This window comes from Propylenella binzhouense (assembly GCF_009866965.1).
GTDB classification, from domain to species: domain Bacteria; phylum Pseudomonadota; class Alphaproteobacteria; order Rhizobiales; family Afifellaceae; genus Propylenella; species Propylenella binzhouense.
Genome location: NZ_SPKJ01000004.1, coordinates 1 through 56,254, shown reverse-complemented (window position 1 = coordinate 56,254; position 56,254 = coordinate 1). Strand labels below are relative to the sequence as shown.

Annotated in this window: 56 protein-coding genes and 2 pseudogenes (1 of these 58 cut by a window edge); 36 read left to right on the top strand and 22 right to left on the bottom strand. The window is 66.4% G+C overall.

From position 1 onward, the window contains the following. The 6 genes from E4O86_RS02420 to E4O86_RS02395 all read left to right on the top strand — a co-directional run. A protein-coding gene (locus E4O86_RS02420) for a TRAP transporter small permease subunit (RefSeq protein WP_161138928.1) crosses the window boundary here: on the top strand, nt 1-52 show its final stretch. It extends 509 nt beyond the left edge of the window; only the last 52 of its 561 coding nucleotides appear in the window; its start codon lies off the left edge, out of view; its stop codon occupies nt 50-52. Then, complete coding sequence (locus E4O86_RS02415) at nt 52-1,356, top strand: TRAP transporter large permease (protein WP_161138927.1); 1,305 nt, start codon at nt 52-54, stop codon at nt 1,354-1,356. Before E4O86_RS02420 ends, E4O86_RS02415 begins: the two co-directional genes overlap by 1 nt. A 131-nt stretch (nt 1,357-1,487) precedes the next feature. Then, complete coding sequence (locus E4O86_RS02410; RefSeq protein ID WP_161138926.1) at nt 1,488-2,606, top strand: beta/alpha barrel domain-containing protein; 1,119 nt, start codon at nt 1,488-1,490, stop codon at nt 2,604-2,606. A gap of 19 nt (nt 2,607-2,625) precedes the next feature. Continuing rightward, entirely contained in the window at nt 2,626-3,771 is a 1,146-nt protein-coding gene (locus E4O86_RS02405) for an acyl-CoA dehydrogenase family protein (RefSeq protein WP_161138925.1), read from the top strand. 29 nt (nt 3,772-3,800) lie between these two features. After that, the gene (locus tag E4O86_RS02400) at nt 3,801-5,039 is read left to right on the top strand and encodes a CaiB/BaiF CoA transferase family protein (RefSeq protein ID WP_161138924.1); all 1,239 of its coding nucleotides are present in this window, start codon (nt 3,801-3,803) and stop codon (nt 5,037-5,039) included. After that, nucleotides 5,036-6,721, top strand: a complete 1,686-nt coding sequence (locus E4O86_RS02395; RefSeq protein WP_161138923.1) for a thiamine pyrophosphate-binding protein — start codon at nt 5,036-5,038, stop codon at nt 6,719-6,721. Before E4O86_RS02400 ends, E4O86_RS02395 begins: the two co-directional genes overlap by 4 nt. Nucleotides 6,722-6,772: 51 nt before the next feature. On the opposite strand, the gene E4O86_RS02390 is transcribed toward E4O86_RS02395, so the two are convergent. The 8 genes from E4O86_RS02390 to E4O86_RS02355 are packed head-to-tail and all read right to left on the bottom strand — an operon-like array spanning nt 6,773 to nt 15,816. Further along, nucleotides 6,773-7,645: a glycosyltransferase family 2 protein gene (locus E4O86_RS02390; RefSeq protein ID WP_161138922.1), complete on the bottom strand. Its 873-nt coding sequence runs from the start codon at nt 7,643-7,645 to the stop codon at nt 6,773-6,775. 22 nt (nt 7,646-7,667) lie between these two features. After that, on the bottom strand, nt 7,668-7,925 hold the full coding sequence (locus E4O86_RS02385) for an acyl carrier protein (RefSeq protein ID WP_161138921.1): 258 nt from the start codon (nt 7,923-7,925) through the stop codon (nt 7,668-7,670). 14 nt (nt 7,926-7,939) lie between these two features. Then, the gene (locus E4O86_RS02380) at nt 7,940-9,133 is read right to left on the bottom strand and encodes a cytochrome P450 (RefSeq protein WP_161138920.1); all 1,194 of its coding nucleotides are present in this window, start codon (nt 9,131-9,133) and stop codon (nt 7,940-7,942) included. Beyond that, the gene (locus tag E4O86_RS02375; protein WP_161138919.1) at nt 9,130-10,866 is read right to left on the bottom strand and encodes a fatty acyl-AMP ligase; all 1,737 of its coding nucleotides are present in this window, start codon (nt 10,864-10,866) and stop codon (nt 9,130-9,132) included. Before E4O86_RS02375 ends, E4O86_RS02380 begins: the two co-directional genes overlap by 4 nt. Then, a complete protein-coding gene (locus tag E4O86_RS02370; protein ID WP_161138918.1) occupies nt 10,863-12,191 on the bottom strand; it encodes a polysaccharide pyruvyl transferase family protein in 1,329 nt (442 codons plus the stop codon). Before E4O86_RS02370 ends, E4O86_RS02375 begins: the two co-directional genes overlap by 4 nt. Next, nucleotides 12,155-13,390 carry a polysaccharide pyruvyl transferase family protein gene (locus tag E4O86_RS02365; protein WP_161138917.1) on the bottom strand — a complete coding sequence of 412 codons (1,236 nt, stop codon included), beginning with the start codon at nt 13,388-13,390 and terminating at the stop codon, nt 12,155-12,157. Before E4O86_RS02365 ends, E4O86_RS02370 begins: the two co-directional genes overlap by 37 nt. Continuing rightward, the gene (locus E4O86_RS02360; RefSeq protein ID WP_161138916.1) at nt 13,387-14,088 is read right to left on the bottom strand and encodes a methyltransferase domain-containing protein; all 702 of its coding nucleotides are present in this window, start codon (nt 14,086-14,088) and stop codon (nt 13,387-13,389) included. Before E4O86_RS02360 ends, E4O86_RS02365 begins: the two co-directional genes overlap by 4 nt. A gap of 3 nt (nt 14,089-14,091) precedes the next feature. Beyond that, nucleotides 14,092-15,816 carry a tetratricopeptide repeat protein gene (locus E4O86_RS02355; RefSeq protein WP_161138915.1) on the bottom strand — a complete coding sequence of 575 codons (1,725 nt, stop codon included), beginning with the start codon at nt 15,814-15,816 and terminating at the stop codon, nt 14,092-14,094. A gap of 118 nt (nt 15,817-15,934) precedes the next feature. Between E4O86_RS02355 and E4O86_RS24010 the strand changes: the two genes are divergently transcribed. After that, nucleotides 15,935-16,267, top strand: a complete 333-nt coding sequence (locus E4O86_RS24010) for a hypothetical protein (protein ID WP_425500104.1) — start codon at nt 15,935-15,937, stop codon at nt 16,265-16,267. Nucleotides 16,268-16,352: 85 nt separating this feature from the next. Here the strand turns inward: E4O86_RS24010 and E4O86_RS24005 are convergent, their stop codons facing one another. Then, a complete protein-coding gene (locus tag E4O86_RS24005; protein ID WP_425500103.1) occupies nt 16,353-16,490 on the bottom strand; it encodes a DUF6118 family protein in 138 nt (45 codons plus the stop codon). 149 nt (nt 16,491-16,639) lie between these two features. Here E4O86_RS24005 and E4O86_RS02345 point away from each other — a divergent pair, with 149 nt between their 5' ends. The 18 genes and pseudogenes from E4O86_RS02345 (at nt 16,640) to E4O86_RS02260 (ending at nt 34,291) form a co-directional block, all read left to right on the top strand. Further along, on the top strand, nt 16,640-17,620 hold the full coding sequence (locus E4O86_RS02345; protein ID WP_161138914.1) for a D-2-hydroxyacid dehydrogenase family protein: 981 nt from the start codon (nt 16,640-16,642) through the stop codon (nt 17,618-17,620). An 83-nt stretch (nt 17,621-17,703) separates the two neighbouring features. After that, nucleotides 17,704-18,228, top strand: a pseudogene (locus E4O86_RS02340) (transposase); the annotation flags it as partial. A gap of 174 nt (nt 18,229-18,402) precedes the next feature. After that, nucleotides 18,403-19,278 (top strand): isocitrate lyase/PEP mutase family protein, encoded by an 876-nt coding sequence (locus E4O86_RS02335; RefSeq protein ID WP_161138912.1) that lies wholly within the window; start codon nt 18,403-18,405, stop codon nt 19,276-19,278. Nucleotides 19,279-19,483: 205 nt separating this feature from the next. Further along, a complete protein-coding gene (locus E4O86_RS23415; RefSeq protein ID WP_425500105.1) occupies nt 19,484-19,657 on the top strand; it encodes an SDR family oxidoreductase in 174 nt (57 codons plus the stop codon). A 45-nt stretch (nt 19,658-19,702) separates the two neighbouring features. Next, the gene (locus tag E4O86_RS02325) at nt 19,703-20,284 is read left to right on the top strand and encodes a cysteine hydrolase family protein (protein ID WP_161138911.1); all 582 of its coding nucleotides are present in this window, start codon (nt 19,703-19,705) and stop codon (nt 20,282-20,284) included. 86 nt (nt 20,285-20,370) lie between these two features. Next, nucleotides 20,371-21,816, top strand: coding sequence for an FAD-dependent oxidoreductase (locus E4O86_RS02320; protein WP_161138910.1), 1,446 nt, complete (start codon nt 20,371-20,373; stop codon nt 21,814-21,816). A 56-nt stretch (nt 21,817-21,872) separates the two neighbouring features. Then, complete coding sequence (locus E4O86_RS02315) at nt 21,873-23,264, top strand: FAD-dependent oxidoreductase (protein WP_161138909.1); 1,392 nt, start codon at nt 21,873-21,875, stop codon at nt 23,262-23,264. A 31-nt stretch (nt 23,265-23,295) separates the two neighbouring features. After that, complete coding sequence (locus E4O86_RS02310) at nt 23,296-24,672, top strand: FAD-dependent oxidoreductase (protein WP_161138908.1); 1,377 nt, start codon at nt 23,296-23,298, stop codon at nt 24,670-24,672. 52 nt (nt 24,673-24,724) lie between these two features. Next, nucleotides 24,725-26,062: an MmgE/PrpD family protein gene (locus tag E4O86_RS02305; RefSeq protein ID WP_161138907.1), complete on the top strand. Its 1,338-nt coding sequence runs from the start codon at nt 24,725-24,727 to the stop codon at nt 26,060-26,062. 66 nt (nt 26,063-26,128) lie between these two features. After that, nucleotides 26,129-26,944, top strand: a complete 816-nt coding sequence (locus tag E4O86_RS02300; RefSeq protein WP_161138906.1) for an aspartate/glutamate racemase family protein — start codon at nt 26,129-26,131, stop codon at nt 26,942-26,944. Nucleotides 26,945-27,411: 467 nt separating this feature from the next. After that, nucleotides 27,412-28,617: an ABC transporter substrate-binding protein gene (locus tag E4O86_RS02295; protein WP_161138905.1), complete on the top strand. Its 1,206-nt coding sequence runs from the start codon at nt 27,412-27,414 to the stop codon at nt 28,615-28,617. 140 nt (nt 28,618-28,757) lie between these two features. Continuing rightward, nucleotides 28,758-29,510 (top strand): ABC transporter ATP-binding protein, encoded by a 753-nt coding sequence (locus E4O86_RS02290; protein WP_161138904.1) that lies wholly within the window; start codon nt 28,758-28,760, stop codon nt 29,508-29,510. Beyond that, nucleotides 29,503-30,237, top strand: a complete 735-nt coding sequence (locus E4O86_RS02285) for an ABC transporter ATP-binding protein (protein WP_161138903.1) — start codon at nt 29,503-29,505, stop codon at nt 30,235-30,237. The genes E4O86_RS02290 and E4O86_RS02285 overlap by 8 nt, the downstream gene beginning before the upstream one ends. Before the next feature lie 118 nt (nt 30,238-30,355). After that, nucleotides 30,356-31,213 carry a branched-chain amino acid ABC transporter permease gene (locus E4O86_RS02280; RefSeq protein ID WP_161138976.1) on the top strand — a complete coding sequence of 286 codons (858 nt, stop codon included), beginning with the start codon at nt 30,356-30,358 and terminating at the stop codon, nt 31,211-31,213. Next, a complete protein-coding gene (locus tag E4O86_RS02275; protein WP_161138902.1) occupies nt 31,210-32,187 on the top strand; it encodes a branched-chain amino acid ABC transporter permease in 978 nt (325 codons plus the stop codon). Before E4O86_RS02280 ends, E4O86_RS02275 begins: the two co-directional genes overlap by 4 nt. A gap of 27 nt (nt 32,188-32,214) precedes the next feature. Next, a complete protein-coding gene (locus tag E4O86_RS02270) occupies nt 32,215-32,673 on the top strand; it encodes an aldehyde dehydrogenase family protein (protein WP_161138901.1) in 459 nt (152 codons plus the stop codon). Nucleotides 32,674-32,831: 158 nt separating this feature from the next. After that, the gene (locus tag E4O86_RS02265; RefSeq protein ID WP_205520644.1) at nt 32,832-33,467 is read left to right on the top strand and encodes a GntR family transcriptional regulator; all 636 of its coding nucleotides are present in this window, start codon (nt 32,832-32,834) and stop codon (nt 33,465-33,467) included. After that, nucleotides 33,464-34,291: an SDR family NAD(P)-dependent oxidoreductase gene (locus E4O86_RS02260; RefSeq protein WP_343039072.1), complete on the top strand. Its 828-nt coding sequence runs from the start codon at nt 33,464-33,466 to the stop codon at nt 34,289-34,291. Before E4O86_RS02265 ends, E4O86_RS02260 begins: the two co-directional genes overlap by 4 nt. 54 nt (nt 34,292-34,345) lie before the next feature. Here E4O86_RS02260 and E4O86_RS23410 read toward each other — a convergent pair. Then, nucleotides 34,346-34,772, bottom strand: a pseudogene (locus tag E4O86_RS23410) (transposase); the annotation flags it as partial. Between the two features lie 892 nt (nt 34,773-35,664). Next, nucleotides 35,665-36,414, bottom strand: coding sequence for a sulfite exporter TauE/SafE family protein (locus E4O86_RS02250; protein WP_161138898.1), 750 nt, complete (start codon nt 36,412-36,414; stop codon nt 35,665-35,667). Between the two features lie 97 nt (nt 36,415-36,511). Between E4O86_RS02250 and E4O86_RS02245 the strand changes: the two genes are divergently transcribed. Then, entirely contained in the window at nt 36,512-37,435 is a 924-nt protein-coding gene (locus tag E4O86_RS02245; RefSeq protein ID WP_161138897.1) for a LysR substrate-binding domain-containing protein, read from the top strand. 12 nt (nt 37,436-37,447) lie between these two features. Here the strand turns inward: E4O86_RS02245 and E4O86_RS02240 are convergent, their stop codons facing one another. From E4O86_RS02240 to E4O86_RS02210, 7 genes are all read right to left on the bottom strand, one after another. Further along, nucleotides 37,448-38,224: a GGDEF domain-containing protein gene (locus tag E4O86_RS02240; protein ID WP_161138896.1), complete on the bottom strand. Its 777-nt coding sequence runs from the start codon at nt 38,222-38,224 to the stop codon at nt 37,448-37,450. Between the two features lie 474 nt (nt 38,225-38,698). Next, on the bottom strand, nt 38,699-38,932 hold the full coding sequence (locus tag E4O86_RS02235) for a hypothetical protein (RefSeq protein WP_161138895.1): 234 nt from the start codon (nt 38,930-38,932) through the stop codon (nt 38,699-38,701). A 37-nt stretch (nt 38,933-38,969) separates the two neighbouring features. After that, nucleotides 38,970-39,200 (bottom strand): hypothetical protein, encoded by a 231-nt coding sequence (locus tag E4O86_RS02230; protein WP_161138894.1) that lies wholly within the window; start codon nt 39,198-39,200, stop codon nt 38,970-38,972. A 66-nt stretch (nt 39,201-39,266) separates the two neighbouring features. After that, a complete protein-coding gene (locus E4O86_RS02225; protein ID WP_161138893.1) occupies nt 39,267-39,506 on the bottom strand; it encodes a hypothetical protein in 240 nt (79 codons plus the stop codon). Nucleotides 39,507-39,512: 6 nt separating this feature from the next. Beyond that, on the bottom strand, nt 39,513-39,665 hold the full coding sequence (locus E4O86_RS02220; protein ID WP_205520642.1) for a hypothetical protein: 153 nt from the start codon (nt 39,663-39,665) through the stop codon (nt 39,513-39,515). Nucleotides 39,666-39,756: 91 nt separating this feature from the next. After that, nucleotides 39,757-39,960, bottom strand: coding sequence for a hypothetical protein (locus E4O86_RS02215; RefSeq protein ID WP_161138891.1), 204 nt, complete (start codon nt 39,958-39,960; stop codon nt 39,757-39,759). Between the two features lie 67 nt (nt 39,961-40,027). Further along, nucleotides 40,028-40,237 (bottom strand): cold-shock protein, encoded by a 210-nt coding sequence (locus tag E4O86_RS02210; protein ID WP_161138890.1) that lies wholly within the window; start codon nt 40,235-40,237, stop codon nt 40,028-40,030. A 386-nt stretch (nt 40,238-40,623) separates the two neighbouring features. Here E4O86_RS02210 and E4O86_RS02205 point away from each other — a divergent pair, with 386 nt between their 5' ends. The 8 genes from E4O86_RS02205 (at nt 40,624) to E4O86_RS02170 (ending at nt 48,951) form a co-directional block, all read left to right on the top strand. Further along, nucleotides 40,624-41,373: a Crp/Fnr family transcriptional regulator gene (locus E4O86_RS02205; RefSeq protein WP_205520641.1), complete on the top strand. Its 750-nt coding sequence runs from the start codon at nt 40,624-40,626 to the stop codon at nt 41,371-41,373. Then, a complete protein-coding gene (locus E4O86_RS02200; protein WP_161138889.1) occupies nt 41,370-41,615 on the top strand; it encodes a hypothetical protein in 246 nt (81 codons plus the stop codon). The genes E4O86_RS02205 and E4O86_RS02200 overlap by 4 nt, the downstream gene beginning before the upstream one ends. Before the next feature lie 7 nt (nt 41,616-41,622). Continuing rightward, a complete protein-coding gene (locus tag E4O86_RS02195) occupies nt 41,623-41,799 on the top strand; it encodes a hypothetical protein (RefSeq protein WP_161138888.1) in 177 nt (58 codons plus the stop codon). A gap of 219 nt (nt 41,800-42,018) precedes the next feature. Continuing rightward, on the top strand, nt 42,019-42,885 hold the full coding sequence (locus tag E4O86_RS02190) for a DeoR/GlpR family DNA-binding transcription regulator (protein WP_161138887.1): 867 nt from the start codon (nt 42,019-42,021) through the stop codon (nt 42,883-42,885). Beyond that, nucleotides 42,885-44,018 (top strand): alpha-D-ribose 1-methylphosphonate 5-triphosphate diphosphatase, encoded by a 1,134-nt coding sequence (locus E4O86_RS02185; RefSeq protein WP_161138886.1) that lies wholly within the window; start codon nt 42,885-42,887, stop codon nt 44,016-44,018. Before E4O86_RS02190 ends, E4O86_RS02185 begins: the two co-directional genes overlap by 1 nt. A 414-nt stretch (nt 44,019-44,432) precedes the next feature. After that, nucleotides 44,433-44,648: a YgaP family membrane protein gene (locus E4O86_RS02180; RefSeq protein WP_161138885.1), complete on the top strand. Its 216-nt coding sequence runs from the start codon at nt 44,433-44,435 to the stop codon at nt 44,646-44,648. Between the two features lie 29 nt (nt 44,649-44,677). Then, nucleotides 44,678-45,697 carry an efflux RND transporter periplasmic adaptor subunit gene (locus tag E4O86_RS02175; protein ID WP_161138884.1) on the top strand — a complete coding sequence of 340 codons (1,020 nt, stop codon included), beginning with the start codon at nt 44,678-44,680 and terminating at the stop codon, nt 45,695-45,697. Continuing rightward, entirely contained in the window at nt 45,694-48,951 is a 3,258-nt protein-coding gene (locus tag E4O86_RS02170) for an efflux RND transporter permease subunit (RefSeq protein WP_161138883.1), read from the top strand. Before E4O86_RS02175 ends, E4O86_RS02170 begins: the two co-directional genes overlap by 4 nt. A gap of 186 nt (nt 48,952-49,137) precedes the next feature. On the opposite strand, the gene E4O86_RS02165 is transcribed toward E4O86_RS02170, so the two are convergent. The 3 genes from E4O86_RS02165 to E4O86_RS02155 are packed head-to-tail and all read right to left on the bottom strand — an operon-like array spanning nt 49,138 to nt 51,999. Then, nucleotides 49,138-50,478, bottom strand: coding sequence for a TRAP transporter large permease (locus E4O86_RS02165; protein ID WP_161138882.1), 1,341 nt, complete (start codon nt 50,476-50,478; stop codon nt 49,138-49,140). After that, nucleotides 50,475-50,960, bottom strand: a complete 486-nt coding sequence (locus E4O86_RS02160) for a TRAP transporter small permease (RefSeq protein ID WP_161138881.1) — start codon at nt 50,958-50,960, stop codon at nt 50,475-50,477. Before E4O86_RS02160 ends, E4O86_RS02165 begins: the two co-directional genes overlap by 4 nt. Nucleotides 50,961-50,985: 25 nt before the next feature. After that, nucleotides 50,986-51,999: a TRAP transporter substrate-binding protein gene (locus tag E4O86_RS02155; protein WP_161138880.1), complete on the bottom strand. Its 1,014-nt coding sequence runs from the start codon at nt 51,997-51,999 to the stop codon at nt 50,986-50,988. Between the two features lie 547 nt (nt 52,000-52,546). Between E4O86_RS02155 and E4O86_RS02150 the strand changes: the two genes are divergently transcribed. Both E4O86_RS02150 and E4O86_RS02145 read left to right on the top strand, forming a co-directional pair. Then, nucleotides 52,547-53,302 (top strand): SDR family NAD(P)-dependent oxidoreductase, encoded by a 756-nt coding sequence (locus E4O86_RS02150; RefSeq protein ID WP_161138879.1) that lies wholly within the window; start codon nt 52,547-52,549, stop codon nt 53,300-53,302. An 86-nt stretch (nt 53,303-53,388) separates the two neighbouring features. Further along, nucleotides 53,389-54,825, top strand: coding sequence for an NAD-dependent succinate-semialdehyde dehydrogenase (locus tag E4O86_RS02145; protein ID WP_161138878.1), 1,437 nt, complete (start codon nt 53,389-53,391; stop codon nt 54,823-54,825). Between the two features lie 67 nt (nt 54,826-54,892). On the opposite strand, the gene gcvA is transcribed toward E4O86_RS02145, so the two are convergent. After that, nucleotides 54,893-55,861 (bottom strand): transcriptional regulator GcvA, encoded by a 969-nt coding sequence (gene gcvA, locus E4O86_RS02140; RefSeq protein ID WP_205520640.1) that lies wholly within the window; start codon nt 55,859-55,861, stop codon nt 54,893-54,895. Nucleotides 55,862-56,254: the final 393 nt, after the last annotated feature.

Below are 56,254 nucleotides of genomic sequence, written 5' to 3'. Positions count from 1 at the left end.
CCGGCGCTTGGCCGCTCCCAGCATCGGCGCACCCTCCACAAGGCAGTCGTGATGGCACTCGGGGCGTTGGAACTCGGTGGGCTGGGCGCGTTGGGCCTCGTCGTCCTCGGCCTGCTTGGCGTCAGGATCGCGTACGCGGCTGGGCTCGTCGGCATCGTCGGCCTGGTCGCGATGCTGGGGCTCGACGCCGGCATCCGCACAGCGGGAACGGTGCCCTACGGCAAGGGCACCGCCTACACGCTGTCGGTGCTGCCGATGTTCATCCTGCTCGGCTATCTCGCCCAGTGCGCAGGCGTATCGAGAGCCGCGTTCGAGGCGAGCCGGCGCTGGTTCGGCCGCCTGCCGGGCGGGCTTGCGACCGCGACCGTGCTCGCCGTCGCCGCGTTCGGGGCGGTGTGCGGCTCCAGCGCGGCGGCAGCGGCCGTGTTCAGCCGCATCGCGATCCCCGAGATGCTGAAGGACGGCTACACGAAATCGCTCGCGGGCGGCTCGGTCGCGGCCGGGTCGGTGCTCGATTCGATCATCCCGCCGTCCACCCTCCTCGTCGTCTACGCGATCATCACCGAACAGTCGGTCGCCGACCTTCTCGTAGCGGGCTTCATCCCGGGCGTGCTGACGGCGATCACCTACGGGATCATCATCACCATCCTCGCGATCCGCAATCCCGAGATCGCGCCGCGGCTGCGCCGCTACAGTTGGCGCGAGCGCGCCCAGAGCGTGCCCGGCGTGCTCCCGATCGTGATGATCGTAGCAACGATTTTCACGGCGATGTTCTATGGCTGGGCGACGCCGACCGAGGCTGGCGCGCTGGCCGCGTTCTTCATGCTGATCCTCAGCCTTCTCAACCGCAGCTCTCTGCGCGCGCTGCGGGCTGCATTCATGGAGACGGCCAAGCTGACGGTCGTGGTGTTCACGATCGTGTGGAGCATCATGATCTTTGTGCTCTTCCTCGGCTACGCCAACCTGCCGGCGTTCATCTCGGACTGGGTCAAGAATCTCGACGTCTCCCCGACGGTCGTTCTCTTGTTCGTCTATGCTCTGTTCATCGTGCTCGGCATGTTCATCGACGCGCTCGGGATCATGCTGCTCACGCTGCCGATCGTCTTCCCGCTGGTCGTCGGCCTCGGCTACGACCCGGTCTGGTTCGGCGTGATCGTCGCGAAGCTGTGTGCGATCGGCCTGCTGACGCCGCCGTTCGGGCTGTGCTGCTTCATCGTCAGCAGCGCGCATCCCGAAATTTCCGTGCAGACCGTCTTCCGCGGCGTCATGCCGTTCATCGCGGCCGACATCGTGCTCGTCTGCGTCCTCACCGCATTCCCGGAGATCATCACCACCGTGGTGCATCTGGCCCGCTGAGCGAGCCCAGGCAACAGCAGGCTTGCTCGGCCCGCGCTTAATAGTTAGATAATTAGAACTGACAGCGAGGCGCGCATGTCCGGCCCTCGCGACCTTCGACCCCGATCCGAACCCAGACGGAGAGCCAGGACGTGAGTTGGCCGGCTGTGATCTACAGCGAAGAGGTGATGCGCGAGGGCTTCGGCATCGAGGATGTCGGGATCCCGCTCGACACCCGCGTCCGCTTCCTTGAGGCGTTGTCGGCGACCGGGCTGAAGCGCATCACGGTCGGCGCCTTCGTGAGCCCCCGCTTCGTTCCGCAGATGGCGGATTTTGAGGAGCTCCTGCGCCGCTTCCGGCCGCGGGAGGGCGTGACCTACGTCCCGTTCATCCATAACCAGAAGGCGCGCGAGCGCGCAGCCGAGTTCTCCCCGCCGCTGACGGTCGAGGAGGAACTGTGCTCGCTCTTCATCGACATCTGCGACGTTCACCAGCGCCGCAACGTCAACCGCTCGATCGATGAGATCATGGCGTCGTGGCCGCAGATGATCGCCGCCTCCAAGGCGCGCGGTGTGCGTACGGCGCGCGTCGGCATAGCCTCGGCCTGGGGCTCCAATTTCCTCGGCCCGTTCCCGCAGGACTACCGCCTTGCGATGCTGACGCGTCAGATCGAGACGCTGACGGCTGCCGGGCTCGAGGTGGTCGAGATCGGCCTGCACGACTCGCAGAGCTTCTCGCTGCCCCACCTCCTCGAGGCCGACCTCATCGAGATCCGGCGGCGCTGGCCTCGCGTGCGGCAGTTCCACCTCCACATGCACGACGCGCGCGGCATGGCGCTCCCCGGCATCTGCGCGGCGCTGCGCACGCTGGGTCCGGGCGACACGCTCATGATCGATGGCACGCTCGGCGGCATCGGTGGGGGCCAGTACTGCGGCAACGGGCGCGCCTCGGCGATGGCGGCGACGGAAGACGTCATGCACATGCTTGAGGGCATGGGCATCGCGACCGGCGTCGACCTCGACGCGCTGATCGACTGCGTCTGGCGGCTCGAGGCAATCATCGGCCGCCCCGCGTTCGGGCACGTGTCGAAGGCGGGGCCCCGCCCGACCCGGCCGGACGCGCTCTACGACCCCAACCTCCCGGCGGTCGAAAGCCTGGCCGCCGCACGGCACTTCAGGCTCGGCCCGCAAGCCTACGCGGCCGAGGGTTACTCCCCCTGGAAACACCCCATCGCCGGGCCGTTCAAGCGCCCGACCGCGCAGAACGTCTAGAGACGAGGAGACACGCGCCATGGACTTCGGCTTTTCCGACGATCAGATCGCCCTCAGGGACTCGGTCCGCAAGTTCGCCGAGGCCGAGCTTCTGCCGAACTACCAGCGCTGGGACCAGCAGGACGGCTGGCTCCCCAAGGAGTTCATCGACAAGATTGTCAGCATGGGCTTGCTGACCCTGCGTCTGCCGGAGGAGTACGGCGGCCAGGGTGCCTCGTTCGTCGACTGCGGCATCGTCTGCGAGGAAATCGGCCGCGCTGACCACAACATCCGCTACATCATCTCCAACGCCATCCACCTCGGCGAGATGGCGCCCTCCATGCATCCCGAGTTGCGCGCGGAATGGATCCCCCGCATCGCCGCAGGGGAACAGATGTCGCTCGCCTTCACCGAGCCGCGCGGCGGCGCCGACGCCGGCAACATCGTCACCAAGGCTGTGAAGGACGGCGGCGACTGGCTGATCTCCGGCGAGAAGACCTCGATCACCTTCTGCGGCGTCTCGAAGGTCGTGTTCGTCTCGGCGCGCACCGGCGGAGCGGGACCGCGCGGTCTGTCCTTCTTCCTCGTGCCGACGGACCTGCCTGGCGTCTCGAAGTCCGAGTTCAAGCGGATGGGGCAGCGCATCGACCGCGCCGGCAGCTTCTTTTTCGACGAGGTGCGCATCCCCGCGCGCAACATGATCGGCGAGGAGAACACCGGCTTCATCTGGGCGATGACGATCATCGGCTACAATCGCAACTTCGTCCCCCTCGCCTGCATCGGCGCGGCGCAGAAGTCGCTCGAAGAGACGATTGAGTACGCCAAGGAGCGCCAGATCATGGGCAAGTCCATGTCGAAGTGGCAGGCGGTGTCGACCGAGCTCGCGGTGGCGGCGACCAAGCTCGATGCGGCGCGGATGCTGTGCTACCGCGCGCTTTCGCTGAAGGACCAGGGCCTGCGCCACGACACTGAATCGTCGATGGCGAAGTGGTGGGGCGTCATGGTCGCCAACGAGGTGCTCTACACCTGCATGCGCCTGCACGGGCACTACGGCTGGGCGACGTCGCTGCCGTTCGAGCAGCGTTACCGCGACTGCCTCGGCATGGAATCGGCGGACGGGCCGCGCGAGATCCACCACGGCATCATCGCCCGCGACCTGCTCGGCCGCCAACACGCGCCGTTCTGACGCGCGCCGCACCTTCCGAGAGGACGAGAATGAAGCTGCAGGGCATCCGCGTCGTCGACCTCTCGCGCTTCCTGCCGGGTCCGGCGCTCACGCAGACGATGGCCGACCACGGCGCCGAGGTCATCAAGGTCGAGGCGGTGGCCGGCGGGGAGCCAACGCGCGAGATCGGCGAGGCGCGCGACGGCGTCAGCGTGTACTTCGCCAATACCAATCGCGGCAAGAAGAGCCTCGCGCTGGACCTCAAGAGCCCGGACGGCGTCGAGGCCCTGCTGCGCCTCGCCGAGACCGCCGACGTGATGATCGAATCGTTTCGCCCCGGCGTCGCGGCCCGCCTGGGGGTGGACTACGCGGCCGTCGCGGCGCGGGCGCCGCGGATCGTCTACGCGTCCATCTCCGCGTTCGGCCAGACCGGCCCCTACCGCCACCTCGCGGGCCACGACCTCGCCATCGAGGCGATGACTGGGGTCCTGTCCCTGAACCGCGGCAAGGACGGCGCGCCCGCGATTCCGGGCGTGCCTGCGGCAGACGTCATCTCCTCGGCGATGACGCTCTCCGGCATCCTTATGGCGCTCCTGCGCCGCGCGCAGACAGGGCGCGGCGACTATCTCGACATGTCGATGGCCGACTGCCTCCTCACCGGCGTCCTCAACAACCTCGACACGGCGATGGTGCGGCGCGAGCAGCCGGACCTCTCCCGCTCTCGCTCCGTCGGCGGCAACGCGCTGTACGCAGTCTATAAGACCGCGTGCGGGGGGCACATCGCGCTCGGCGGCCAGGAGCCCAAGTTCGCCGCCAACCTCCTCGGCGCGCTCGGCCGCTCCGACCTCGCGGCGGTGGCGAACCTGCCGCCCGGCCCGGAGCAGGATCCCCTGCGTGAGTTCCTGAAGGGGACCTTCGCCACCCGCAGCCGCGACGACTGGGTGAGCTTCTTCGCCGGTAAGGACGTGCCTCTCGCGCCGCTGAAGACCCTGCCTGAGGCGCTCGATGACCCGCAGTTCCGCGAGCGTGGCATAGTAGCGACCGACGCGCGCGGCTGGGACCACATCGGCACGCCAATCCGCTACGCCGACGAGCCGGCGGCGCCGGACTGGCGCGTCCCCGCCCTCGGTGAAGACTCGCGCGCGGTCCTGTCCACGCTCGGCTACGACGAGACCGCGATCAATGACCTAGTGCGTCGCCGCGTCACGGGCGAGCCGAGCACCCTGGAGATCGCGCGCCATTCCGGCTCCGCCGGCAGCGCGGCAGGTGCCGCAGAGGGCGTTTCGTGAGCGAATACACCGTCAGCGATCTCGTCGCTGAGGTCCTTGCCGCGTGCGGCGTCAGGACCGCGTTCGGCATCTCCTCGGTTCACAACATTCCCCTCCTGGACGCGCTGGGGCGGCGCAACGCGATCCGCTTCATATCCTCGCGCGGCGAGATGGGCGGCGGTCACATGGCCGACGGCTACGCGCGCGTTTCGGGCGAGCTCGGCGTTCTCATCACCAGCACCGGTCCGGGAGCCGCGAACGCGGTGCCGGCGCTGGTGGAGGCCCGCTTCGCCGGGAGCCGCCTGCTCCACATCACGAGCCGCAGCGCCACCCGCCTTCTCGGTCGCGACACCGGCTCGGTTCACGACGTGCCGGGGCAAAGCGAGATGCTGGCCGCTGTCGGCAAGGCGTGTCTGCAGGTCCACCGCGCCGAGGAAACGTTCGGCGTCCTCCTCGCGGCGATCTGCGAGGCGCTCTCCGCCCCGACCGGGCCTGCGACGGTCGAGATTCCCGTCGATCTGCAGCGCCTGCCGGTCGCACGACCCGCCAACCTCGACGACCTCACCATACCGCTCCGCCCGCCGCAGGCGCCGTCTCCCACCGACCTCGCCGCGATCGAGGCGCTGGTCCGGGAGAGCCGGCGGCCGATGCTTTGGCTCGGCAACGGTGCCAAGGGCGCGACCGACGGGGCCCTGCGCCTCGCCAATCTCGGCTTCGGCATCGTCACCTCGTGGAACGGGCGCGCCATCGTGCCGGACGACCATCCGGCGACGCTTGGGGCGTTGCACGGCTCCGGCTCGCCTCGCATCGAAGCGTTCTACGACACCGTCGACCTGATGCTGGTGGTCGGATCGCGCCTGCGCGGGCACGAGACGATGGACGGCACGCTTTCCCTCCCTCGCCGCCGCGTGCAGATCGACGTCGATCCGCGCGCTGCCGGCCGCACCTATGGCTGCGACCTCTTCGTCCGTGGCGACGCCGGGCTCGTCCTCGAGGCCCTCGCCGATCGCCTCGTCGCCGCCGGCTACGCGGCGGACCCGCGGCTCCATGCTGACCTCGCCGAGGCCCGCGCGGAGGCCGCCGACGCTTACCGCCAGACGCTCGGTCCTTACCACGACTTCGCGCGTCAGCTTCGCAAGGCCCTGCCGAGCGACTGCGTCTTCGCCCGGGATGCGACCGTTGCGGCGAGCACGTGGGGCCACCGCTTGGTGCCGCTCTACAATCCGCGCGATTCGGTCCACTCGGTCGGCGCAGCGATCGGGCTCGGCCTGCCGCTCGGGATCGGCGCGGCGATCGCCGCCGGCGAGCAGGGTCGAAAGGCCGTCGCCTTGGTGGGCGACGGCGGCTTCGCCCTCTCCATGAACGAGCTCTGGACGGCGGTGCAGCAGAACGTGGACCTCACCGTCATTGTGATGAACGACGGCATGTACGCCGCCATAGGCCACATGCAGGACGCCCTCGTGGACGGCCGCCGGCGCTACCTCGACGTGCTGTCGCCCGACCTCTCGCGCCTAGCGGACGCGGCCGGCATCCCGTGCATCCGCGTCGACCGCGCCGAACTGTTCGAAGAGGCGGTCTCCCGGGCCGTTGCGGTTGCTGGTCCTGTGCTCGTCGACGTCGACATGCGGGCCATCGGCGCGGCCCCGGCGTACTGGTCCTGGAGCCCCCCCAATTCGGAGAAGTCCTCGGCGCCGCCGAGATGACACCTGGAGCCGGCTCTGCGTGCCGCGCCCAGCGCCCCCCCAGGCTCGCAGTCAGGCATCCAGGCAGAGCTGCCCGGATCGGGTATCGAAAACCCAGCCGCGGTCACGAACCGGCGTGAGGGGCCGCTTCCGGATCCTGAAATATTCGCGGCTGATCGCCTTGCCGACGTCGATCGCGTAGTTCGAGGCGTTGCTCGACACCCCGCCATGCACCTGGTGGAAGGTCGCCTCGCCCTTCAGCCGCACCAGCTGCACGCCGGGCAATTCGCAGGCCCTGATGAACACGTCGGGATTGGCTGCTCCTCCCCCCGGGCTGTCGAACTGCGGATCGTAGCCGCCGAGTTCGTCCCACATCGCGCGGGTCAGGAACAGGGCGTTGCTTTCCAGCATCGGCCCGAGCTCTCCGGCGTGCCAGACCGGCGTCGCAATCTCGAACAGCCGGTCCCCCTCGGCCGGCCAGCCGATCGACGCCAGCAGCCGATCCTCCTCTGCCTGATCGTAGCCCTGGCGCACGGTGACGTACTGCCGGCCGGGACCCAGATGGTAGTTGGGGGAGGCGATCACCGGCCGCGGATGGAGGCGTGCGGCCGCGATCGAAGCGCCGACGAGCCCCGGCGATGCCAATCTCGCGCCGTCGATCCACGCGCAGATCAAGGGCGCCCGTGCCAGCGACAGGCCGAAATTGAGCGCCGCGACCGGAGAGGGCGACGGATCCGGGAAGACGTGGACCGCGATGTCGAGGCCGAGATGGTCGAAATCGCGTGCAGCGGGCGGGCGCGCGGAGCCGTTGTCCACGACGATGATCTCGCACGTTCCGGGGGAACAGCAACGCTGATAGGCCGGAGACAGCGAGAGCAGGGTGCGCGGAAGCTCGCGTGCCATCTCGTGGCTTATCACCACGATGCTTGCGGCGGGCTCGGTCATCGAGGTGAAGCGCCGGGCGCGGTCAGGCCGCGAGGCCGGCGGCGCGCAGCGCGCTGATGAGGCCGTCGACCGAAGGTTCCTCGAAGAACAGGGACGGGTCGATCTCGACGTCGAACTCCTCCTCCATCACCCCGGCCATGATGACGGCCTCGGCGGAATCGAAACCGTAGCTGTCGAAAGGCTCGGAGGTCGGAAATGTCTCCTTGTCCATGTCGAGCACGGACGAGATGTAATTTACAATCCACGCGCGAAGAAATTCCGCGTCGAGTGCCTGTTTCATGGCTTCGTAGGCCTTCATTCCGGAAGGGATCTCAAGATCAGGTCCAGGCGCTCAAGGCGTCTGAATGCGGGATTCTGCTGCCATCGCGGTGTCGGATCGACAAGCTCCACCCGGGCCGAGGAAAGGATTTCCTCGACCAGGATCCGGGTCTCGAGCCGGGCGAGCGCAGCGCCGATGCAGGCGTGGGCGCCGACGCCGAAGCCGAAGCTCGCCGGGCCGCGGCGGTCGATGTCGAACCGCGCCGGATCCGGGAAGACCGCGGGATCGTGATTGGCCCGTTCGAGATCCGCCGCGAGCGCCGTCCCCGCTTCGAAGGAGCGTCCGCCGAGCGTGATCTCCGACCCGAGAACGCGTCCGTTCACGCGCCGGACCGGTCCGGCAAGTCGCAGCACTTCTGCCAGCGCCGGCGCGATCAGGGCGGGATCGGCGCGCAGCCGCGCCTCGACGTCAGGATGCGCGTGGATCTGGTGGAGCGCGGCGCCCATGAAGGCGGAGGTGGTCTCGACCCCCGCAAAGACGAGGAAGAACGCAAGCCCGGCGATCTGGCGCGGCGTGAATCCGAAGCCGTCGGCGTTGAGCCGCATCATGAGCGCGAGCCCGGCGGTGCCGTCCGCGGCTGCCGTCCGCATGTCCTCTTCGATGAGCCGCTCGATCGTGGCGGCTTCGGTTTGCAGCAGGTCGAGAATCCGCATCGGCAGGGCCGGGAGCCAAGCGCCTATGATCCGTCCGCCGGAGGCAGCGATCGCTTCGCCGGTGGCGGGCGAGAGGCCCAGCGCCTCGGTCATGACCGCGAGGGGCATGCGCATGCAGATGGCCTGCATGGCCTCGGTGCGGCCGCCTTCGCGAGCCTCCCCGACGATCGCCCTTGCGATCCGCCTGAGCGCAGGCTCCGAAAGCGCATTCCTGAGCTCGGCCATTGTTCGGAGCAGGAAGCGGCGGCCATCGGTGTGAAACGCCGCGTTGCGGTAGAACAGGGTCGCCGCGAGCAGGCTGGAGAGGCTGGCGTAATCGCGCCCGCCGCTGGCTCCGAGCCGCGCGATCCGCTGGTGCATCTCGATGACCTCGACCGCCGGATGCCGCAGGAGCCGGTCGACGTCGACGTAGCGGGAGACGCGCCATGCCCGCTCGACCGGCATCCAGACCGGCTCGTCATCCTCCAGGTGCAGCCCCTCGCCAAGGTCCTGCGTCCCGAGAAGCGCGGCCGTCATGCGAAGGCTCCTTCGGTCGACCGGGAGCGCCAGCTGTAGCCTGCAAGGCTGCCTTCCAGGTAGAGCGCCCGGCAGGCGGACCGGCGGATCTTGCCGTTGATGGACCGCGGTATGACGCCCGGCCGCACCAGCACCACGTCGGCGGGCACCAGGCCGTGCAATTCCCCGATCGTCGCCCGAAGCCGGCGCACCAGCAGCTCCCGCTCGCCTTCGGATTCGGCCGTGCGGGCCATCTCGCAAACCACGACCAGGCTTTCTCCGTCTTCCTCCTCGATGCCGAAGGCCGCGGCTGCTGCGAGCCCGGCCCCCGTCTCCGGCGCCAGCGCGGTCGCTTCCACGTCCTCTGCATGAACCTTCGTGCCGCGGACGACGACCATGTCGCGGCTGCGGCCGAGCACGAAGAGTTCTCCTGCCACGATCGCCCCGATATCGCCGGTCCTGAGGTGGCGCCGGTCCTCGATCAGGGTCTCGCGTGCCGGATCGGGGCGGATCATTCCGGCATCGGCATCCCAGAAGCCCGGGCTCACGTGGTCGCCGGCGACGCAGATCTCGCCCGGTTGGCCATCGGCGGCGGGCGCGTCCCCTGCGCCGAGAATGGCGATCCGGGAGCCTCCGAAAGCGCGGCCGCAAGAGACCGTCTCGGCGGCAAACCTCCGGGTCCGCAAACCGGATCCAGGAGGACCGCTGCTGACGAAGAGGGTGGCCTCCGCCATGCCGTAGCAGGGATGGAGCGCCTGTTCGGAGAAGCCTGCAGGCCTGAGGGCGTCGGCAAATCGTCTCAAGGTGCCGGCGCGCACCGGCTCGGAGCCGCAGAAGGCCACCCGCCAGGCCGAGAGGTCGAGCCGGCGCGTGCTCGTCTCGTCCAGTTTCCGGCAGCAGAGGTCGTAGGCGAAGTTCGGCCCGCCGCTCGAACTCGCCCCGAACGCGTGGATCGCACTCAGCCAGCGCGAGGGCTTCTGCAGAAAGGCGAGGGGCGACATAGAGAGGCACCGCCCGCCGAGATAGAGGGCCTGCAGAACCGAGCCGATCAGTCCCATGTCGTGATGGAGCGGCAGCCAGTTCACCACGACGAGATCGGCGCTGTGGCCGAACGCCTCCCGGATCATGGCCTGGTTGGCCATGATGTTGCGATGCGTCACGCCGACGCCGCGGGGGTCCGACACCGAGCCCGAGGTGTACTGGATGAACGCGAGTTCGTCCGGCTTCGGCCGCCGGAGATGCTCGGCGGGGGTGCTATCCAGTGCTTCCGTCGGGGTTATCACGAGGCAGGCCGCCGGCAGATCCCCGCCCAGCGCCCGACAGTGCGCGCCGTCCGGTACGATCACTGCCGCCGGCCGGAGGCTGCGGATGATCGAGCGGTTCCGCTCGAGGCTGCGCCGGCCCTCGATGCCCGGCGCCGGCGCGGCAAAGGCACCCGCATAGAGGCATCCGAGAAAGCAGCGCAGAAAGTCGAGCCCCGACGGCAGGCTGAGGAGAACGGCCTTTCCGGCGAGCCCGGCGCTGCGGAGGCACCCGGCGACGGCCCGCGCCTGCCGGTCGAGTTCGCCATAGCTCACCTCCTCCGCGATCCGTTCGCCGCGGTCGAGATGGGAGAGGGCGGTTCGCTGCGGGTGCGCCGCTGCGCGACGCCGGATGAGGTCGACGAGCGTGTCGGCCGTCGGGTCGAGGAGGACATCCGGTACGGGGAAGGGCGGCCGAAGAATGTCCGGTCCGCCGACAAGGTCGAGCGTCATGCGGAAGCACCGGGGCGTTGATGGGCTCGCGACCGGAGCATGGGCGAGAGCAGCCAGGCCGGACCGAACGGCGTCCGCAGGCCCAGCCGAACGACGGTGCGGAGAAAGGCCGCCCGCGCGGCCCGGCTCCGGGCGGGATTGCTCAGCGCGGCGGCGATCGCGGCCCAATGCCGGTCAAGTCGGGCGTGGACCTCGTCCGGGATGCGCGCGCTCGGACCTTCGGCGAGCGCGGGAGGGACGGCGTCCAAGGCCGCGCACCAGTCGCCCTTGAGATCGCCGCTCCGGCCGATCTGCGAGACGAAGCCCGAGAACTTCCGGTGCCGTGGGCGCGCGACCAGCAAACCCGGCACGCCGTACGCCGCCGCAGTGATGTAGCCGTGGAGCGAAGCACCAACATAGAGGTGCGCGTGGGAGATGAGGGCGGCAATCTCGCGGGGCCCGGCAGGATCATCGAGAGGCAGCGCCGACACTGTGAGGCGGTCGTTCAGCTCGCGCACCATGGTCGCGTCGCCAAGCCCCGGGCCTATCGCGACCAGCGCCGGCGTGAGGCCGGTCCGCGCGGCGATACGGTCAATCTCACGCGCCAGCTCCGCGAGCGAGTGCTCGCCAAGCGACCTGTCTCGCAGGTGAATGGCCCAAATGCGGACATCCGGTCGCGCACCCTTGCGCTCCAGAAGCGTGCGATAGACGGCGGCGAGCCCGGCCTTCGGCCATAACCGGGCGAGCTCGGCCGCGCTGTCCGGGACCACACGGATATCCGCCCGGCTCGAGGTCTCGAGCGCGAGAGACCGGCTCATCTCCTCGCGCACGCTCACGTAGTCCGACGCGTCGAGGGCCGAGCCGAGAAGGCTGCGCCAGTGGCCGGCCAGGGGATGCGGCAGCCCCGGCGCATTCCAGAGGATCGGCACGTCGTGCACGGCTGCGGCGAGGGCCGGCCCGAGCCAAAGGCCGGGTGGCCCCCAGGCGGCCAGTTCTCCGCGATCGGCCGTTTCGGGTGAATTGGGCAACAAATGGTTTCCGCGCACGCCGCCGTAGACGATGTTTCCGCCGCCGATGAGCACACCTGCGGGTTGCCCTTCCTCCGCAAAGAGACCCTCCAGCGCAATGCACGGCGTCGTGTCCGCCCATCCGCAGGAGCCCCCGGCGGGGGTGACCGGCTGGATCCGGTAGCCGTACTGCGCGAGGCGACGGTCGGCGAGCAGCGGGAACAGAAGGTCGCCGTAATTGCGGAGGTCGAAGAGCCCCGCCATGAAGACACGGCGGCCGTGGTCTCCTGCCGATTGCCCGATCATCGGCGCGCCGACACGAACGGCTGGAAGGCCCATGCGGCTCCCGCTCCTCCGATCGCCGACCGCAGATAGTCGACGAGAAAGCGCCGGCGCCGCTCGGCGGCCTCACGAGTATCCTCCAGCGCGCGGCCGATTTCCGACCAGTGCTGGTCGAGCGCCATTCGAACCGAGGCCGGAATCCGGGGCGACGGGGTCGCCGCCATGTGGCGCTCGACCGCATCGAGTGCGCTCGTCCAGTCCTGGGCGAGGTCGCCCCGGCGGCCGAGCTGGCTCACCAGCCCGCCGAACTTCCGGTGTGCCGGCCGCGCGACCATCACGCCCGGGACGTCATACGCGCAGGCCGTCACATAGCCGTGCATGGAAGCGCCTACATAGGCCCGGCTGAAGGCGATCGCGGCAGCGATCTCCTTGAGGCTCGTCGGATCGTCGAGGCGGACATGGCCGCAGCGGAGCGTATCCGAAAGCGCGCTGACCGCAGCCGCGTCGTCCAGGCTCCTCCCGAGCGCTATGAGAAGCGGCGTGACCTCCCACCGCGCAGCGATCGCGTCGATTGAGCGAGCGAGATCGGCAAGCTGCAGCTGGCCGAGCGTGCGCATTCGCAGGTGAACCGCCAGCCAGCGGGTGCCGGCGGAGATGCCCTTGCGAGCCGCGAGCGTCCGACAAGCATCCGCCAGAGCTTCGCGGGGCCACGCGCGGGCAAGTCCGAGCACGGTGTCGGGGACGACCCTTATGTCGACGCCCTCGTGCTGCCCGAGGAATTCCAGGCTCCCGGGGTCCCGCACGCTGACGTAAGTGGCGGCCCTCAGCATCGAGCCGATGAGTGCCCGCCTGCCGGCGCCGCCGAACGGCACCGGAGCGCCGGGTGCGTTCCAGGCGACCGGCACGTCTCGGAGCGCAGCCGCCGCCGTAGCGCCGAGCCAGAGGCCGGCATAGGCCCAGTCCGCGACTCCGGCGCTCTCATACTCGGAAAGGACGCTCGCCGAATGGTGATGGACGATGTATCCGCCGCCTATCAGGATGCCCGCGATCGGCGCCTCTCCGCTCATCATCTCGGCGACGGTGACGGGACGCGGAGCATCCGCCAGTCCGGTCACCGCTGCGCCGGTGGGGGAAACGGGAACGACCCCGAACCCCCTTGATCCGAGTTCATGAGCTGCGACGATCGGGAACAGGAGATCCCCGTAGTTCTCGACGTCGAAAGTGCCCGTGACGAGCACGCGTCTGGCGTCGCTCATGGCAGCGGTCCATCGAGGACGTACCACTGCCGCCAGCCGAAGCGGGACCGGTACGGCGCTCCGACGGCGATCACGCTCGCCCGGCCTGCCCCGGCGCACATGCGCAGCATTGCATCGTGGCTCGGCCAGAAGGATTCCTCGTTGTCGATCGAGGACCAGAGGTCGCCGGTTTCCCGACAGAGCGCGCCGTCGTAGCCGTCGAGGACGACCGGACGCAGACGCTCGCAGGCCGCGGCATCCGGGTCACTCGGATCGTAGATCTCGGTGTCGATCACGGTGGCCTGTCCGGCTGTCCGCCGAAGGAAATCCCGCTGCGCCTGAAGCGGCAGGTGGTAGGTGAGGCCGATCGCCAAGACCACGTCGAAGCCTGCCGTATCGAAACTGCGGACGTCGCCTTCGATCCACGCGACTTCCGGCCGTGCGCGGCTCGGCTGCTTGCGGCCGATGGAAAGCGCATCGGCGAGAGTCCATTGCGGCCGTGCGTCGACGGCCGTCACGGAGAAGCCGCGACGCGCTGCGATCTGAGCGAACAGGCCGTGCCCGGCACCAAGATCGACGATCCGGCGGCTCCCGGGTTCGGGCCAAAAGCGGTCGAGCAGGAACTGGAACGCCTGGAGCCGGTGAGCGAGCGCGGCGAGCGCCTCGTGCGGACGCGGAGCGGTTGGGCGGGTTGGCCCGGCGAGAGCAGCGATCCGCACGCGTCAGGCATCCCCGCCGACCGCCCGCGCGACGATCGCCAACAGGCGTCCGGCCGCGATGGTGGGCAACACTGTATTGTGGCTCGCCACGCCGGGAACGGTCTCTAGCCTCGCCTGGGGAAGGCCGAGCAGCCTGTTCTGCTGGCCGATATCCTCGACGTTCTCCGCGCCGGCGAAGTGCCAGACCGTCATGTCCGGATTCGCCCGGACATCCGGCAGGACATCGCGCTGACGCTCGGAATAGCGCCGCATGAAGGCGAGCCCGACGCGGCGCTTGGAGCGGTCCGGCCGGTCGTCGGTCGAGTACAGCTTGCTCGGTCCGGAAAACGAGACCGCGGCCGCCGCGCCGAGCCGTGCGCCGTAGCGGATCGCTGCAAACCCGCCAATGCTGCTTCCGAGGGTCACGATCCGCGGCGCGGCGAGCTCGCCTGCCATCCTCTTCAGGCTGTCGGCCATCGCCGGCTCGCTTTCGCCCAGCCCGCGGGTGCCGTCCAGGAAGGCAGTCTGCCCAAGGTCGCGCAGGTACACGATATTGGCCGGCAGCTCGGACAGAAGAACGTCCAAGTAGCCGTACGGCAGGTTACCGAACTGGTTGTGCAGCCCGGGGAATACGATCAGCGTCGCCGCGGCGCCATCCCGACATACGATCCGAGCGGCCCGCGTGGGGTCGTCGGCCAGACGCGGCCGTGCGATCCAGTCCTCGAGCGGGCGACTGCGGAGAACGGAAAGCATGAGCTGGGCGTTGGCATGGAATTCGTCCGAGCCGGGCCCGATCGTCTCCAGCGCCTTGATCGCCGCCTCGGGCTCCCGTGCCTGCAGCGCTGCCAGCGCGAACGACCAATTCGCGACCTCGGTGAACTCCACGTGATCGCGGGCGGCTTCGACTTGGCGGAAGATGTCCCGGAAGCGGTCGGGAGACATCGGCATGCCGACCAGCGCCCTCAGGAGGGCAGGTGTGCCCGGCGCGAGTGCCAAGGCCGCGGCGAGCCGGTCGGCAGCCGCGGAGATATTGCCTTCCAGGAATTCGATCTGCGCCAGGCGCAGCAGCCATTCCGGATTGGTCGGCTCGCGTTCGGTGAGCGCGGCCGCTCGGGCCCGGGCCTCGTCGAGCCTGAATTCCTGCACGAGAAGCTGCATCAGCTGCGATGTCTGGACTTGCGACAGGTCGTTTGCCCGCTCCACGCCCATCAGCCTCTCCAGAGCGCGTTCGGGCAGTCCGAGCCGGGCTTCGGAAATGGCAAGCCGACCCGATTCCCCTGGCCCCAGCGGCCGCGTCGCCTCGAGCCGCCGGACGAACGCCTCGATCTCGCCGGCGCCGCCCGCATTGGTGAGGTCGGCCAGAATGCCGGCCTTCTGCTCGGGGGTCAGCTCGCTCGTCCACAGATGCCGCTCAAACAGATCGCGCGCCTCATCGGCGCGCCCCGCGGCGGCCAGCACCCTGCACAGAAGAGCCGTGACGGAGACGTCGTCGGGACGCGTCTCGAGAATGGCACGGCACGCGGCTTCCGCTTCGGGGAGTCTGCCCTGCATAAGAAGCAGGCGGGCCTCCAGCCGCCTGGCCGGAAGGCGGTTCCGCCAACCTGGTTCGGCGCTGTCGAGGATGCTTTGCGCCGTGGAGAACTCCCTGGCGGCCATGGCGCGCTGCAACGTCTCGAAGAAGGCCATGAAGGGCTCGGGCGTCGCCCGAGCCTCCATCCCCTCGACCTGCGGTTTCAACAGCTCAGACATGCTACTCTGCAGTGAATTGGTGCGCCTAACGTGCCCTCGGTCGGCCGCTGGTTCAAGTCAAGCTAAGGTCGCTCAGCTTATCGTGATTTCGGCAGATCCGAGACGGATCGGATGAGGCTTGGGTCCGGCCGTCGATCGCGGTCATGGCCGCACCGGAAAGGACGCGCAGAAGCTGATCTTCGGGTGTCATCGCGCGTTCTGCGGCCGGCCCGACCAGCATCCGTACGAGCTGTTCCTCCAGCTCGCGGACATCGGGCACCGCACCACGCGGGTCAAGCGGTCGCAGTCGAACGGCATCGTCGAGCGGCTGGATCGCGCCCTGCTCGACGAGCACTTCCGCGTCGAGGGGCGCCGCACCTGGTTCGAGACCATCGAGGAAATGCAGGCGGTTCTAGACACCTGCCGGAGGGCTAAAATCAGCGCCGGCCGCACACGAGGCTCGGCGGACTGACGCCACACGAGCTCGCCACCCGGTCCCGAACGGACCAGAATGAGAACAGACTCTCCTTATGAGCGAGGGCAATGAGGGGGCTGGGTCACCCCGGGCCTTTCCCCTCGAGCTGCTGCGCGGCGGTCCTCACCGGGCTCTCGCCGCTGCGCTCGAGCGCACGGGGATAGTGGCTCCGGGTCCGTTGCGCAAGGCGGACGATTGCTCTTGTTCCGGCCCTTTCCATGGCCGGACCCGGCCAAAAAACGGGAGCATTCCACCTCGATTTTCATTTTGAATCGTCCTACTGCATACTGTAGGCATGTTGCCGGATTGCTCGGCGGCTCTGATGCTCACCGAACGGCTCTGTGCGTCCTTAAGCCCTCGGAGGACAGAATGAGGCTTGCTATCCTGAGCGACTATCAGAACGTCGCGCTGACATTCGCCGATTGGTCGGACGTCGCACGTCAAACCACGATAGACGTTTTCACCGAACCGTTTCAGAACCAGCAACAGATGATCCAAAGTCTCAAGGATTATGAGATCATTTGCGCCATGCGTGAAAGGGTTGCCTTTCCCCGCAGTGTTTTTGAGCAATTGCCGAATCTGAAATTTTTGGCCACGACCGGTGAAGTCAATTTCTCGATAGATTTGAGCGCTGCCGCGGATTACGGCGTCATCGTTTCCGGCACCGACAACGGCTCAGGCTACGCGGCCACGGCGGAACTGGCCTGGGGGCTGATCCTGGACCTGACGCGAAACATCACGCGGGAGCACAATGCGCTCCTTCAAGGAAAATGGCAGACGACGATCGGAAGGGATCTGCGAGGTTTGACTCTCGGCGTGCTCGGGCTCGGCAATATCGGTCGGACGGTGGCCGGTTACGGTTATGCGTTCGGCATGAACGTCCTGTCGTGGAGCAAGCACATGACGCAGCAGCAGGCAGCCGAGGCCGGCGCGACGCTCGTTCCGCTCGAAACTCTGATGGCCGAGGCGGACGTAATCAGCATACATCTGATTCTCAGCGACCGGACCCGCAACCTGATTGATGACCGCATGCTCGGAAGGATGAAGCCGAGCGCCATTCTCATCAACACCTCCCGCGGCCCTATCGTCCAGGAGACCGCTTTGATAGAGGCCTTGCAGGAGCGGCGCATTGCGGGAGCGGGCCTCGACGTCTTCGAACATGAACCTATCGCGCTCGACCATCCTTATCGCTCCCTCGACAACGTTCTGCTGACCCCTCATCTCGGCTATGTGACCGAGGAGACCTACAACCTCTTCTTCCCCCAGATCGTCGAGAATGTAGCGGCGTTTCTCGCGGGGGCGCCGATCAGACTGTGCACGAACGATCTATCGCATCCGTTTTTGCAGTAATTCTACGTCGATGTGAACGAAGACCCTTATATCCAGGCGCTGTCACTACGACAGTCACGATAAAATCCGTAATTATTGCGGTTGACGGCTCGATCGATGCCGATCCCGAGCGGCTGGTGTTCATCGACGAGACCTGGGCCAAGACCGACATGGCCCGCACGCACGGGCGCGGCCGGCGCGTCGAGCGGCTTCTTGCCGGCATGCCCCACGGCCACTGGAAGAAGACGACCTGCGTCGGCGCGCTGACCCTGCGCGGCATGATGCGCCCTTCGTCCTCGGCGGGCCGAGCAACCGCGGCGCCTTCGAGGCCCAGGTCGGAAAGGTGCCCGTCCCCGGGGTGCGCCCCGGCGACGTGGTCGTCATGGACAAGCTCTCCAGCCACAAGGGGCCGCGGACGCGCGCTGAACAAGGCCGCCGGCGCGAGCCTGCTCTTCCTGCCGCCCTACAGCCCCGGCTTCAACCCGATCGAGAACGCGTTCGCCAAGCTCAACTCGCTGCTCCGACGAGCGGCAGAGCGCCCCGTCGAGGCCCGCTGGGCATCCATCGGACCCATCGCCGACGCCTTCTCCCCGGCCGGATGCGCCAGCTCCTTCAGCGCCTGCGGATAGGATCCGGACCGGTAGGAATCTGCGCTGGCGGTGTCTGATTGTTCACTCTTGACATGTCATCTGTCTACAATCTAGCCTGTCCGAACTGATTTATGGATCGGAGTTTCTGGCTCACGAAATCGGCCCCTCTAAGTCCAGACAACCAAGCGTCCTCCTTGTGGCCACCGAGATCTCATGCAGACGACACTGAACCGAAAGCTCAAGTCCAACCTTCAGGAGCGGCGTGCGCTCATCGTCCCCGGGGTGGCCAACGCGCTGGCCGCCCGATTGACCGAAGATCTCGGTTTCGAGGCGCTCTATCTCACCGGCGCGGGGATCTCGAACACCTTTCTGGGCATGCCGGATCTCGGCTTCATCGGCTTGACGGACCTCGTGCAGCACACGGCCGCCATCCGCCGCGTCGTCGACCTTCCCCTGATCGTCGACGCCGACACCGGCTTCGGCAGCGCGCTGAACGTTCACTACACGGTCCGCGCGCTCGAGCAGGCGGGGGCGAACGGCGTGCAGCTCGAAGATCAGATCATGCCGAAGAAATGCGGTCACTTCGCCGACAAGGCGGTTGTATCCCGCGCGGAAGCCGTCGCACGTGTTCGCGCGGCCGTCGAGGCGCGATCGGACCCCGATTTCCAGATCATCGCCCGCACCGACGCGCGCGCGGCCGTCGGTCTCGATGAGGCGCTGCTGCGCGCCGAACTTTTCGCCCGGGAAGGAGCGGACGTCGTCTTCGTGGAGGCTCCCGAAAGCCGGGAAGAGATCGAGAAGGTGGTGGGGCATGTGGACATGCCTCACGTCCTCAACCTGGTCATCGGCGGAAAGACGCCGACGATTTCGCATGAGGACGCGAAGAAGATGCGGATCGGCATGGTTCTTTACGCGAATGTCGCCCTGCAATCAGCCGTCGCCGGAATGCGGACCGCGCTGGAGCACCTCAAGTCCGAGGGACAGGTCGATGAGACGACGCCGGGAATCGCGTCGTTCTCCGATCGGCAGAAGGTGGTGCGCAAGGACTATTTCGACGATCTGGACAGGCGCTACACCGTCGCCGAGTGAGATGGCCGCGGGCAGCCGACGCGAAAGCCGGGTGGAGAAGGCGGATTCTATGCTGTTCGTCCCTGGATCGCTCCTTCGGAGCAGGACCATGCCGGCAACGTCGTTTACGGGATAACGAAGGCCGGCATGCACATCATGACGTCTTTCCGTGCGAGGGAACTCGCGTCCGCAAGGATTACGGTGAACGCCGTCGCCCCCCGGCCCGATTTCGACGCCGATGACGAAGACGTTTCCGGATGGGCCGAAAGCTCTGATCCCCCTGGGGCGAATGGGGATGCCGGAGGATGTCGCGGCCGCGACGCTTTTCCTCGCAAGCGACGAAGCATGGTTCATCACCGGCGAAATTCTCGAGGTACACGGCGGACCCGGGTCTGATTGACCATCCGCGAACCAACAATTGCCAACGAAAGTGGAATTAATGTTCATGACGACTAAGGATACGGCGCTCCTTCTTCTCGATCTTCAGAACGAAATGGTCGATCCGAAGGGAAAGATCGGCAGCGGCGGTCTCGCAAAGGTCGTCGAGGAGCGTGGTGTTCTGGCGAACGCTTCCCGCGTGCTCGAAAAGGCTCGCAAGGAGGGCGTCCCCGTCGTGTTCGTGCGTCTGGGATTCCGCCCGGACTATTCGGACGCGCTGAGCGTCGCGCCGCGGATCGAGAAGCTGAAGGCGAACAACGCGGCCATCGTCGGGACTTGGGGAACCGAATTCCCCGATGTCATCAAGCCGCTTGAGACGGAGCTGATCGTCACCAAGCAATGCGTGAATCCGTTCCATAACACGGGACTAATGAACTGGCTCTTTGCCCGGGGCGTCAAATCGATCGTCGTCGGCGGCGTCGTGACCAACCTTGTCGTGGAAAGCACCGTCCGGGCCGCCGACGATGCGGGATTTGCGATCACGGTTCTGGAGGATCTGTGCGCCTCTCCGAACCCCGAATGGCACAAGTTCTCGATCGAAAACATTCTTCCAATGTTTGCAAGCGTCAAGACGAGCGCAAGTTTCTGACTGACGAACCACGTCGCTACCGCCATTGCGACTTCGGATAAGGCGGCGGCACTCGCACAGAAATTCATGGGTGAGGAGATTAGGCCTTGAACCGCGTAAGCTTTGACGTCGTTGTTGCGGGATGTGGCGTGGCGGGACTGTCCGCAGCAGTCGCCGCGGCCGAGAAAGGCGCGCGTGTCGCGATCATTGAGCGGACGACGCGCGAAGAGCGCGGCGGGCAAAGCCGCTATACCGAAGCCTATCTGCGCATGAAGAGCGAATCGGAGGTCTCGGATGATTTCGAGAGCCACATCGCCGAAAACTGCAGCGGCTATCTCGATCCCGAGCTTCTGACCGAAACGGTCCGGCCGACCGAGGAGCGTTCGGCGGCGGCGAGGGCGCTCAGCCTTTCGGACCCGGACTTCATCCAGACCTTCGCGGAGCAGTCTGGGCCGACGATTGCGTGGCTCAAGCAATTCGGGGTCAAGTTCGACTTCCTGCCCACCCAGTTCCTGACCAAATCGCAGCCGCGCCTGCTCCCCGTTGGAGGCGGCGAGGCATTGGTGGAAGCACTCGCCGAACAGGCCGAGCGTCGCGGCGTGACGTTCTACTACGAGACGACCGCCCAATCGCTGGAACTCGATGAGGACGGCCAGGTCGTGGGTCTCGTCACCCGCGGCTCGGACGGCCGTCGCCTCGTTCTCAACGGCAAGGTCGTTCTCGCCAGCGGGGGTTTCGAAGGCAACGCGGAGATGCTCGCCCATTATCTCGGGCCGCGCTCGATCAATTTGCGCCCGGTCTCGCGCGGCGGCTATCTCAATCGCGGCGAGGGCATCAGGATGGCGCTCCACATCGGGGCCGCGGCCGCGGGCGATTTTGCAAGCTATCACGCCGAGCCAATCGACCCCCGCGCGGCAGGCTCCGAGCCCTCCGTCTTCATTTTTCCCTATGGCATCCTCGTCAACAGCGAGGGTCGGCGCTTCACGGACGAGGCGCCCGGAACGGTCGACGCCTATTACGAGCGCGTGACCCGGCGCATCTACGAGCAGACCAACGGTCTCGCCTATGTCGTGCTCGATGCCAAGCACATGGACGTTCCGAATTACAAGCTTGCGATCCGCACGGATCAGCCGCCGATCGTCGGCAATGCGATCGGCGAGCTCGCCGAAAAGATCGGCGTTCCGGCCGACGTCCTGGAATCGACGGTCAAGGCCTACAACGACGCCTGCCAGCCGGGAACGTACAAGCCGCTCGAACTCGACGGCCTGGCGACCCGCGGCCTGAATCCCCCGAAGTCGAACTGGGCCCTGCCGATCGACAAGGGTCCGTATCACGCCTATCCGATCATTTCGTCGAACGTCTTCACGTTCGGCGGTTTGAAGGTGGACGTGAACGCGCGCGTTCTCGATAGCGACGGCCGGCCGATCGGCGGGCTCTACGCCGCGGGCGAGACGATCGGCGTCTATTACCGCAACTACACTGGCGCCACGTCCGTCCTCAAGGGACTCGTCTTCGGAAGGCTGGCCGGAATCGACGCCGCCACGCGCCGTTAAGCTGGACATTTGGCGCGCGGTTCGCACGGGCGCCTTACCGGGAAGTTGGACGCACCATGCCGAATCTGGAGTGGGATCTGGAAGTGGACGTGCTCGTGGCCGGGGCCGGCGGCGCCGGGCTGGCGGCCGCCATCCTTGCGCACGATGCCGGGGCGAGCGTGGCAATCACGGAAAAGCTGCCGCGGCCGGGCGGGAACACCGCCATCAGCACCGGCTCTGTTCCCGGGGCCGGGACGCGCTTCCAGCGCGCCGCCGGCATCGAGGACGACGGCGCCAGGTTCGAGCGGGACCTGCTGGCCCTGAGCGGCTCTCACGACGCCGATCATCTTGTTCACGCGCTGGCTCATCGATCGGCGGAGCTGGTGGAGTGGCTTGTCGACGACGCCGGGATCCGTCTGGACATAATCACGGACTACCGGCACGTCGGGCATTCCGTTCCGCGGCTTCACGCTCCCTCCTCGCGGAAGGGCGAGGATCTGACGAACGATCTTCTGGCGGCGGTGAGCAGGCGCGACATCCCGCTTGCTCTGTCGAGTCCGGTGGTCAGCCTGCTGCAGGACGAAAACCGCATCGTTGTCGGCGCGGTCACGCGGAGCGCGGACGGCGCGGAACTGCGCATCGGCTTCAAGAAGCTGATCCTGTGCGTGAACGGGTTCGGGCAGGCGTCCGATCTTGTCCGGCGGCATTGTCCCGAGATCGCGGAGGCGATGTATGTCGGCGCCCGGGGCAGCGAAGGCGAGGCGATCCGATGGGGCGAGGAGCTCGGCGCCCGAATGGGCAATATGAAAAGCTACCAGGCCTATGCGGCCATTTTGCACCCGCATGGGGAATTGCTGTCCTGGACCACGATTGAAAAGGGCGGGATTCTCGTCAACGAGCAAGGCGATCGCTTCGGCGACGAGGCGATCGGCTACTCGGGCTTCGCAGCGTCAGTCAAAGCCCAGAAGGGGCCCGTTACGGCGATTTTCGACCAAGCCATCTACGAGATCGCCGCTCGGGAGCCCTGGTTCAAGGAAATCCTCGATTACGGCGCGGTCAAGCCGGCAGGCTCCGTCAGGGAGCTCGCCGTGGCCCTCGAAGTGGATGAGAGGCGGTTGGGGGCGGCTTTCGAAACCTATAACCGCGCCGCATCCGGGGAAATCGCGGACCCCTTCGGGCGAACCGAGTTCGGGGTCGCGCCGCTGAAGCCGACATTCTGGCATGCGCGCGTTGTCCCCGCTCTTCTCAGCACGCAGGGCGGGCTGATGACCGACGCCGAAGGGCGGGTTCTCGATCGTTCGGGCGAGCGCATCCCCAACCTGTTCGCCGCCGGCGGAGCCGTCGCCGGGATCTCCGGGCGGGAAGGGGGGATCGGCTACTCCTCCGGAAGCGGCCTCCTGCACGCACTCGGATTGGGCTGGATCGCGGCCCGGACGGCGACCCGCGAGATTTTCAGCGAAAGCAGATGACCATTCGCCAGCGCGGAGAGGCGGTGCGGACATGTCCAACTATGACGTAATCGTCCTCGGAGGCGGCCTCGCCGGTTATTGCGCTGCGCTCTCGGCGGCGGAGGAAGGCGCAACCGTCCTGCTCGCCGAGAAATGCGACGAGGGGGGAGGAAGCACCGTTCTCAGCGGCGGCTTCATGGCTTTTGCCGATACGGCCCTGCAACGTGAGCTAGGCGTCTCCGACAGTCCCGAGCTCCTGCTCGAGGACCTGAGATCCGTCGGCGGCCCGCATGCGCAGGAGGATCTCCTGCGCACCTACGCGGCCGAACAGACGACGCTTTTCGGATGGCTGACCGCGAAGAGATTGCGCTTCGAAGGCGTGGAGCTGGCGGCCGGACAATCCGCGCCGCGCAGCCATTCCATCGATCCGGGACAGTTGATCCTGACGCTGCACGAACTTGCGCAGGCGAACGGAAACGTCACGATCCGCACCGGGACGACCGGCGTCTATCTCCTCCGGGAGGGCGAGAACGGGCGCATCCGGGGCGTGACGGTCGAAGAAAGCGGGCGGCTTGAGGATGTCGAAGCGCGCTGCGGCGTCGTGATCGCGACCGGCGGGTTCTCCCGGTCCGAAAGGCTTCTGCAGACTTTCGCGCCGCAGCAGGCGAGGGCGCTTCGCGTCGGCGGCGTCGGCAATGTCGGCGACGGCCTCAGGATGGCGTGGCGGCACGGCGCCGATCTTCACGACATGGGGGAGGTCAAGGGAACCTATGGCGTTCACGCCACCGAGTGCAACAACGGGCAGGAAATTCTTCTGATCTTCTATCGCGGCGCGATCATCGTAAACCGGGAAGGGCGGCGCTTCACAGACGAATCCGTGTCGTACAAGCTCATCGGCGATGCGGCGATGCGCCAAGACAGCCCCGTCACCTGGCAGATATTCGACAAGAAGATCTTTGACGGCTCCATCGGCGCCGCGCGTCTCTTCGATGCGGCGGCCGCCCTGAACAGGGGGCTCTTGATCAAGGCGGATTCTCTTCAATCTCTCGCGGAGCAATGTGGCATCGATCCGCAGGGCCTGCTCGCGACGGTCGCCTCATACAATGAAGACGCCCGCTCGGGGCGGGACGAAGCCTTTGGCCGAGACGGCCTTTGTCACCATGTCGGAGCGCTTGTTCCCCTCGATCAGCCGCCGTTCTTCGCCTACCCCTCGGCCGTCGCCGTTCTTGCGACCTATTGCGGCTTGCGGATCGATGCGAAGGCGAGGGTCATCGATGTCTATGAGGAGCCCATAGAAGGCCTTTACGCGGCGGGCGAGGTGACCGGCGGCTTCCACGGAAAAGCTTACATGACCGGCACTTCGCTCGGGAAATCGGCCGTCTTCGGGCGGCTCGCCGGGCGCGAAGCGGCGCGCACCGGACGGGCGTGAGCACTGGACGGTGCGACGGAATCAAATGCTGGCCGCCTGAAGGAGGAAGATCATGAAATCACCGGAAGAATTCCTCGTCGATTTCCTCCAGGACTGTGGAACGAAGAAACTTGACGCGGAGGCGCTCGAGAAGGCGGTTCATCTCGTCGTCGATGCGATGACGCTGGCGAAGAAGGCCGCGCCCCATGCTGTGGTGAAGGCGGTCGAGTCGCTCACGACGAAGGAGGCCGGGGGAGATCGTCTGGCGCGCACCTGGACGACGGGAGAGCGCATTCCGGTCAGCGAGGCGGTTCTCGTCAACGCCACGGCGACCCATGCCTTCTTTCAGGACGACACTGACATGACCGCCTGGGCGCATCCCGGGTCTTTGGTTCCCATGGCGGCGTTCGGTCTCGCCGAAGCGGAGGGGCTCGGGGTCGGCCAGGCGCTGCGCGGCCTGGTCGCGGGCTACGCGACCCTCAACTGGCTGGGCGCCGAGGAGAAGGTCGCCCGCCAGGTGGTGGAGAAAGGCTTTCGGGCGAGCGCGGTCTTCGGGCCGATCGCCGCCGCGGCCGCGGGCGCCGCAACGTTGCGGCTCGACCCCCTTCAGACGCGAAACGCGATCGCCCTGGCGGTCGACACCGCCGGAGGCTCGCTGGAGCCGGTGCGCTCGGGAGCGCAGGACTGGCGCCTGCAGAACGGCTTCGCGGCACAGCGCGGGGCGATGGCAGCTCTGTTGGCGCGGGCCGGCGTGCAGGGGCCGCCGCAACCCTTCACGGGGAAGGGCGGGTTCTTGACCTGCTTCACCGATGGCGAGACGCCGGAAGCCTGGCGCAGGCCGCCGCAGATCGCCGCGCTCAAGGGCGTCTGGTTCAAGCCTTATCCCACCCTGGGCGACAACATGGCTCCCGTCGTCGCGGCATCCGCGCTGACGGGAAAGATACCGGAACTTTCGAAGATCGAGACGGTCGAGATCCGGATGAACGCTCACTTCGCCGAGTATCCGGGAACGCAGTATCGCGGGCCGTTCGAGCGCACCGAACAGATGATAACGAGCACCGCTTTCGCGGTGGCGACGTTGCTCGTGCACGGCGATCTCGACTACGGCGATTACGGTCAGCTGATCAGCGATGAGCGCGTGCTCGGACTGGTGGCGAAAACAACGATCAAGCCGGTGGAGGGAATGGATTACCTTGACGGTTCGGTCGAGGTCCGGACATCCGAGGAAGCAATTCGCGCGGACGCCTCCGATGTTTCAAGGACGGTCTTCTTTCGGGATAGGAAGGCGACCCGGGCGATCGTTGAAAGGCGTCTGGGATCGAAATCCGCGCTCGACGCCATCTTGTTCGAAATTGTCGACGGCATCGAACCCAGCTTCGACGAAATCCTGGCTGAATTGCACAAGCACTGACACAGGTGCGGACGGCGAACATCAGCTCCTCCCGCATTGGTGAAGTCGTTGAAGAGGGAGGCGCTCTTGAAAATCTGGTATCAGTCCGCCGTAGAAATGTCCGGCACCAGTCAATACCGGACCGCTCTGGAACGCCACATCGGGCGTGTTGTCGATCCGGCGACGACGGTCGACGTTTTCGGGGTCGACCCGGGCACCTGGAAAGGCAAGCAGCCTTCCCAGCTCTTTTCCTACCCCACCATCTTCCAGGCCGCGCTCGCACCCGCGTTCCTGCGCAACGCCGTTCGCGCGGAACGGGAGGGCTACGACGCGTTCATCATCGGGACCTACATCGAGCCTTACTTGCGTGAGCTTCGGGCGGCGGTCGACATTCCGGTGATATCGAGCCTCGAAGCGATGTTGCTGGTGGGTTGCTCCTCGGCGCATACGGTCGGAATCGTGACGCTTAACCAGCAGCTTCTGTGGATCCTGAAGAACAGCATCGAGAGGCACCGCCTGCAATCCCGGGTCGGCGCCATGCTGGTGATGGAGCCGGAACTCAATGAACAGGAAATCATAAAGCTACTCACCGGGTCCGAGGAATATCTGGACCGATTTGTTGCAATCGCCAGACACGCCGTAACGCAGCACGCTGACGCGATCATCCCGGCCGAAGGGATCCTGGCCGAACTCGTTTCAGCGGCGGCGATCACTCGTGTGGACGACGCGGTCGTCATGGACGGTATCGGTATCCCGGTGGCATTCGCCGAAATGATGGTGAAGTTGAAGCGGACAACCGGACTGGGCGTCGGCCGTCGGTGGCACTATCGGAAGCCCGAACCGGAGGTGATCGATCAGTTCCTGACTTTTTCATCGTCCCCGGGCGGCGCTTGCGTCGATTGAACCCCATGCCCGGGCTTTATCGTTCCACTCCTCGACGAGAACCCGAAAAAGCAGACTCGCTCCAGGGTCTCAGTCCGGAGGCGGAGCGAGCGTGCGCCAGCAATGTCGACCGATCCGACACATCTTCTGCGCGATCGATCAGCGTTTGTAGGTAGAGCGGGGGGCATGAACCAGGTCGGCGTAACTCTGGTGCCAGATGCGCATCTGCTCTTCCCCCAGAAGAGCTGATTTGTTCACGGGGCAAATCGGGTCAATCAGCAGTCTACGTCCAAACCTCGCCCCAAGCCCTCCTAGGTCAGCCGCCTGTCTGATCTCTCCTCTATATATGCATTGACACAGTGCGTGAACTGTCTACAGTTGCACAATCGACACCGGCGGACGCTCGGGGGAGGTCTCAGGAGGGAGTGTCGCTGAGGCGCCGAGGAGCGTCTGTCTCGGAGATTGGTGAGTTCTGGAGGAGACTTGGAATGCGCATAATCATCACCGCATTGGCCGCGACGCTTGCCGCAGCCACGAGTGCGTCGGCGCAATCCCCGGGGATTTCGGGGGATGTTGTCAAGATCGGCGTGCTGAACGACAGATCCAGCTTCCAGTCGGATCTTGCCGGCGTCGGATCGGAAGTGGCGGCGCGAATTGCCGCGGCTGAAGTTGGCAATAAGGTCTTGGGTAAGCCCGTCGAGATCATCGCCGCCGACATGCAGAACAAGCCGGACGTGGCCACAAGCATCGCGCGCTCCTGGTTCGACACGGACGGCGTCGATATGATCGCCGACAATCAGCTTTCCAGCGCGGCGCTGGCCGTGCAGGAGCTCGCGAAGCAGCGCGGCAAGATTACGATCAGCGTTTCGTCCGCCACGACCAGGCTCAATGGAGACTCCTGCTCGCCGACCGGCTTCAAGTGGAGCTACGACACGCATTCGGCAGCGGCGGCAACCGCCAGTGCGGTCGTCAAGCAAGGCGGAAAGGACTGGTTCTTCCTGACGTCCGACTACACGTTTGGGCATACGCTGGAGGAGCAGACCAGCAAGGTCGTCGTCGACCTGGGCGGCCGCGTGCTCGGAGCCGCCCGCCATCCCATGGGATCGTCCGATTTCGGGTCCTATCTGCTGACTGCTCAGGCGTCTGGCGCCAAGATCATCGGACTGGCGAACGGCGGTACGGATACCATCAACAGCGTCAAGCAGGGGCGTGAGTTCGGGTTGACGGCCGGGGGCGATGTTTCCTTCGCCGGTCTGGCGATGTTCATCACGGATATTCACGGCATCGGCCTCGAGGCGGCCCAGGGCATGCTCTTGTCGACGTCGTTCTACTGGGACCGCGACGAGAAAAGCCGGGAGTTCGCCAAGAAGTTCGCTGCGGAGATGGGCCGTATGCCGACCATGGTGCACGCTGGCGTCTATTCCGGCGTTCGCCACTATCTTCGGGCGGTCGAGGCGGCCGGAACCGATGACGGGCCGACCGTCGCAGCGAAGATGAAGGAATTGCCGGTCGACGATCTGACGATCCAGGGTGCCCGGATCCCGCAAAACGGCCGCGTCTTCCACGACATGTATCTCGTCCGTGTGAAGAAGCCGGAGGAATCCACCGGGCCCTGGGACTATTACGACGTGATCGCCACCATTCCCGCCAAGGACGCCTTCCTGTCGTTCGAGGAGAGCGGCTGCAAGCTCTGATCGACTCCCCAGCCGGGCCGTCTCCATCGGCCAGATCTGGTGGCGAGGAGACGGGCCGGATGTGATCGTGATGGTCTGCGCTGCGAAAGCGGAGACCATCCCCCACAAATGTTTGCCTCTATTGTGGATTTTATCACGCAATGAGCGACTATATTATAGAAACATCTGGGTTGACCAAGTCGTTTAAGGGATTCACCGCGGTCAACGGCGTCGATCTCCGGATCAGGCGTGGCGCCATCCATGCGCTTATCGGTCCGAACGGAGCCGGAAAGACGACCTGCTTCAATCTCATCACCAAGTTCCTGGAGCCAAGCGAGGGCAGGATCCTCTACAAGGGCGAGGACATCACGAGAATGAAGCCGGCCGACATCGCGCGGCTTGGGATGGTTCGCTCGTTCCAAATCTCCGCGACGTTTCCGCATCTGACCGTCTTGGAGAACGTCCGTGTGGCGCTACAGCGCCCATTGGGCACGGCGTTCTTCTTCTGGCGTTCCGAAACCTCGCTGGATGGGCTCAACGATCGCGCCATGCAACTGCTTGACGAGGTGGGGCTGGCGGAATTCGCCGGGGCGCAGGCCGCCAGCCTTTCGTACGGTCGCAAACGCGCGTTGGAACTTGCGACCACGGTCGCTCTCGACCCTGAAGTGCTTCTTCTGGACGAACCCACCTCGGGAATGGGGCGCGAGGACATTGAACGCATCACGTCGCTCATAAAGCGTGTCGCCGTGAACCGGACCATTCTGATGGTCGAGCACAATCTGTCCGTTGTTTCGGAGCTGTCGGACCGGATCACGGTCCTCGCCCGCGGGCAGATCCTCGCGGAGGGATCCTATCTGGAGGTTTCCAGCAACCCGGAGGTTGTCGACGCCTATATGGGGTCCGGACATGCCTGATATCGTTGACAGGTCGGTCCATGACGGACGACTGGCGCTCAAGGTCGTCGATCTCAACGCTTGGTACGGGGAGAGCCACGTCCTCCACGGTATGAGCTTTGACATCCGGGAAGGTGAAGTCGTCACCCTTCTCGGACGCAACGGCGCCGGCAAGTCGACCACGATGCGTTCGATCATGGGCATGCTGCCCACACGCAAGGGGTCAATCATCTTCAATGGCAAGGAGATGATCAGCATGCCCTCGCACCATATCGCACGTGAGGGCATCGGATATGTTCCGGAGGAACGCGGAATCTTTTCGAGCCTCAACGTGCAGGAGAACCTTGAACTTCCCCCTGTATTGAAAAAGGGGGGTCTTTCCACACAGGAAGTGTACGTCCTGTTTCCTGCTCTTCTGGAACGGCGCAACAGCCAGGGCACGAAGCTTTCGGGCGGTGAGCAGCAGATGCTCGCGATTGCCCGGATCTTGCGGACGGGCGTCAAGTTTCTCTTGCTCGACGAACCCACGGAGGGGCTCGCCCCCGTCATCGTCCAGCAGATCGGCGGGATCATCCACACGCTCAAGGAGAGGGGTTATACGATTCTTCTCGTCGAGCAGAATTTCCGTTTCGCATCCACCGTCGCCGACCGGCACTACGTCGTCGAGGACGGCAAGATCGTGGATCGGATCATGAATGCCGACATCGCCTCCAGCACGGAGAAGCTTCGAGGCTATCTGGGCGTTTGACGATTGCTGGGGGTGTCTGCCGAAACCGACCGACCGGCCATTCTAAAAGGCTACGCGCCAATTCCTACATGGTCCGCCAGGAGGACATAAAAAGGTGCTGGATGTTCTGAATATTTCGATGCCGATGCTCTTCGGCCAGCTGACGCTGGGCCTGATAAACGGCGCCTTTTATGCCCTGCTGAGCCTGGGGCTGGCGGTGATTTTCGGCCTGCTCAACGTGGTCAATTTCGTGCACGGGACCCAGTACATGCTCGGCGCGCTTTTCGCTTGGATGCTGCTGCATTACCTGGGCATTCCATATTGGGGGGCGCTTCTGCTCGCGCCCGTGGGCGTCGGACTTGTCGGCGCTGTCATTGAGGTTACTCTCCTGCGCCGCCTCTACAGCGTAGATCATCTTTACGGGATGTTGCTGACCTTCGGACTTGTGTTGATCATCGAAGGCTTTTTTCGCTGGCTCTATGGCGCGTCAGGGATGCCCTACTCGAATCCGCTGCCTGGCGGCACGAATCTCGGCTTCATGTTCGCGCCGAACTACCGCCTGTGGGTGGTCGTCTTCTCCGTCGCCGTTTGTTTCGGCGTCTGGTATCTGATCGAGCGGACCAAATTGGGCTCCTACTTGCGGGCGGCGATCGAACGCCCTGATCTCGTTCAGGCTTTCGGCATCAACGTGCCCCGCATGATCACCCTGACCTACGCATTCGGCGCGGCACTGGCCGGTCTCGCCGGCGTGCTTGCGGCTCCGATCTACCAGGTCAACCCGCTTATGGGTTCGAACCTCATCATCGTGGTCTTCGCGGTCGTCGTCATAGGCGGCATGGGGTCCATCATGGGTGCCATCGTCACCGGCTTCGGCTTGGGCATCATCGAAGGCCTGACCAAGATGATCTACTCCGAAGCGTCAAACACTATCATCTTCGTGATCATGGCCATCGTGCTTCTTATCAAGCCTGCCGGCCTGTTCGGGAGCCAGAAATGAAGCGCACCGACATCAACACCGCCGGCGGCAGTCCTGCCCAAGGGCCCGGCCGGTTCAACTCGAGCACCATTCTGTATCTTGTCCTGCTCGCGCTGGCTCTGGTGGCCCCGGCGGTTCTCTACCCGATCTTCCTGGTCAAGGTGCTGTGCGTTGCGCTCTTTGCGCTCGCATTCAATCTGCTCATTGGCTATGGCGGGCTGCTATCCTTCGGACATGCGATGTTCTTCGGTGGCGCCTCCTATATCACCGGGCATGCGATGCTCGTTTGGGGATGGCCGACTGAGCTCGGCATTCTCGTAGGCGTCGTCTTCTCCACTTTGCTGGGCGTCGTGGCCGGCCTGATTGCCATCCGGCGCCAGGGCATCTATTTCGCGATGGTGACCCTGGCGCTGGCCCAGATGGTCTACTTCATCTTCCTGCAAATGCCGTTCACCGGCGGCGAGGACGGCATTCAGAACGTTCCGCGGCGTGCCGTCTTCGGCTTCATCGACATCGCCAATGACACGACCCTCTATTATGTCGTCCTGACGATCTTCGTTTTCGGATTTCTTTTCATCTACAGAACGATCCATTCTCCGTTCGGACAGGTGCTGAAAGCCATCCGCGAGAACGAGGACCGGGCGACGTCGCTTGGCTATCATACGACCCGGTTCAAGCTGCTCGCCTTCGTTCTCTCGGCCGGCCTTGCCGGTCTTGCTGGAGCAACGAAGGTCGTGGTGTTCCAGATCGCCACTCTCACCGACGTCACGTGGCAAATGTCCGGCGAGGTGGTCCTCATGACGCTCGTGGGCGGCCTGGGGACGGTGTTCGGTCCTGTCGTGGGAGCGGCGATCATCATTACGATGCAGGATTATCTCGCCACCTTCGGTGAGTGGGTTCTGGTGATCCAGGGCGTGACCTTCGTCATCATGGTCTCGCTGTTCCGGCGCGGTGTCGTCGGAGAGATCGCGGCTCTGATAAATCGCGTCCGCTAGGACCGCCCGAGACGCCCGGACGCACGGTTGCGCATCCCGCCGGCCATCTTTCTCGACGTCACCAAAGAGATGCGGATCGCGCGGGAAGAGGTGTTCGGACCGGCGCGCGCCGTTCTTCGCTTCGAGGCTGTGGAAGACGCCGTCAAGATCGCCGACGGTCTCCGATCCGGGCTCGCCGCCGGCGTTTGGACACGACGCCTGAAACGGGCCGTGACGATGGCGGACAGGCTGAAGGCCGGAACGGCCTGGATCCACGGCTACCGGCCCACCAGGCTCGATAGGCCTTTCGCCGGCTTCAAGGAGAGCGGAATTGGAGGCGAGGGCGGTTCCGGTTCAATATTTGCGAATGGAAGGGTTTGGCATCTCCAGGTCGCTGGAGATCCACACGCTCTTGACCTCCAGATATCCCTCCACGGCCTCCATGCCGCAAGGAACGCCGCCGCTTCGATCGCAATGCAGAGAGCCTGGTCGAGCACCGGCGGTTGACGCGATGACGATCATAAACTGTTGACTTTTATCACGAATTGCTGTCCCCTCCGGGGGCTGGTTCTCCGTAACTCCTAGAGTCCACGAATCAGAAGTCCCTCACAACATTGCAGCCGATGTCCCTGAATAATCGCCTCGAAGCACGATCTCTCGTAGATATGATCGTGGAGCGCTTGGAAGCGTCGATTGTCAGCGGAGAAATTCCGCCCGGGACAAAACTGAGCGAAGTTGCTCTCGCCCATTCCCTCGGCGTCAGTCGCGGGCCTCTGAGAGAGGCCATTCGAAGGCTGGAGGGACGCAAGCTGCTGCAGCGGACACCCAATATCGGAGTCCGCGTCGCCGAGCTTACAGAAAACGATCTTTCCGAGATTCTCGTCATTCGCGAGGCCCTCGAGGGAATGGCGTGCCGCGAGGCATGTCTCAAGATGCCCGACTCCGAGATCAAGGCGCTTCGGCAGCTCCTGCGACGCCATGGATCACAGGCCGGACTCAAGAAGGGCACCGGCTATTACCAGGAAGGCAAGGATTTCGATTTTCATTTCCGCATCATCAAGGGCAGCCAGAACGAGCGGCTGATTCAAATGCTTTGCGGGGATCTGTACGATCTGTTGCGGGTCTACCGCTACAAGTCGAGCACATTGGCCGGGCGCGCAAAGGCCGCCTACAATGAGCATGAGAAGATTGTCCTTGCGATAGAGTCGCGCGATCCGGATGCGGCCGAAGCCGCTATGAGAGAGCATCTTCGTAACGCGCGCGCTTACCTGGAGCAGCGCAAGGATGGAGATTGTACGTGACGTCGGTACAATGCCGGAATGTAATATTGACGGGCGCGGCCCGGGGACTGGGGCAGGCCATGGCCATGGGCCTGCTGCGCTCTGGGTATAATGTACTGCTTGTAGACCACGATGAACGAGGTCTCGAGGATGCCGTGCAGGCGGCAAGCGGTCTGCAAGGAAAGGCGGTCGCGTTTGTTGCCGATCTTGCGGAACCTAGTGAGGCATCGCGGACCATAGAGGCCGGACTTGAGGAATTCGGAACAGTTGAGTGCCTCGTCAATAATGCAGCGCTGGGAGCGCAATTGCTTAGTCCGGATTACCTTAAAGTCCCGCCATCGTTTGATAATGTCTCTGCCGATCTGCTGATACGGTTCTTTCATGTGAATGCCATCGCGCCGATCCTGCTCGCCCAGGCTGCGGTAAAACATATGAGAACGCAGGGGTATGGCCGTATTGTAAATATAACGACCAGCCTCGATACCATGCTTCGCCGGGGACTTCTGCCCTATGGCGGCACCAAGGCGTCCTTGGAAGCGCACTCGGCAATCATGGCCAAGGATCTGGAAGGTACCGGCATCACTGTTAACGTATTGATCCCGGGAGGCGCTTCCAATACGCAGATGGTGACGGAAACAATGGCTCCTGACCGAAACGTGCTCATTCAGCCCGAAGTCATGGTCGAGCCTCTTCTTTGGTTGCTGGGCGAATCGTCTCCGCCACGGAACGGGCTTCGGGTGAATGCTGCCTTGTGGCATAGAAACACAAGTGCGGAAAAGTCAGGCTTCGCCGCGGCAATCGGATGGGAAGGGTTTGGCAGCGCGGCCATCATGCCAGCGGCGTGACGGCCGCCAATGACGTGAGAACATGACGATGTGCCTGGCAGCCAGAGCGGGAGCCTACCCGTCTGGATCGTATCCGCAGGCGCCGAAGGAGTTGGCGCATCTGGCCGGGGAGAAGGCGTCGGCGATCTGATGGGTGCCCAGAGGGGTGCCCAGCGGTCTTCGACGGTGCGCTCTGCCGCTCGCCGGAGCAGCGAGTTGAGCTTGGCGAACGCGTTCTCGATCGGGTTGAAGTCGGGGCTGTAGGGCGGACGGAAGGGGAGGGCCGCGCCTCTCGCCTCGATCGGCGCGTGCGTCCGCGGCCCCTTGCGGCTGGAGAGGCTGTCCATGACGACCACGTCGCCGGGGCGCAGCTCGGGGACGGGCACCTTTCCGACTTGGGCCTCGAAGGCGTCGGGGTTGATGGCGCCGGGCGGCACGAAGGGCGCGATCATGCCGCGCCGGGTCAGTGCGCCACGAAGGTCGTCGTCTTCCAGCGGCCGTGGGCTTCTGCCATAGGTGAACCATGGTACGAACCAAGCGGCGCGTCGCATCCTCCGCCAGGCGCATCCTCGGTGTCGCGGCCGCCTGCTTCCTGGCCGTGTCCTCCCCCAACCCGATGTCCACCGCGAATGCCGCGCCACGCCTGGCAAGCATCTCGGATGCGGAGGTCGCGAGACTCTGCGAGGAGCTCGAGGCCGCAGGCGGCGTCCGCATCGGTCGCGGTTCGGCAATGCTCGCGCCCACGAAAGTGGGCGGCATCCGCTTCTTGGTTCCGATGAACTATCTGGGATTTCCGCCGACCGGCTGCGACGAGGAGCAAAGCACCCTTGTCCTGCTCGCCCAGATACCGAGTTTCGCTCCGATTCCCCCCCGAACCTCCTCGAATAATAGGGCAGCTGGATCAACAACGGTCAGTTGGACCTCAATTGGAGTCAAAACGCCTGTTGATCTTCGACGTGCATTTCGTGCGTATGGCCGTGGCGTGAATATAGATAGCAATCATCCAGTCTTGGATGGACTTTTTCATGCTAAAAGTTCGAATAATAAAGATGTATACTATGCACTTGACGGATCTAATGTTACAGTTTTCATGGTATGCTCGACATTTGAGCAAGTTCCATTTCCGGGATGCATGGAGAGGTTTCTGCACAAAGGCCTATTCATAAGCGCACGACTCCCGCGTGAGAATATTTCTTCCTGGCGGTCATTCCGCGCGTCGACAATCTCCTTGCTCGATACCTTCATGAACCCGTCTGGACGGAGATAAGATGCCAAGCCCGTACGCGTCAGAAGAAGAGTGGAAGCAGGCTCTTGATCAGGCGTTCACAAATGGAGAGCCGTAGGCCTACTGCACCGTACTGCGCGATTTGTGCTTCGGCGTAGAATATGGCCGACTAAAGGAGCGGTGCTATCAGCATTTCTGCTCCGAGACCGAGCAGACCGATCAGGAACCATCGGCGGAATGTCGTCGGGCCCACCTTCCCGCGGATGATCTGGCCTGCCCACATGCCCGCAAGCGCGGGCGCCACCGCCAGAATCGAGCTTATGAGATTGTCGGGGCGGAATGCACCTTGCAGCGTCAGACCGACGGCAAGCGCCAGGGTGGAGACTGTGAAGGACAGGCCCAGGGCTTGGACGAGCTCGTTCTTCTCCAGATCCAAGGCCTGAAGATACGGCACTGCCGGAATGACGAAGACTCCCGTTCCGCCGGTTACGATGCCGGTGGTGAGACCGACCATGGGCGAAAGCCACGGCTCATGCCTCCGCGGCACCATCGCTTGGCGGGCAAGCAGGGGGTAGGCGGCATAGAGGACAAGCACCGCTCCGAGACAGACCGTCGTCAGCCCGGAGGCGCCATCCGCAAGGACGGCGCTGCCGGCGACGGTGCCCGTCACGACGCCCGCCATCATCGGCCAAAGTCGCCTCGCAAGCCGCCCCAAGTTCGGACCGGCCGCCATTTGCCAGAGATTCGTGACGAGCGAGGGGACGAGGAGAAGAGAGGCGGCTGTGATCGGCGAGATGAGCGCGCCGAGCACGCCCATCGCCAGAGTCGGGAGGCCCATCCCGGTAATCCCCTTCACCATTCCGGCAATGAAGAAGGTCCCGGCAACGGCAATCGTCGTGAGGGCAGGGAAATCGGACATGCCCCACTTGGCCTGCGCGGCACTCCCGCAACAATGTGGTTGATCCGGAGCCAGGCTTCGGCTGTTCCGAAGGGGCGCTTTGCCGTATCAGTGCCTCGTGCGCTTCGACATCGCTGATCTCCGCCTATTCCTGGCAGTCGTCGAGGCTGGCAGCATCACGCACGGCGCCTCTGACGCCAATCTCTCGCTCGCCGCGGCCAGCGAGCGGTTGCGGGACATGGAGACGCATGGCGGCGTGCAACTGCTCGTGCGCGGACCGAGGGGGACAGTTCCGACCGAAGCTGGGGAGGCCCTGGCCCACCATGCCAGGCTCATTCTGCGGCAGGTCGCCGATCTGCAGGATGAGCTCAGCGAGCGGGCCCAGGGAATTCGGGCCACCATCCGACTGCTCGCGAATACGGCCGCTATGACGGAATTCCTGCCGGCACGTCTAGGGTCCTGGCTTGCCGGTCACCCCCATACCGACATCGACCTGAAGGAACGACAGAGCTCGGACATCGTCAAAGCCGTGTCGGCCGGGCTGGCGGAGCTCGGGATCATCTCCAGTGCCGTGGATCCGGCAGGACTGCACCTCCGAAACTTCGCGATCGACCGCCTGTTCGTCGTGGTTCCGCGGGACCACGCTCTTGCCGGAGCAAGGCGGATTCCTCTGGCCGACATCGCAGGGGAGCGGTTCATCGGGCTCGGGCGTGGTGCGCTTCAGGATCACCTCGACGACCATGCAGCCCGTATGGGGAGGCGGCTGACGTACCGGGCCCGCCTCCGGACATTCGAAGGGATCTGCAACATGGTTGGGCAGGGAGCCGGGATCGGTATCGTGCCGGAGAGGGCGGCGCGCCGATGGCGCCGGTCCATGCCGATCGCGGCTGTCCGCCTGGCCGACGCCTGGGCCACCCGGCATCTCTCGATCTGCTATCTCTGCGAAGACGATCTGTCGGATTCGGCGCGTGACCTTCTCCTCCACCTGGCTGGCGGGCAGCACGGTGGCAGGCCACCCGCAAGCCGAGCCCGGTTCACGTGACCTGCAGGCGATCTATCCTGGCTCGGAACATGCCTCGTCTGTCACCTCCGGCGCCGTCGCGCCACGTCGTGAAAGGCCGGCCTGCCGCATGCGCTTGTCGCGATAGAGCGCCTCGTCGGCGCGCGCCAGAATGGCTGCCGCGTCGGCGCCTTCCTGCGGGAACAGGCTGAGCCCGATGGCGACGCCGATCGAGTGAGCGGCGCGGCCGATCGGGATCGGCTGTTCGGCCTCATAGCGCATGCGCTGCTTCAGTCGCTCCGCATCGCTCTCGCCGCCGATATTGAAGACCAGCACCGCGAACTCGTCGCCGCCGAGCCGCGACACGAGGTTGTGCCTGCCAACCGCCGCCTGGAGCCGCAGAGCGACGACCTTCAGCACCTCGTCCCCGGCGGCGTGGCCATAGGTGTCGTTGATCGCCTTGAAGCCGTCCATGTCCAGCATGAAGACGGCGTTCGTCCCGATACGGCCGTCGCTCGCGGCCGTGAAGGTGTCCTGAAAGTGCCGACGGTTCGCGACGCCGGTGAGCGGATCGAGCAGGGCCAACTGAAGCGCCCGCTTCGCCTCGGTCTCCGCCTGGAGCCGCGCTTCGAGCTCGCGACGCTGGTCCCTGAGCCGCCGGACGCCGTAGACGAGCAATCCGAAGACGATGAGCAAAGCGAGCCCGAGCGCCTCGTTCATCTCGATCATCAGCCCGGCGGTATTCCCTTCCTCCTCCTTCACGACGATGTCGAAGACGAGTGCAACCAGGAGCGCCGTGAGAAGAGCAGCCGCCAGGATCGCCCGATCCATCATTCGTCTCCGCCTCATCCCGTCCTGGTCCATTGCCGCCCGTGATCAGCGCGCGATCGCACGTTCGATCTCAACGGAGTCGTGGCGTTCCGGTTGTCAGGGATCGGGAATCTGCGGAAGGACGGTTAGCCGACCGTAAGCCGCGCGGACCGGCATCGATCCGCCCTCGGGCGGACGATCGCCGGCCGCAGGAGGCCGGCGCCGCGGCCGCATTGTTGAGCGGTCGCCATCGCGCACGGCAGGCGGCCGACGCTGCGCTTGCTGGCATGCGGTACGATCGGGCTCGAGCCGATCCGAAGCCGCGCCTGCAGCATTCCGACAGTCATTGCGGTGAGGAACACCAGGGCCGCGGGCGCGGCGCAGGACCCGACGGCCGATTCCGGTTCTGCTGGCACCATCCCGGCGATGCGACGGGTCATATCGGCCTCGCTTGATCCGGTGATTTCACCCGGCGCCGCTTCGGCCGTTGGCCGGTCAGGCTTTGCTGGATCCCTTGGCCAGGCTCGACGCGATTGCAGGCGTCGCTTCCCGGTCGGCCGCCTCCTTGGCGATCCGGAGATCTCTCAGCATCGCGGTCTTCTTGCGGACCGCTGCCGCATCCACCTCGTAGGCCGGGAGCGCCTTGCGGCCGATCTTGGTCTTCGCCTTCTTCTGCATCTTGCTGAACATCACCTCCGCCTTTTGGCGGAGCCCCCTGCTCTCTGCCACGTGCATCTCCCTCCCAATGTAAGCCGTACCGGCACGGTCAGTGGCCTGGTGACGACTGCATCGTTCCCGCGTGAGCGGCGGCGCGCAGGCAGATCGCCTGGATCCTGGCATTCTGGCCGGGGGTGACCATGGCATGCGTGCCGTGCTGATCCAGCCGGGCCTTCTGGCCGGCAAGGAACTGCCGCTCGAATCCGGTCGTCCCCGGGTGGACCAGTGCGGTGTCGATCTGCGCCCGGAGGGCGTCCATTTCCTTCATCGTGAGCGTCATGGCTCGTCTCCTGCTGGCGCACCAAGGCACCGTCCTTCTCAGCGCTTCGGGCTCAGCGCTTCGGGCTCAGCGCTTCGGGCGGAAGCCGCTGCCCTGTGTCGCTCCTTCGGCGAGCGACCTCAGAATCGATATCTGGCCGGTCGCGACGATCACGTCCTTCATCGGTCCTTCCGTGCCGGACCGGATCTCGCTGAAGACCACGAACGGCCCTGCGGTGAGATGCGTCCGCATCGCAGCCATGTCCGATGCAGGATGGTCGACGACCAGCTTCTCGCCACTTGCCATCGTCAGTTCGAAGCGCGCCATCCCGCGCTATTTCCGATTCCCGCCGAGCCGCGATACCGCGCTCTTCGCCGCCTGGCCGAGATCGCTGACGGCGATGTACTTCGGAGGGGCCTTCGCAGCCTTCTCGGAACTCTTCGGCTTCTTGGCTTCCTTGTTGCCGCGCTTCTGCTCCTTGGCCATGTCGGAACCCTTTCGCATGTGTGTTGATGAACGCAGCCAGGGACTGCCGGGCGGCGAGCGGCCTGCCACGCATGTCCCGATCTTCCCGGGTCTAGCTTTCCGGCTCGATTGCGGAGAGCTGGCTTTCCCAAGCGACCCGCTGCTGCGCGCTCTCGGTGTTCCTGAGGCGGTACTGCCGATCGCCGCGCTCCTCCGGGAGCAGCGCCGTGACCGTGTAGATGCCGACGGCATTCCGCATGACGGACGATCCGGAGAGACGCACGATCTGGTCGATCTTGAAGGCGTGAGTATCCATCGGAACCTCTCCCGCGAAGCCTGAAACGAGAGAGGCGCGGGTTGTCCGCGCCTCTTTGATCGACCTGTCAGGGGTGCTGCAGGTTGGCAGCCGCCACTCTTCCCGTCCGGCGATCGGTTTCCGCATCAAAGGCGATCTTCTGGCCTTCGACGAGCCCGCGCATACCGGCGGCCTCGAGTGCGGTGGCGTGGACGAACACATCCTTGCTGCCGTCGTCCGGCTGGATGAATCCGTAGCCCCTCTGGGAATTGTAAAACTTTACACTGCCTATGGTCATGTCGTGTCCTTTCGAGACGCACGGGTGCGATCGGGCACAAAAAGGCCCGTTCGTAAAAGTCGAATTTGGATAGAAAGTCTGAGCGTGCGCCCGCCAGTCGCAGGCAGTACGGCCAAGTCGCCCGGCCAAAAGTCGATGTTCGCAATATGGACCGCTCATCTACAGACGGCAAGGACGAAATGATTTAATCGCCGAGGGCCGTTGATCCGCTGTCCTGCCGTCCGATCAGTCGCACCCGGACCATCCCATCGCGATCAAGGCGGCGCCCTGCTGGCCGAGTTGCCGCAGCGCTGGCGTCGGGCACCGTTCAGCAGGAGGCTTGAACCAGGTACTATGGTGCTGGTGTGCGCGAAGGGAATTCAGAGGAACGCGGGGAGGAGGCGAATTTGCCCCGGACGATCGAGTCGAGCATCGCGGCCCATGAGCGGCTCGTCACCAAGCTCGAGAGCGACTCCCGGCTTTCGGACGAGGATCGCGAGGCGGTCCGACAGCTTCCCTTTACGGTGAAGGACCTGCCGCGCGGCGTCGATATCGTCCGGGATGGGGATCGGCCGGCGGAATGCTGTCTCGTCGTCTCGGGCCTCGTCTGCCGCTACAAGCTGCTCCTGGGTGGCAAGCGCCAGATCCTCTCCTTCCACTTGGCCGGCGAGATCCCCGATCTCCAGAGCCTGTTCCTGAAGAGAATGGATCACAGCCTCGCCGCCATCACGCCGGTGCGCGCCGCCTTCATTCCCCATGCCGCCCTTCGCGCGCTTGTCGGCTCGAGGCCTTCCGTCGCGGCGATCCTCTGGCGCGAGACCTTGATCGATGCGGCGATCTTCCGGGAATGGATCGTGGGGCTCGGCCGCCGGACCGCGATGCAGCGAGTGGCGCATCTCCTCTGCGAGCTGGCGGTGCGCTTCCGGGCAGTGGGGCTGGCCGGCGACCATCATTACACACTTCCGGTGACGCAGTCCGAGCTCGGCGATGCGGTCGGGATCTCGAACATCCACGTGAGCCGGGTATTGCGGGATCTCCGCGACGCCGGTCTGGTGCTGGTGAGCGGCGGTACGGTTACCACCTTGAACTGGGATGGACTCGTGGAGCTTTCCGAATTCGACCCGGACTACCTGCACCTCACCCGGCCGGAGCCGTGACGATCGAGCTGAAACCCGTGAAGATCGACACCGGCAGCCCGGACGAGGAGGGCCGGCTCGCCTTCGCCGGCGACCGCCTGGTCGCGGTGCTCGTCCTCCTCTCCGACGAGCACGCGGAAGCTGGCAAGTGGTTCCTGGAGGCGGGCTTCGGGAAGCTGAACGTCAGACCGGAACCGGTCTTCCGCGACCTGGCCGAGGCTTCGCGATGGATCGAGGCGCAGCTGAAGCGGGCGCTCTTCTGAAAGTTCCGTGCCACCGTCGCCAACCAGGAGGCACGGCAGGGCAGGCGGAGATCGACGCTCCCGCTGGAGCTTCGTCGGCGAGATCCGCACCCGAAGCGACCGCGTCTTCCATGTGACACGGCTCGCCGTCGCGGTCGTGATCGGTGCCGACCTGCTCGGCCTCACGATCAGCCTGCCGGCTTAGCCTCCGATCGTCATCCGTTCTCCCCTTCGGACCATTTTCACGGCGGCGGTGATGTCGACCGTGTTCACCGGCGGGGTTGCGCGCGCGACCTCACGCGCCTCCAGATGCCAACAAAAAGCAAACGTAACGGTCAAAATCGGGCAATTATTCATCAAACGGTCACATTCGCTCCGCTAAGGCGTAGGCGTCCCGCGCCCGTCAACCAGGATTCCGGACGGCATGAGCAGTTCGAACGATTCCGGCGCCCCGCGGCGGAGTGGCCCCGTTCTCGGCGCGGAGCGCCAGCGCAGCATCCTGGCGGCGATCGATCGCGGCGGGATCGTCTCGGTCGGTGAATTCGCCGAGCGGTTCGGCGTCTCCCACGAAACCATCCGCCGCGACATCCGCGGTCTCGAGGAGGCCGGGCGGCTGCGCCGCATCCATGGCGGCGCCGCGCCGGCGAGCGGCTTCGACCTGACCGCGCGCCGTCCGGTGAGCGAGCGGCTGAGCGTCGACCGCGATGCCAAGCTGCGGGCGGCGGTGGCGGCGATGGCCCTCTTCGAGGACGACATGAACGTCTATCTCGGCGCAAGCTCGACCATGCTCCTGGTCGCCGAGGAACTGGCACGGCGCAACAGGGCGCTCGCCATCACCACGAACATGATCGACATTGCCGTCGCCTTCGCGGGGGCGGAGCGCTGCTCGGTCACGCTGCTCGGCGGACAGGTCAGCCCGCGGACGCGCTCGACCGGCGGCGTCGAGCTGATGAAGGCGCTCGAGCACCGGCTGTTCGATCTCAGCGTCATGGGCGCGAGCGCGGTCCATCCGCAATTCGGCGTGCTCGGCCCGACCAGCGCCCACGCCATGCTCGCCGCGGTGCTCTGCGCGCACTCCACCCGGCACTGCTTCGTCGCGCACAGCGCCAAGTTCGGGCGGCGCGATGCGCAGGTCGTTCGCCCGTTGCGGCAGATCGACATGATCGCCACCGACCGGCGGCCGCCGGACGCGCTCGCGGCGCCCTTCGAGACGACGGGAGCCGTGCTGCTGCTGCCGGACCAGGCGGCGCTCGCACGGCCATCGTCCCTTCCGCCCGAAGACCTCCGCTGATGGTCATGCGTCTCGTCAATGCCCGCATCGTGCGGCCGGAGGCCGTCGAGCCGGGCGAAATCTTCATCCGGGGCGGCGTCTTGGCCGAGGACGGGCCGGCCGATGCGCCGCTCCTCGACTGCGAGGGCGATTTCCTCCTGCCGGGCCTGATCGACCTTCATACCGACGGCATCGAGCATCACCTCAACCCGCGCCCCGGCGTGCGCTGGCCGTCGGTGCTCGCGGCGGTGCTGTCGCACGATTGGGAGCTTCTGGGGGCGGGGATCACCACCGTGCTCGATGCGCTCTCGCTCGGCGATTACGACAGCGCCGGCCAGCGCACCGCCCTGCTCGACGCCGCCATCACCGGCCTCACAGAGGCCCGCGCGGCCGGCCTGCTCCGCGTCGACCATTATTTCCATTTCCGCTGCGAACTGTCCGATGCCTCGCTGCTGCCGCTGGTCGCGCGCCATATCGACAATGGCAGCCTGCGCCTCGCCAGCCTGATGGACCACACGCCCGGCCAGCGGCAATGGCACGATCTGGCGCTGTTCCGCGAATTCCGGCGCAAGAAGAACGCCCGCGTCTGGACCGACGACGAGTTCGAGCTCTATCTCGCCGAACGGCAGGCGCACCAGCGGCGCTTCGTGCCGCCGGGCCGCATCAGGATCGGCGAATTGTGCCGGGCGCGCGGCATACCGCTCGCCAGTCATGACGACACGACGAGCGCCGATGTCGAGGAATCGGATCGCCACGGCGCCTCGATCAGCGAGTTCCCGACCACGCTGACCGCCGCGCGGCGCGCCCGCGAGCTCGGCATGACGATCGTCATGGGGGCGCCGAACATCGTGCTCGGCGGCTCGCATTCCGGCAATGTCGGCGCGGCCGAGCTCGCCGATGCCGACCTCCTCGACGTGCTGACCTCCGATTACGTGCCCGGCAGCCTGCTGCAGGCGGTCTTCACGCTCGCGGCCCGCGGCCTCGACCTCCCGCGCACCGTCGCCATGGCGAGCGCCTCCCCGGCGCGGCTCCTCGGCTTTTCGGACCGCGGCCGGATCGCGCCGGGGCTCAGGGCCGATCTCCTGCGCGTGCGCCTCGCCGGCGGCGTGCCGGTGATCCGCAATATCTGGGTGGCCGGCCGGCGCTACCTCTGACCGGACTCGGCCGGCCCGACTGGCCCCGACCGAAAGGAAAGACCGCGTGCCCGCACCCGGGCCTGATCGGTCAGAAGATCGCACCGGATGACATCAGCGGCCACGCAGGCTGCGCGGAACGCCGGCACAGGTTCCCCCCGCGGCTCCCACGCTCGTCGGCCGCGCGCGCCTGCCCGAATGCGGGACGTGGCCGCGCCATGAAGACCGATTTGCGCCGGATCAATTCAATTCCGCGCCGGGCGAGGCATGAAGAGCAGGCAAGCGTCCGGGCAAGATGGTCAGCGGGGGAACGGTGATGTCGCATGTCGTCATTCGCGGCGCCGGTCTCGGCGGCGGCGTCATGGCCTGCGAGATGACGGAGAAGCTCGGGCCGGCGCGGCGGAATAGCCGCATCGGAAATCAAGGAGAAGCGACATGACTCTCGATCGCGCCGTGATGATGTTCGCCGGCCTGCTGGTGCTCGTCTCGCTGGTGCTCGGCTATTGCCTCTCCGGGTACTGGTTCCTGCTCACCGCCTTCGTGGGGCTCAACCTCGTCCAGGCGTCGATCACCGGCTTCTGCCCGGCAGCGATCGTCTTCTCGAAGCTCGGGGTGAAGCCGGGCATCGCCTTCGGCGCCGGGCGGAGCTGAGCCGCGCCCGGCTTTCGAAGCACGATCTCATGCCGCGAACGATCCGATCCGTCGCCGCGCTTGCGCTCGCCGCCGCGGGGCTCTTCCCGTGGGCCCCGCCAGTCGGGGCGGCGGAACGCGCCGTCGAGACGCTGACGATCCCCGAGCTCAAGGCGGTGTTCGGCCAGATCGAGAGCCGCACGGTGGTGCCGGCGCGGGCGCGCATCGGCGGCACGCTCACCGAGGTCCTCGTCGGCGAGGGCAGCGAGGTCGAGGAAGGCGAGGTCATCGCCCGCGTCGTGGACGACAAGATCGCGCTCGAGCTCGACGCCGCGAATGCCCGCATCAAGGCGCTCGATTCCCAGCTCGAGAACGCCCGCGTCGAGCTCGACCGGGCGCAGGAGCTGCTCGCCCGCGGCGTCGCCCCCCAGAGCCGCGTCGACCAGGCGACGACCGCCTTCGACGTCGTCAGCAACCAGGTCGCGGCGGCGAATGCCGAGAAGGCCGTCATCGAGCAGCGCGCCCGCGAAGGGGATATCCTCGCGCCGGAGACGGGCCGCGTGCTCTCCGTCCCGGTCACCCGCGGCTCGGTGATCCTCGCCGGCGAGGAGATCGCCCGGATCGCGAGCGGCCGCTACTATCTCCGCCTCTCCCTGCCCGAGCGCCACGCCGCCGAGATCGTCGAGGGCGCGAGCGTCACGATCGGCCGTCGCGGCATCTCGGGCGCCTCCGCCGGCAGCGACGAGGACACCCGCTCCGGCCGCATCGCCAAGGTCTATCCGGAGATCGCGGACGGCCGTGTCATCGCCGATGTCGAGGTTGCCGACATCGGCGACTATTTCGTCGGCGAGCGGACGCTCGTCCGGATTCCGGTCGGCAGGCGCACGGTGCTCGCCGTTCCCGCCGCTGCGCTGACGACCCGCCACGGCATCGACTATGTCCGCGTCGCGAGCCCCGATGGCGCGCTCGACGTCGCCGTGATCCTCGGCGAGACCTTCGCCCATGAAGGCGAACGGATGGTCGAGATCCTGACCGGCCTTTCCCCCGGCGACCGGGTGGTCGTTCCATGAAGCTCGGCATCGCCGGCGCCCTGACCCGCGCCTTCATCGGTTCGCCGCTCACGCCGCTCTTCCTCATCGCCGCCTTCGCCCTCGGCCTCGTCGCCCTCGTCACGCTGCCGCGCGAGGAGGAGCCGCAGATCTCCGTGCCCATGGTCGACATCCATGTCGAGGCGAACGGCCTCAGGGCGGAGGACGCGGTGAAGCTCGTCACCGAGCCGCTCGAGACCATCGTGAAGAGCATCGACGGCGTCGAGCACGTCTATTCGCAGACCGGCGACGACGGCACGGTCGTCACCGCCCGCTTCCTGGTCGGCACCAGCGCCGATGCGGCGATCCTGCGCGTGCACGAGAAGATCCGCGCCAACATGGACCGCATCCCGGTCGGCATCCCCGAGCCGCTCATCGTCGGCCGCGGCGTCGACGACGTGGCCATCGTCGCGGTGACCCTGAGGCCGGCGCCGGAGGCCGCCGCGCGCTGGACGCAGAACGGGCTGACCCGGCTCGCCCGCGAATTGCAGGTCGAGGTCTCCAAGCTCCCGGATATCGGCCTCACCTACATCGTCGGCGAGCAGCCGGAGGAGTTCCGGGTCGAGCCCGACCCCGAGCGCCTCTCGCTCTACGGGATCACGCTGCAGCAACTCGCCGCCAAGATCGAGGGCGCCAACCGGTCCTTCCGGATCGGCGGCGTGCGCGAGGAGCGGGAGCAGCGCGTGCTCGTCGCCGGCCAGACGCTGCAGAGCCTGCCGGAGATCGGCAATCTGCTCTTGACCGCGCGCGACGGCCGCCCGGTCTATGTGCGCGACGTCGCCGATGTCGTCCTCGCCACCGAGCCCGCCGAGAACCGGGTGACCGACATCCGCAAGACGGAGGGCGGGCTCGCGCGCACGCCCGCCGTCACGCTCGCCATCGCCAAGAAGCCCGGCACCAACGCCGTCGTCATCGCCGAGCGGATCGTCGAGCGGCTGGAACAGGCGCGCGGCCAGGTCTTCCCCGAGGACGTGGAGATGACCGTCACCCGCGACTATGGCGAGACGGCCGACGAGAAGGCGAACGAGCTCCTCTTCCATCTCGCCCTCGCCACGGTGTCGATCGTCGTCCTCGTCGCCGTGTCGATCGGCTGGCGCGAGGCGCTGGTCGTCGCGATCGTCATCCCGACGACGATCCTCCTCACCCTCTTCGCCTCCTGGATCATGGGCTACACGCTCAACCGCGTCAGCCTCTTCGCGCTCATCTTCTCGATCGGCATCCTCGTCGACGACGCCATCGTCGTGATCGAGAACATCGCGCGCCACTGGGCGATGCGGGACGGGCGGACGCGCGCCCGCGCCGCTATCGAGGCGGTGGCCGAGGTCGGCAACCCGACCATCGTGGCGACGCTCACCGTCGTGGCGGCTCTGCTGCCGATGCTCTTCGTCTCCGGCATGATGGGCCCCTATATGAGCCCGATCCCGGCGAACGCGTCGGCGGCGATGCTGCTCTCCTTCTTCGTCGCCGTCATGCTGACGCCGTGGCTGATGCTGCGGCTCGGCCCGAAACACGAGGGCCATGGCGGCGGCCATGACGGCCATGGCGGGATCGGCGCGCTGGGGCGCGCCTATGTCGCGGTCGCCCGGCCGGTGCTGAAGACGCGCCGGCGCGCCTGGGTCTTCCTCGCTTTGGTCGGGATCGCGACGCTCGCCTCGCTGTCGCTCTTCTACACGAAGGGGGTCACCGTGAAGCTCCTCCCCTTCGACAACAAGGCGGAGCTGCAGGTGCTGGTCGACCTTCCCGAAGGCTCGTCCGTGGAGGATACCGACCGCGCGCTGCAGGCGATCGCCGGCCGCCTCGCCGATCTGCCGGAGGCGATCTCGTTCCAGACCTATGCCGGCACGGCCGCGCCCTTCAATTTCAACGGGCTGGTCCGCCACTATTACCTGCGCGCCTCGCCCGAGCAGGGCGACGTGCAGGTGAACCTGACGCCGAAGGGCGAGCGGGACCGCGCCAGCCACGCGATTGCACTCGAGATCCGCGACCGGTTGAAGGACCTGGCGCTGCCCGCCGGAACCGGCGTCAAGGTCGTCGAGCCGCCGCCCGGGCCGCCGGTGCTGGCGACGCTGCTCGCCGAGATCTACGGGCCCGATCCGGAGACCCGCCGCGCGGTGGCGGCAAAGGTGCGCCAGGCCTTCGAGAGCGTGCCCTTCGTCGTCGATGTCGACGATTCCTACGGCACGACGCCGGAGCGCGTGCGGATCGCCATCGACCAGGACAATCTCGAATATTACCGGGTCGAGCAGAGCGACGTCTACGACACGATCCGCTCCTTCTACCACGGCTCGACCGTCGGCTACTCCCATCGCGGCGGCGGCCGCCGGCCGATCCCGATCCGCGTCGCGCTCTCCAAGGGCGCGGACGTGGTCGACGCGCGCACGCTGGCGACGCCGGTGCCCGCCAATGCGCTGCCGGGCGCGCGCGACGTGGTCGAACTCGGCGACGTCGTCACGGTGAGCCGGGAGCCCGCCTCCTACCCGATCTTCCGCCACAACGGGCGCGCCGTCGAAATGGTGACGGCCGAGCTCGCCGGCGCCTTCGAGGCGCCCGTCTACGGCATGATCGCGGTCGGCGAGGCGATCGACGCTGCCGATTGGGGCGGCGTGCCGAAGCCGGTCGTCGCGCTGCACGGCCAGCCCGACGACGAGAGCCGGCCGACCCTGCTCTGGGACGGCGAATGGGAGGTCACCTGGGTCACCTTCCGCGACATGGGCGCCGCCTTCATGGTCGCCATCCTCGGCATCTACATCCTCGTCGTGGCGCAGTTCGGCTCGTTCAGGCTGCCGCTCGTCGTGCTGACGCCGATCCCGCTCACCTTCATCGGCATCCTCGCCGGCCACTGGCTCTTCGCCGCGCCCTTCACGGCGACCTCGATGATCGGCTTCATCGCGCTTGCCGGCATCATCGTGCGCAACTCGATCCTGCTCGTCGATTTCATCCGCCATGCGCGCCGGCCCGACCGGCCGCTCCTCGACGTGCTGCTCGAGGCCGGCGCCATCCGCTTCAAGCCGATCCTGCTCACCGCGCTCGCCGCCATGATCGGCGCGGCGGTGATCCTCGCCGACCCGATCTTCCAGGGCCTGGCGATCTCGCTCCTGTTCGGCCTCGCCTCGTCGACGGCGCTCACCGTGCTGGTGATCCCGGCGATCTACGTGGCGCTCCGCGGCGGCCGCGGCGCCGCCGCGCCTCCCGCGCCGGATCCCGCGGCGACCCGGCCGGCCCCGATGGCGTCCTAGCGGAGGCGGCGGGCGGACTGGATCGCATGCCATTCCAGCGCCATCGCGGGGAGCAGGTGCCGCAAGCCGCGGCCCGTTTGCCGGCCCGCGGCGAGGCGCGCACGCGCAGCCGGGGCGGCCTCTACACGGCTGCTCGTCTTCGGGGTTCTGGCGGTTCTTGCGCCGGCGCCTGCCGGCCTGCCGCCGTCACGACAGCAGGAAGAGGGAGATCGCCGGCACGAAGGTCACGATCAGCAGGACCACGAGGTTGACCAGCAGGAACGGCCAGATGCCGCGATAGATCGTGCCGATGTCGAGCTTCAGCACCGATTGCGCGACGAAGATGTTGAGCCCGAAGGGCGGCGTGAACATGCCGATGGCGAGGTTGAGCGAGACGATCACGCCGAGATGGATCGGGTCGATGCCGGCAATGTTGGCGAGCGGCATGATCAGCGGCGTGAGGATCAGGATCGCCGAGCTGGTGTCGATGAAGCAGCCGACGACGAGGAGCGTCACGTTGACGGCGAGGAGGAACAGAACCGGGTTCTGCGCCACCGGCGCAAGCGCGGTCTGCACGGCCTGGGCGACGCCGTTGATCGTCAGGAGCCACGAGAACACCCCGGCGGCGGCGACGATGATGAGGATCTGGGAGGAGAGGACGGCCGCATCGGCTGCGATCTCCAGCACCGAGCGCAGGTCGAGCTCGCGGTAGATCACCAGCGTCAGGAGAAGCGCGTAGACGCAGGCAGCGCCCGCGGCCTCGGTCGGCGAGAAGACGCCGCCATAGATGCCGCCGAGGATGATGAGCGGCGTTCCGATGGCGAGGATGCCCTCGCGCGTCGCGGTCGCGAGCGACTTCGCGCCGAGCCCGATCGTCACCTCGCCCCCGGCCGCGCCGTCCTTCACGGCGCCGGCTGCGGCCGGGACGGCCGCCTGGGGCCGGGGCGCTCCGACGCGCGCCCGCTTCTCGGCAAGGACGACGTAGAGGGCCATGAAGGCGGAAAGCAGCAGGCCCGGCCCGATGCCGGCGATGAAGAGGTCGGAGATCGACTGCTCGGCCACCGCGCCGTAGAGGATCATCGAGAGCGAGGGCGGGATGATGATGGCGATCGCGCCGGCGGAGGTGAGAAGCCCGCCCGCGTGATAGGCCGAATAGCCGGCGGAGCGCATCGCCGGGAAGAGCAGCTTTCCGACGGCGGCGACGGTCGCCGGGCTCGAGCCGGAGACGGCGCCGTAGACGGTGCAGGTCGCGACCGCGGTGAGCGGCAGCACCGCCTGGCGGCCGCGGAACAGCGTGATCACCCAGACGATGATGCGCCGCGAGATGCCGCCGCGGCTCATCAGCTCGCCGGCGAAGATGAAGAACGGGATCGAGATCAGCGCAAAGCTGTCGATGCTGCCGAACATCACCTGGTGCACGGCGGCGAGCGGCACCGAGGAGGCGAGGACGAGCGTCAGGATGCCGGCGACGAGGAGCGCCGCGAAGACCGGGAACCCGACGATCAGGAGCGCGGCCGGGACGACGACAAGGGTCCAGATCGTGGTCATTGCGCGCGGTCTGTTTCCTGGCTTGCGGCCGATTTCGCCTGGCGCCGGACGAAGACGCGCCCGACGCTGACGATGGCGGCGAAGAGCAGGCAGGCGGCGATCAATCCGTGCGGGATGATCATCGGATAGCCCGCCGCGATGCTTTCCTGGCCCGAGCGGTAGACGGTCCGGACCACGGTCCAGGAGCCGAACAGGACGCCGCCGCAGGCGATGGCGACGCCGAGATCGGCGATCCGGTCGAGCCAGCCGTGCCGGCTGGCCGGAACGAACGGGCGGAACAGGTCGATGTTGATGTGGCTTCCTTCCAGCGCGCACACGACGAGCCCGACGAAGACGACCCAGACGTTGAGGAGGATGAGGATCTCCTCCGCCCAGACGAAGGAGCGGGCGAGGAAGAAGCGCTCCGCGATGTTGGCGGCGTTGATCGCCACCGCCACGAGCAGCAGGAGCCCCATTCCGAGCCGAAGCAGGCGTGCGACCATCGTGAGGCTCACTGCGGCGGGTGGATCAGCGGTGCGAGGCCGCGACCGCCTCCAGGCTGTCGTAGAAGGCCTTGAGCTTGGGGTCGCCGGCCAGCACGGACTTGGTCGCCTCGGCGGTGCGCTTCTCGAACTCGGCCTCGTCGGCCGCCGGAAGCGACGAGATCGTGCCGCCGGCCGCCTTCCACTCGCCGTCGATCCGCTCGAGCATGTCGGCGTTCCAGCTGCGCAGGTCGGCCTCCACGGCCTTCGCTTCCTCGCGCAGCACCTGCTGCACGTCCTTCGGGAGGGAATCGAACCAGGACTTGCTCACCTCGACGAACCCGACGAAGTAGAACAGCTTCGTCATGGTCACGTGCGGCGCGACCGAGGTCATCTTGAAGCCCTGGAAGACCGTCATCGCGGAGCTGACCGAATCGATCACGCCGCGCTCGAGCGCCGGCACCACGTCGTTGAGCGGCATCGGGACGGGGTTCATGCCCACGGCCTTGAACGGGTCGATCTCGAAATTGGAGGCGAGCACGCGGATCTTGAGGCCCGCGAGATCGTCGAGCGAATTGATCTTCTTCTTGGTGAGAATGGCCTGCGGCGCCGAGCAATAGGCGCTCAGCCCCATGATGTTGTTCTCCTCCATCGCCGAAAAGACGATGGAGCGGAACTTCTCGTCCTCGGCGGTTTCCCAGCAATTGTCCATGCTGGAGAACAGGCCGGAGGCGGAGAGCACCGACATCTTCTTGTTGAGCCCGGTGAAGAAGAAGGGCGGCGCGGCGAAGCCTTCGACCGTGCCGTATTGCAGCCCCTCGATCATGCGCGGAATCGGCCCGAGCTGGCTCGCCGGATAGATCTGGACGTCGAGGCGGTCGCCGAGGCGCGCCTCAACCTTCTGCTCGAAGAGCTTCATCCATTCGTGCTGATTGTCGTTGATGGTCGGCGTGCCGATCTTCATCACGGCATCCGCGGCGGCGGCGGGCGTCGCGACCATCGTTGCGATACTGAAAGCGGCAGCACAGAGTGCCCCCGCCCCGAAAGCTCTGCGGCTCATGGCATTTCCTCTTCGTCTTGGATTTTTTCGTGCGCCGGCGCGGCCGGAACCGGTTCCGGAGAGATGCTTCCCCCTCTGCCCCTCTCCTTCTCCGGCGGGACCGACCCGGAGCTTCGCCTTGCCGGCCGGATCCGATCCGATACGCCTATACTGGGGTTCACGAACGATAATTCTGAAATGACAGTGCTTGCTTCATTTTCGCCTGTCAAGCGCGTTCGGGTTACGCCACCGAGCGGTCGCGCCCGCTTGGATTGCGGGCTTCCACAGGCCGGCGGAGCCGTTGACCCCGAGCTGCGCAGCACTGTAGAATTCTAGTACCGCAAAGCCAAAAGCAGTTTCGGCGCTCGCCGGTCGAGCCGGCGATGCGAGGACGAAGAAGAGACGCGGGTGCGCGCGATCCCCGGGGGGAGGACCATCGGGAAGCCCAATGACGGTCGTGTCCGGACGCTGCCTTTGCGGCGCCGTCCCTCCCCCGTCGCGCTTCCGTCCGAAGCGGCGGATTTCCGCCGCCCTCCGGGAGAGGCGCGCCCTTTTCCGGAGTGGGTGAATGAGCGAGATGAAGGACAGGCGGATCGCGGTGGTCGGCGGCTGCGGCGGACTGGGCCGGGCGCTGGTGGCCGATCTCCATAGCAAGGGCGCGCGGGTCTTCGTGCTCGACCTCCCGGCCTCCATCGCGACCCATCCGGTGCCCGAGGGCGTTGCGGCGCTTCCCGTCGACGCCACCGATCCCGACGCGGTGAAGGGCGCCTTCGCCACGATCGGCGAGGCGGTGCCGGCGCTCGACGGCATGGTCAATCTCGCCGGCTTCGTGGGCGCCAGCTGCCTGCTGATGGAGATGCCGCTTCCGCTCTGGGAGGAGGTCGTCCGCGGCAATCTCACCGCTGCGTTCGTCACCACCCAGGCGGCGGTGCCGCTGCTGCGCAAGGGGGACATGCCGAGCATCGTGCACACTTCGTCCGGCCTCACGCGCACGCCGCGCCCCGGCTATGCGCATTACAGCGCCGCCAAGGACGGCGTGAACGCCTTCGTGCGCTCCGCCGCGCTGGAACTCGCGCCGGGGATCCGGGTGAACTCGGTCGCGCCGGGCGCCGTGGAGACGGCCTTCTTCCGCGGCGGCACGGGCCGTTCCGACGAGAGCGGGACGAGCGATCTCGACGTCGAGCGCTACGTCCCGACCGTGCCGCTGAAGCGCATGGCCTATCCGGACGATGTGGTCGGGCCGATCGAGTTCCTGCTCGGGCCCGGGAGCGGCTATCTCACCGGGCAGATCATCTGGGTCACGGGCGGGCGTCTCATGCCCTGAGGCGCGCCGCCGCCTGCCGCATCGCTCGCGACCTTTCCGGGTGGCGTGCCCGCCGCCTTGCACGAACGGATTTCTGGAGGAAGACCATGGATGGCTATGTCGAGCCGATGATGCTGATCGGCGGTGAGTGGACGCGCGGCAGCGGCGCGCCCGACCCGATCCTCGATCCGGCGACCGAGGAACGCATCGGCTCCGTCCCCCATGCCACGGACGAAGAGATCGATGCCGCGCTGGCGGCGGCGCAGGCGGGCTTCGAGACCTGGCGGAAGCTTTCGCCGAACGAGCGTGCGAAGGTGATGCTCGGGGCCGCCGATCTCCTCCGCGACCGCAGCGAGGAGATCGCGCGCATGCTGAGCCTCGAGCAGGGCAAGCCGCTCGGCGAGGCCCGGATCGAGGTGGTTCGCGCGGCCTCCCTGATCGAATGGGACGCGAACGAAGGGCGCCGCGTCTACGGCCGCATCCTGCCGGGCGACGGCGTCGCGAACAATTTCGTCATTCGCCAGCCGATCGGCGTCGTCGCCGGCTTCAGCCCGTGGAACCTGCCGGTCACGTCCGCCACGCGCAAGATCGGCGGCGCGCTCGCCGCCGGCTGCGCCATCATCATCAAGGGCGCCGAGGAGACGCCCGCCTCGGTCGCGGCCCTGGTGCGCTGCTTCGCCGATTCCGGGCTCCCCTCCGGCGTCATCAATCTCCTCTTCGGCCATCCGCCGCAGATCTCGGAACGCCTGATCGCATCGCCCGTCGTCCGCCTCCTGACCTTCACCGGCTCGATTCCCGTCGGCAAGCACCTGGCGCAGCTTTGCGGGCGGCACATGAAGCCGGCGATCATGGAGCTCGGCGGCCATTCGCCGGTGATCGTCTGCGACGACGTCGACATCGCCCGGGCGGCGCAGGCCTCCGCCGCCGCCAAGTTCCGCAATGCCGGGCAGATCTGCATCGCCCCGACGCGCTTCATCGTGCAGGAGGACGCCTATGACCGCTTCGTCGAGACCTTCGTCGAGAAGGCGGAGGGGCTGAAGCTCGGCAAGGGGCTCGAGCCCGGCACGCAGATGGGGCCGCTCGCCAACGACCGCCGGCTGGCGGCCATGGAGGCGCTCGTCACGGATGCGAGGAGCCACGGCGCCACGGTGGCGGCCGGCGGCGAACGGCGGAGCAACAGCGGCTATTTCTTCGCGCCGACGGTGCTGGTCGACGTGCCGGCGGAGGCGAAGGCGATGAACGAGGAGCCGTTCGGGCCGGTGGCGCTCATCTCCCGCTTCAGCACGCTCGACGATGCGATCGGGGAGGCGAACCGGCTCTCCTACGGGCTCGCCTCCTACGCCTTCACCAACTCCGCCGAGACGGCCGATCTGCTGGCGCGCGAGGTGCAGTGCGGGATCATGACGATCAACCACTTCACCGGCGTTCCGCCGGAGGGGCCGTTCGGCGGCGTGAAGGAGAGCGGCTATGGCCGCGAGGGCGGCTCGGAGAGCCTGGAAAGCTTTCTCGTGAGCAAGTTCGTCTCGCACAGACTGGCCTGCTGAGGGCGACGCGCCGCATCGCTGCGCACGGGCGGAGCGGCCTCGCCGTCTCCGCCCGGACCTTTTCCGGTCAGCGGCTGGCGGAGGCGGGCGAGGGGCGCGCCATGCGGCGGCATTCGAGGTTGATCAGGTGTTCCAGCGCCCAGTCGCGGAAGGCCGCCACCTTGTCGAGCGTCTCGCGGCCCTGCGGGACGAGCAGGTAATAGGCCGACGGCGCCACGATGCGGACGTTGAACGGCTCCACCAGGCGGCCCTCGTCGATGTCGTGGGCGACCGCCGCGGAACGTCCGAGCACCACGCCCAGCCCCTCGATCGCCGCGTGGAAGGCCGGATTGAGCAGGTCGAAGTTGATTTCCCTGGCGAAGGTGAGGTCCGGAACGCCGGCCTTCTCCAGCCAGAACGGCCAGTCGTCGCGCGGAAGGATCGGGACCCCGACCCGGATCAGGGTATGGCGCGCGAGGTCCGCCGGCTCCCGCAGCGGCGGCAGCCCCTCCAGCAGCCTCGGGCTGCAGACCGGGAACACCTCCTCGTCGCCGAGCCGGTGGGCGGTCACGCCGGGCCAGTCGCCGACGCCGTAATGGATCGCGACGTCGTAGTCCGGCCGGGCCGGCGGCGCGATCGGCACCAGCGTCTTGAAGCGCAGCGCGATGTCCGGGTGGCGGCGGTGGAAATGGCCGATCTTGGGCAGCAGCGTCTTGACGAGGAAGGTCCCGAGGCAGCCGATGGTCAACGTGTCGGCGCGCTGCTCGTAGCTCGCCCGGTCGGTCGCCATCGATATCTCGGAAAGGGCGAGGCGGGCGGACAGGACGTAGTTCCGGCCGATGGGGGTGAGGTCGAGCCTTCCGGCCTTCCGCGCGAAGAGCTTGCCGCCGAGCATCTCCTCGAGATTGCGGATCTGGTGGCTGATCGCCGTCTGCGTGAGGTTCAGCTCGACGGCGGCGCGCGTGAAGTTCAGATGCCGGGCCGCCGCCTCGAACGCCTGCAGCGCCTTCATGGAAGGCAGGTTCCGGCGTGACTGTGAGCTGACCCTATCGTCCACTTTCGCCGCGCCGAAACGCTCCTTGCCGGCTGCATCCGCGGAATATGTGCAGCCAAGCGCCCCGCGACCGCAAGCGTGGGGCGCGCGCCGCCCGGCGATCACCCGCTATCGTCGAAGTCGGTCCCGCCATCCGGAGGGAAGTGTCAGGCATCCGCGCAAGATCCCGGCCGGCGGCCGCCGGCCGCGTGGACTAAAGATGCAATTCAATACGAAAATCCGTCATGGAGTAAAGGGGAGCGCGCGGGGCGGCCTTCGCTCTGCCGCGGCGGAAGCGGATCGCCCGGACGGCTCCACCTGGTCCGCGGCGGGAGAGCGGGTCTTCGGCAGGCACGGCCGCCGGCCCCGCGGCGGCCCGGGCGCTGCGCGGTTTGGGCGGCGGAACGCGGGGGCGCG

Excerpts from the sequence above, each read along its gene's own strand:
- E4O86_RS02365 (WP_161138917.1), bottom strand. The coding sequence starts at position 13,390 with ATGAGCGACGCCAGACGCGTGCTCGTCACGGGCACTTTCGACGTCGAG.
- E4O86_RS02355 (WP_161138915.1), bottom strand. The coding sequence starts at position 15,816 with ATGTCTGAGCTGTTGAAACCGCAGGTCGAGGGGATGGAGGCTCGGGCG.
- E4O86_RS02385 (WP_161138921.1), bottom strand. The coding sequence starts at position 7,925 with ATGAAACAGGCACTCGACGCGGAATTTCTTCGCGCGTGGATTGTAAAT.
- E4O86_RS02230 (WP_161138894.1), bottom strand. The coding sequence starts at position 39,200 with ATGACGCTCACGATGAAGGAAATGGACGCCCTCCGGGCGCAGATCGAC.
- E4O86_RS02155 (WP_161138880.1), bottom strand. The coding sequence starts at position 51,999 with ATGAGCCGCAGAGCTTTCGGGGCGGGGGCACTCTGTGCTGCCGCTTTC.
- E4O86_RS02225 (WP_161138893.1), bottom strand. The coding sequence starts at position 39,506 with ATGGCGCGCTTCGAACTGACGATGGCAAGTGGCGAGAAGCTGGTCGTC.
- E4O86_RS02405 (WP_161138925.1), top strand. The coding sequence starts at position 2,626 with ATGGACTTCGGCTTTTCCGACGATCAGATCGCCCTCAGGGACTCGGTC.
- E4O86_RS02415 (WP_161138927.1), top strand. The coding sequence starts at position 52 with ATGGCACTCGGGGCGTTGGAACTCGGTGGGCTGGGCGCGTTGGGCCTC.
- E4O86_RS02275 (WP_161138902.1), top strand. The coding sequence starts at position 31,210 with ATGAAGCGCACCGACATCAACACCGCCGGCGGCAGTCCTGCCCAAGGG.
- E4O86_RS02280 (WP_161138976.1), top strand. The coding sequence starts at position 30,356 with ATGCCGATGCTCTTCGGCCAGCTGACGCTGGGCCTGATAAACGGCGCC.
- E4O86_RS02210 (WP_161138890.1), bottom strand. The coding sequence starts at position 40,237 with ATGACCATAGGCAGTGTAAAGTTTTACAATTCCCAGAGGGGCTACGGA.
- E4O86_RS02390 (WP_161138922.1), bottom strand. The coding sequence starts at position 7,645 with ATGACCGAGCCCGCCGCAAGCATCGTGGTGATAAGCCACGAGATGGCA.
- E4O86_RS02180 (WP_161138885.1), top strand. The coding sequence starts at position 44,433 with ATGACTCTCGATCGCGCCGTGATGATGTTCGCCGGCCTGCTGGTGCTC.
- E4O86_RS02400 (WP_161138924.1), top strand. The coding sequence starts at position 3,801 with ATGAAGCTGCAGGGCATCCGCGTCGTCGACCTCTCGCGCTTCCTGCCG.
- E4O86_RS02290 (WP_161138904.1), top strand. The coding sequence starts at position 28,758 with ATGAGCGACTATATTATAGAAACATCTGGGTTGACCAAGTCGTTTAAG.
- E4O86_RS24005 (WP_425500103.1), bottom strand. The coding sequence starts at position 16,490 with ATGGAAAGGGCCGGAACAAGAGCAATCGTCCGCCTTGCGCAACGGACC.
- E4O86_RS02305 (WP_161138907.1), top strand. The coding sequence starts at position 24,725 with ATGAAATCACCGGAAGAATTCCTCGTCGATTTCCTCCAGGACTGTGGA.
- E4O86_RS02315 (WP_161138909.1), top strand. The coding sequence starts at position 21,873 with ATGCCGAATCTGGAGTGGGATCTGGAAGTGGACGTGCTCGTGGCCGGG.
- E4O86_RS02345 (WP_161138914.1), top strand. The coding sequence starts at position 16,640 with ATGAGGCTTGCTATCCTGAGCGACTATCAGAACGTCGCGCTGACATTC.
- E4O86_RS02325 (WP_161138911.1), top strand. The coding sequence starts at position 19,703 with ATGACGACTAAGGATACGGCGCTCCTTCTTCTCGATCTTCAGAACGAA.
- E4O86_RS02295 (WP_161138905.1), top strand. The coding sequence starts at position 27,412 with ATGCGCATAATCATCACCGCATTGGCCGCGACGCTTGCCGCAGCCACG.
- E4O86_RS02370 (WP_161138918.1), bottom strand. The coding sequence starts at position 12,191 with ATGGGCCTTCCAGCCGTTCGTGTCGGCGCGCCGATGATCGGGCAATCG.
- E4O86_RS02335 (WP_161138912.1), top strand. The coding sequence starts at position 18,403 with ATGCAGACGACACTGAACCGAAAGCTCAAGTCCAACCTTCAGGAGCGG.
- E4O86_RS02265 (WP_205520644.1), top strand. The coding sequence starts at position 32,832 with ATGATCGTGGAGCGCTTGGAAGCGTCGATTGTCAGCGGAGAAATTCCG.
- E4O86_RS02220 (WP_205520642.1), bottom strand. The coding sequence starts at position 39,665 with ATGGCCAAGGAGCAGAAGCGCGGCAACAAGGAAGCCAAGAAGCCGAAG.
- E4O86_RS02185 (WP_161138886.1), top strand. The coding sequence starts at position 42,885 with ATGGTCATGCGTCTCGTCAATGCCCGCATCGTGCGGCCGGAGGCCGTC.
- E4O86_RS02170 (WP_161138883.1), top strand. The coding sequence starts at position 45,694 with ATGAAGCTCGGCATCGCCGGCGCCCTGACCCGCGCCTTCATCGGTTCG.
- E4O86_RS02380 (WP_161138920.1), bottom strand. The coding sequence starts at position 9,133 with ATGACGGCCGCGCTTCTCGGGACGCAGGACCTTGGCGAGGGGCTGCAC.
- E4O86_RS02250 (WP_161138898.1), bottom strand. The coding sequence starts at position 36,414 with ATGTCCGATTTCCCTGCCCTCACGACGATTGCCGTTGCCGGGACCTTC.
- E4O86_RS02160 (WP_161138881.1), bottom strand. The coding sequence starts at position 50,960 with ATGGTCGCACGCCTGCTTCGGCTCGGAATGGGGCTCCTGCTGCTCGTG.
- E4O86_RS02175 (WP_161138884.1), top strand. The coding sequence starts at position 44,678 with ATGCCGCGAACGATCCGATCCGTCGCCGCGCTTGCGCTCGCCGCCGCG.
- E4O86_RS02285 (WP_161138903.1), top strand. The coding sequence starts at position 29,503 with ATGCCTGATATCGTTGACAGGTCGGTCCATGACGGACGACTGGCGCTC.
- E4O86_RS02310 (WP_161138908.1), top strand. The coding sequence starts at position 23,296 with ATGTCCAACTATGACGTAATCGTCCTCGGAGGCGGCCTCGCCGGTTAT.
- E4O86_RS02375 (WP_161138919.1), bottom strand. The coding sequence starts at position 10,866 with ATGACGCTCGACCTTGTCGGCGGACCGGACATTCTTCGGCCGCCCTTC.
- E4O86_RS02240 (WP_161138896.1), bottom strand. The coding sequence starts at position 38,224 with ATGGATCGGGCGATCCTGGCGGCTGCTCTTCTCACGGCGCTCCTGGTT.
- E4O86_RS02145 (WP_161138878.1), top strand. The coding sequence starts at position 53,389 with ATGGATGGCTATGTCGAGCCGATGATGCTGATCGGCGGTGAGTGGACG.
- E4O86_RS02165 (WP_161138882.1), bottom strand. The coding sequence starts at position 50,478 with ATGACCACGATCTGGACCCTTGTCGTCGTCCCGGCCGCGCTCCTGATC.
- E4O86_RS02215 (WP_161138891.1), bottom strand. The coding sequence starts at position 39,960 with ATGGATACTCACGCCTTCAAGATCGACCAGATCGTGCGTCTCTCCGGA.
- E4O86_RS02190 (WP_161138887.1), top strand. The coding sequence starts at position 42,019 with ATGAGCAGTTCGAACGATTCCGGCGCCCCGCGGCGGAGTGGCCCCGTT.
- E4O86_RS02150 (WP_161138879.1), top strand. The coding sequence starts at position 52,547 with ATGAGCGAGATGAAGGACAGGCGGATCGCGGTGGTCGGCGGCTGCGGC.